Raw genomic sequence first — 57671 nt, 5'->3', positions numbered from 1 at the left:
AAGGGCAACTACTCTTTTGACACCTGTATTGAGAGCTGCGTTAATGACATTCTGCGCCCCGTTGACGTTGGTCTTAATAGCCTCATCGGGGTTGTACTCACAAGCGGGAACCTGCTTAAGAGCAGCAGCGTGTATCACATAGTCAACGCCTTCCATAGCTCTCTCCATACGAGCAGCGTCTCTAACATCACCAATGAAAAATCTCATCTGATCTGCATGCTCTCTGTAGATCTTCTCATTTGCCATGGTATACTGCTTAAACTCATCACGTGAGTACACGATTATCTTCTTAGGGTTATAATGCTCAAGAAGATACTCTGTAAAGCAATGTCCGAACGAACCGGTTCCTCCTGTTACAAGTATGGTTTTATCATCTAATTTCATTTTTTACCTCTTTTCAAAGCATAATTCTAATAAATTATACTACAAAATCGCCAATTTACCAAAAAAAGCTCGGGGAATCTGTGATACAATGAAAAAAATCGCAAGAGGTTCCATTAAATGAAGAAACAAACAATCAGAACAATCCTATTAGTTATACTATTAGCATTATTTCTTGCTCTTCTTTACTTCTTTGTCGGAAAACCCATGATATCATTCCTTGGAGATCCTGAGGCTCTACAATCCTACATAGACAGCAAGGGAATTTTTGCGTATCTTGTATTCGGTTCCTTTATCGTTATTCAGGCAATGTCCACCTGCATTCCCGGCCTGCCCTTTCATCTTGCGGCCGGCTACGTGATGGGCGGCTTTAAGGGTGCCCTTATCTGTGACCTTTTTTCAACGATCGGCAATACCATCGCCTTTCTGATAGGCCGCAAATTTGGAAGAGCATTCCTGTGCTCTTTGTTTGGAGATGAGAAATTAGAAAAAGTGGAGCTCCTGATAAAACAGGGTAACCCCACTCTCATCCACATAATATTTATGCTGCTGCCCCTTCCCAAAGACACCTATGCATGGCTTGGCTACTACTCCGAGGAATCTCTTCTTAAGTGGATAATAATCACCTTCATTACCAGATTTCCTCATATTTTCATCTACGCTTATGGCGGAGAAGCTATTACTGAGCACAGCTATATCGCGCTATTTGTAGGCGGTACAATCGCAGTCATCGTATACGTAATTACATTCTTCTACATAAGATCAAGAAAGCACTGATCAGGCAGTTATTTGATTTTATATACAGTCCACATCTCCTTTGTATATAGAACGTCACATGCCTGATAATTTTGATTCAGAGCTTCTATCTTGCCCATCAGCTCATCCCTGTTTTCGTGATCTGCTGCATACACGATAATTTCATCAGCATTCTTAATCTCTGCATCAACAATGTCTGCAGTATTATCCTCACTAACATAATAGAGCTTATCATACTCCAGAAGCTCATCCGTAAGTCTCCAGATATTATCCGGGGTCTTTTCATTGAACATAACTACCACAGGAATTCCTTGTTCTTTAACTTCTTTTGCATAGCTGATTCTCGCTCTGTCCTCAGGATATAAAAATAGAACATTGTGATCTACCAAAAGACCCTTAGCAGTTATCAGCGCAAATACCAAAAAGGTCAAAAAATACGGAATCACTATTCCGAAAGCCTTTCTGTTGCCTACAATAGCCCTCATGCCGATTCTTACAAAATATACAGCAAGCAGGAGCATTATAGGATAAATTGGCATCTCATACCTGTTAGAGGTCTCACCAAGAAGAAGTGCTGTTTTTGCAACTACAATGAAATATCCTGCAGCTGTAGCCACCAGAATTCTGATATGCGCAATGTGGAGCTTATCCTTTTCTCCCTTGATTCTGATAAGAAAGAACAGACCTATAAGTGCGATCACCACAAGAATTATTATAAGCCAGTCAAATCCTGCAAAAAGATAGTCTCTTACCAGTCCGTAAAAAAAGCCAAGGCGCTCCAAAATATTTGATCCATCCGCAAATGCTGCCTGAGCCTCCTGCCCTCTGTAGCCTCTGAAGATATGCGAAAGCGAAGCAGGATAAACAAGAACTGCGCAGCCAAGAGAAACAGCACAACCGATTCCATAGAAAACAATATACATGAATCTCTCTGCCATTGATGCGGCCTGAGCAACAAACTGCTCATCATTTAAAATCCCCTCGATCGTTAAGGGTTTCTGATCTTCACCCTCCACAGAAGCAGCATTACTCTTCTTTCTGTTCTTTGGCATCAGGAATAAAAACCAGATAACAAATGATAATCCTATCATCACCATGAAAATCAGGAAATAATACTGGGTCATAAATCCCAAAAAGCTCACTGCTGCTATGTTAATTACACATTTGGCAAAGCCTTTCTTAAATCTTTTATCAAACGGTTTTGCGAGTTTAAATCCTGTAAGTTCTGAGCCTGCATAATAATTCTTTATAAGACTGATAAGTCTCATATGACACAGCGCCAGTGACAGCACGAAAACCGTCAGCCACATATACATCCTGATAAACATCACACAGGAGATAGTCATAGGATTAAAGCCGTAAGAAAACATAAGAATCAGTCTTAATCCTCTATTCATACCAACGCTCTTTGCAAGTGCATTTAAAAGCAGATAGCTAATGACAAAAGCTATCAGATTAACAAAAAGTCCCTGCCACTTTGAGAAAACTCCCGGGGTCAGCGAACAAACCGTATGCAAAAAATCATAGAAAAGCGGCGGATGAACGTCCCATGACTGTACCAGATGAACCAGCCCATAATTAAAGCCTTCACCCTTCAACACTTCAAATTCATTTTTCAGAGTGTCGGTATCCACCCACTCTCTGTCAGGATAATAGAATCCAAGGCTTCTGTTCGTTGAAAAATAAGAGTAATACTCATCCTGATGATATCCTGCTTTTTGAATGCCAAAAAGGCACATAGTCACTATCTGTAACACAAGAATAAGAAGAAATATTAAATTAAATTTTTTTGAGTCCATTTTCATGTCGTTTTATATCCCTTCAAAGCAACACTTTGCTCCCCCTTGTGCAATAAGAAAAAGGTCGTTAAACCTATTTACAGACCTTTTAATCCGGCATGTATTCTGCGCACCGTAGCAGGCGCTATTGCAAGCAAAATAAGATATGTCCTGTTCTTTTTTGTCAGGTATTTGTTCGTTTTTATTTCATTAAGATGTCTTCTCAAAAAGCCTACTACATTATCTTTATAGAACTTATTCTTTCTGTTCATCTTACTGATCGGAATGTGCAGCAGATAATCGAGCCTCTGAATAAGACAGAATCTCATAGCCACTTCCGAAAGCTCGGGAAAGCTCTTTTTCACAAGTCCTCTTGCCACATCAGAATTTCTTACAATATCAGTAAACACCGGCGGGAAGTAGTCCTTCTGATCTTTTTTCTTTCGCGAGTTGCTTCCGCTTCTGTAAAACACATGATAATACTGCGAGGGAAGAATCACCAGCCTCTTCACATTTTTCAGCATATGGATCATGAGATAAAAATCCTCATTGAGCTCGCCCTCAGGGAATCCCTTGCATTCTCCCTCAAACAGCTTCCTACTGGTGAGCTTGGTACAAAATGAAGCGTCCCCGGTATGCATCAAAAGTGTCCTGAAATGCTCTGCTCCGGTCACGGTTATCTCTGATGACGGCGGAATGCAGACATCAGGTAGTCTGGTACCATCCTCAGCGATCTCGTTCCTTGATACCTGGGCCATCAAAACAGGCTCTTTCTCAGTACTGTTTTTAATAATTGCCTTCATAAGTGATTCATACATATGAGAATCAATATAGTCATCTGCATCAACAAATCCAATATACTCCCCGGTTGCGGCACTGAGCCCAAGGTTCCTTGCCTTGCTGCTGCCCCCATTCTCCTGGTGAAGCAGAATCACATGCGGCCATGATGAAGCTCCCGGATCAGCGGATACTTCACCTTCCAGACCAAGTCTCTCATGTTTTTCAATATATTCCTGAACCCGCGCATAGGTATTATCAGATGATCCGTCATCCACTACTATTACTTCCAAAAGTTCTGCAGGGTAGGTCTGATTGCAGACCGAGTCCACACAGCGGATTATCAAATCTTCTATGTTATATGCAGGTATGATTACGCTAATCTTTTTTGTTAACAATATTGTCTCCTAAAGCTCTCTCATCTGTCGGATTATTGGCCTTCACCATTTATGATTCATTCAAGGTGATTATCTTCCTGTAAAGTTCTGATAAATCCCGGTGCCTTAATTACCTGCGCCATGCTCATGGGTCCATCGGAAGGCACATTAAACTCAGCGCCCCCGGTGATACTGTCACAAAAGGACAGCAGGCGATCCGCTGCACACTTTGCATTCCAGGTTCCGGCTATAGTAGCATATGCTGCTTTTTGAAGCTCACGGATTTTCTCACCATTCAGTATCAAATGTTTTTTTAACTCATTTACATCACAATTGTCAAAAGTAAGGCCATTTACACCGTCCCGAATTAAAAATGGCACAGCACCGGCTTCAGAGGATGCCACAACAGCGCAGGCACTGTTCATAGCCTCATTAACTACTGCTCCCCAGCCCTCAAGATAATTGCTGGCAAATATAAATATATGGCTTTGCTCCATCATATCTCTGACTTCATCAGGGCTCTTTACCCCATGCATTTTAATGCAGTTATTCAAAGAGTGTTCATCAATTGTTTTTTTTAGCTCATCTAAGAGCGGTCCGTCTCCAACCATATCAATATGAAAATCAATATTATTTTCACGCAAATAGTCAGCGGCAGTTATCACAAATTCAGGATGCTTTAACTTTATAAGTCTTGATGCAAAGCATATCCGCAGCTGCTCCCCATCCCTGTAAAGAAGCGATTCAAGCTTCTCTTCATCGTATATTCTAAGCGGTGGAAAATAGCCCCACTTGAACATTTTTCCGGGATAAGCTCCGATCAGATTATAATCGCCTGACACATAGGCCCCGGCACACAGCATATAAACAGGCGCATTTTTATACTTAATATGCTCCTCATACTTGGCCTTCAGCCCCCTTGGCGAAACAGCCTTCCATCTGCCCTCGCGATAAATTCTCTCGCTGACACGTATTACAGGTTTTCCGGAATCCATACGTTCCTTTAATAGCCTGCCAGTATTGCTGTCGTTATCCTGTCCGGTCCAGCCAAGCATCAAAACATCGCAGTTCTTTATCAGAGCTGCGCAGGCTTCCTCATCCTCATACATTCTGTGAACATAGGGAATTGTGCCCGTATCGGTGCTCCACCCCAGATTTTTTCTCCCCTCTTCCATAGGCTGTGATTCGATGAAAGAAAAAGCATCTCCGAGCCTTTCATACATTTCATCACAAAAAGGGATTTGATGATGATTTATGAAGTTCGATACAAATGTTATCGTTGCTATATTTTTACCCTCATCCTTCTGCTATAGCGTCAATTTCCTTATATATCTCCAAAAGTCTCTTGAAATTGGTTCCTGCATCATGGGTTATTTTCGCATGCTTTCTTGCATTATCTCCATATACCGCAGCTATAACAGGCTCTCTGAACATCTGCCTGATACACTTTGCAAGATCCTGCGAATTACCCGCCTCAAACAAAAGCCCATCAACGTTCTTTTCAAGCATACTGGGAATTCCTCCGGTTTCAGCAGCAACTATCGGCACTCCAAGCAGCATAGCCTCCGCCATGGAATTAGGCGAATTCTCAACTATGGAAGGGCATACAAAAAGGTTACATTTTAACATCTGTTCCTTCATCTGCTCTGCCGAAAGCTTTCCTAGCATTATCACCTTGCCGCCTAGTCTTCCCCTTCTTATCAGTTTCTTTAGATATTTTCCATATGCCGAAATTCTTATGGCCAGCGGATATCTGCTTTTTCCTGAAGCATTCTTCTGCTCATCGGGAACAGTGACTGTCTTCCTTCGTATCTTACCTATGATACTATTTCCTGCAACATAAACCTTGGTGTCAGGATACTCCTTTACAATCTCCGGCATAGCTTCAAGCACAAAATGAAATCCCTTTAAGGGATAATCACCCTGTGAAAGGAAAATGCTATGCGGAACAGTATTCACAGACCTCCAGGCGTCCTTATAAAAAACCGGGCGCATGGTTTCATTCATCTTATGATATTTCGCTCTGGGATTAATCTTTGAAGTTACCTCTTGATCAAAATCGGTTCTCCCTGTGATATGCCCTGCAAGCCTGATAGCCTCGGCCTCGTGCTCTGCACGCTTTGCGAACTTCTCCTTCTGCTGAAGAAGTGAGTCGTTTTTATACTTATCGCGGAAGGTCATATCACTGCAGACATTCTCAGGAAGATTTGCCATGTACACTTTTTCAATCTCACAGCAAAGTCCCTGTATTCCGAGAAGTGTCCTCTCAGGACGTCCGAATGCCTTTATCGCAGCCAGATTGTGCGGGAATTCGGTTCCAAAAACATGAATTATATCCGGCTTAAAGTCTTCAAAAATTTCCCTGAATCTGCCCTCAAGCGACTCATCATAAATCTCGGGAGTATCCAGATTTTCGGAAAAGCCGTAAAAACTTACATTATCTATTTTTTCTGCATCTCTTCCCATGTTATCCGAAGGAAAAGCAACGCCAAGCGTAATATTGCTATTATCTTTTCCCATCAGGATTCTGTCATAAGCACCTGAGAGCCACCCTTCCCTGTCAGACCATGGTAGCCCCTTAGCTCTTGCAAATGCGGGAAGCATGATGTTACATACCCACAAAACTTTCATAAAATCCTCATCCGTCAGCAGCGCTGACACCTTTCCCAAAAGTGAAAGGTCAATAAACATATTTACTTCTTATGTTTGTAAATAAAACTCTTAATCCCATTATAGGCCTTTGCAGTCCCTGGATTCTCTGCTATTTTCGTCCGCATCGGGGCCAGCGTCAGCATTCTTATCAGATCAAACTTCTTTATCATTTTCCTCGGAAGATAAAGATGTATTATCTGTTGTCTTTCCGTCTCGGACACCTTGCGGTTTTCTCTTGTCTCGGAAAAGCCACCGCCCTCATAATCAGCTATAAGCAAATTCATATATTTTGTCTCGGCCTTCTCAATATAGAAGCAGCGAAGAAAATGCTCGTAGTCAGCCCTCACCTTCCAAACTGTATCGAAGGCATATCTGTACATAAGTCTCTCATCATAAAAGCATGCCTGATGTGAAGGCACATTCCTATAGCACGCAAAATCATTTATCTTAGGAATTGATGAAACCCTCTGAGAGGTCTTCATCTCATAGATATCTCCATAGTATATGGTCGGGACTATAGTGCCTGAATCCTTTTCATCAAGCTTTATCTTATTACGCACCTTTTGCAGTACATGCTCATTTGAAAAATTGTCTCCGCAATTAAGGAAATAAATATATCCGGGTTCAGTATCCTTAGCTTTTGTTCCCCTATCTTCCTTTAATGCAGCTATCGCCATGTTCATGGCATCGTAAATGCCATGGTCTTTACTCTTAATGATCATGGCTTTTCCTGCATTTTCATCATCCTTTAAAAGCTCACGCGCTTTTACCAGTGATCCGTCGGTAGACCCGCCATCCTTAATAACTATAGAGACATCTTTAAATGTCTGCATTTTAATGCTCTCAAGAGTTTTGATAAGCTCATCACCGGCATTATATGAAACTACAATAATTGTGAAAAAAGTTCTCTTCATATCATTCCTCTGTCAGCCGAAGCCTCTCTCAGAAAGTGTTGCGGGCAGCTCATGAAAAAAGAATGTCTCGTATGGAAGAATCCTTACTCCGTCACCTGCTGCACCTCTCATATATTTTGCAAAGTACAGTACGCAGCACATGATTGTTACTACCTGCATTACCCGTCCTGCCTTGTAGCGCTTATAATCCTCTTCCGTTAAGAGCCTTTGTAAAAGCGCAGGCACATATAAAATCTGTGTAACCGTGAAATAATAAGCTATTCTCGATATCGTTGGCAAAAATGAACAGAAAACATACATTAGAAGCGCTCCCAGATTCGCATAAAAATAGAAGCTCATTTTCTTTTCCCTGATGATATCCTTGCCAAGAACAAATGCCGCAAATGCAAGAACCGCCACGCACCTTATAATGCTTATTGCACTCGTGCCTCCCGATAGGTACTCCGTTCCCTCATATGAAGGATAAAGTCGCAGTGCAATTTTTAAATAAATATCCTTAAGAAAAATGCAGGAAAAGCATAGTATCGCAAGCACACCCTGCATCCATCTCTTCCATTTCATCGCAGCAAGAGGATATAGCACCAATACCACAAGCAATGATTTATGAAAAAGTGCACCACACAGAATCAATATAATAAATCTGGGCCAGTCTCTGTTTAAGCAAAAACGGATGGAATAAAGTGCCACCCCCATAGCCAGATAATATCTCACCGTACTGATAGACTGAAAATAATACCCTAAGAGCATGAACATCATGAAGCTCAGGAAAAAATCCTCTGTCTGCCTGTATATAGCCGCAAGAAAAAAGAACACTGTAGCCGCAGCAAATACGGCAAATACTGCCACATAGTTTTCAAAGCCCGATAGTGTATAAATCAACTTCGTAAGGTAATTAAAGCCCGGCTCAGTCGGTACTATGGCATTACTATAGGTTCTATGCATGAACTCCACATAATTACTGTAGTCATTACCGACATTCAGCCTGATGGCAGAAATCCCTGTCAAAAGCACAAATAGTGAGAAAAGTCCTATACCGTTTCTCACCTGTCTTCTGCTCACTCCTCGATATATGTAATTGTACTGTCCGCCACCGCGGATCTCAGCCTGCATATCTTTACTGACAATCCTGTATGCGATGGTAAGGGTAACTATCGTAAGTGTCAGATAAACGATCATAGTCCCTCATCCTCAAGCACACCCTGCCTGATTCCTTTTTTCATCAGCCTGTAACACTCCCACATGGGTATATCGCGGCACATAACCTTCCTCTTAACTATCACAAATCTCAGGCTCATGAGACCCGCCATTGCCCCATATAAAAAGTGATACAGAACACCTCTGTCAAAGAAAAACTTCTCATTATATCCGTTAAACCACGTTGAAGGTCTCTCAGACACCTCGTGGCCTATATCCACATTTGTCCTATATATCCTGATTCCCTTTTTCAGGCAGTCATGGAGAAATAGTGAATCTTCTCCGTTACTATACTTGGCACCGCCTCCAAAGAGAGTCGAAAACTTTACTCCTGACTTCTTTACCGCCTCTGTCCTTGCAATTATTGCATAAGCGGCATATCTTCCATAATTTTTCCAGGTAACCTGTCCAAAATCGGTATTATAATATGTTTCACGACCCGGAGCCGCTTTCACGTTAAACGTGATCATATCTGCCTCCGGATGCTCATCAAATTCCTTTTCAACAAGCTTTGTATAGCCATCATCAAGGACAATATCCTCGTCGATAAACTGCAAAAATTCGTGATCCGCATTATCCAGCCCAAGATTCCTTGAAGCGCCTACACCTCTCTCATTTCTGTCCAGAACGAGTATTGTGTTTTCGCTTCCGTCTTTTCCGGCTACCATCTTCTCATAATCTTTGTCCCTGTCACACTGATTGACTATAACAGCATCAGACTGGATATTCATTTTTTTAGGAAGCTCATCCGTATCCTGATTAACGGCAGCCACAAGCAATTGTATTCTCGACATATCAAAGTCCCAGGTATCTGTTTAAGAATTTCATGTCAGCATCAACAATAACTATGCCATACACTTTACATTTCAGCTTATTTAAAAGTGAAATCATATGCTCTGTCATTGCACCATTATGCTTTCCCATGCTCATAACAATTATTGCCCCGTCAACATGCGAAAGCTTCTCGCGGGAATCATTATCATTTCCCGGAAGCGGCATCTCGCAGAACACCGGCATATCATTTAAAAGCCCTTCTCCAATAACTTCCTTAAGTCTGTCTGATGCCTTAACAGCATTTTCCGCACCCTCTCTGTCATCTGCACTTATAAGTGCAAGCTTAAGAGGTGCTTTGAAATTTTCTTTAAATGTAAGAAGCAGCTCATTTCTGAAAAATGAAGGCTCTTTCTCATCTGCAGGGCTTAGAACCCCCAGAACCGGAAGCGAATATCTTCTCTCAACATCCTCCGGAACGTAAACCTCATCGTCCATTGATCTGATTAGAAGCAATGCAATCATGGAAAGAATAAATCCGACCACCGCGCCAAGTGCTACTGCAACCCCCATTCTGTCAGTCAAAACCTCGAGCTTTGTATCTGACCTGCCAAGGAGTTTTATCTCTGTAAAAGCGGTATCTTTCTTTCCATATGTTTTAAGCGCTTCATTGGCAGCATCGGCTATAGCACCCGAAAGCTCTTTATCAGGGTTTTTTACAGTAAAGATCATCACCCTTACATCAGAAGGGATATCAGCATTTATTGAAGCAATTACTTCATCTTTGGAAACATCCTTATAGCCTGCATTATCCAGGTTGTCCATGATACCGTTAAGAATATTGTAATCCGTATCATTTTCAATGATCCCGCCAAGGGTATTATCCTGCGTCTTTACAAGCAGATTCCATGTATACGCATTATAGGAGTCAACTACACTGCCCTTGTTTTCATCATAGGCAAAATAAATATATAGAGTGGATTCTGTCACATAATTCCTGGCAGGTGCATAAACACAAGTCACAAGAAAATATATAATTCCCGCTATAACTGCGCCTATTACCGCAGCAATCGGAAGTATCCATATTCTCTTTAAAATAGTCAGATAAAACGCTCTAAGATTAAGTATTTCGTTGTCGTAGTTTTCCCTTTTAGCAGCCACTATTTTTCACCCGAATTTTTAAGTGCCGTTGTCTGTGTCTCCTCCACTCCCTCTGTTGCATCCGGAGTGAAAAGTATTTTAAGTGTAAGCAGCATCAGTTTAAAATCAAGCCATACAGAATAGTTCTCAATATAAGCAAGATCAAGCTTTAGCTTGTCATAAGGTGTGGTGTTATATTTTCCGTAAACCTGAGCATAGCCTGCAAGACCCGCCTTAACCTTCATTCTGAAAGCAAACTCAGGCATTGTTTCCATATACTGTTCGATTATCTCAGGTCTCTCAGGTCTTGGACCTATAAAGGACATCTCTCCCTTTAAAATATTAAATAACTGCGGGAGTTCATCAATTCTGCAAGCTCTTATGAATTTACCAAAGGGCGTTATTCTTGAATCATTTTTGGTAGCAAGTCTTGCAACGCCATCCTTTTCCGCGTCAACTCTCATGCTCCTGAACTTCATGATCTTAAACTCTTTCTGATTCAACGTGCAGCGCACCTGTTTGTACAGTACCGGTCCGCCATCAGAAATCTTGATAATGATCGCAGTTATCACCATGATAGGTGATGTCAGGATTATCAGAATAAGAGAGCATATTATATCTATCATTCTCTTTATAGCTCTCTCTTCTACTTTTAAGTAATATTCGCGAAGAAGCAGGACAGGCGTATCAAAAAGATGCATCTGCGTTGATCCCTTAACAAGCACATCCGTGATCTTGGGCATCATATAAACTCTTATTGAATTGGAATAAAGAAATTTAAGAAGTTTATTCCTGTCCTTCGTTGGAATATCCCAAATAACTACAGCATCATATCGCTCAAGGCACTCTCTTTCAATGTTCATGAGACCTTCGCTGATATTCATGCACTTAACAATATTGTATTTATCCTGTCTTGAATTGAATTTTCTTAAGATATCATCAACGGGATATTCTCCACTGACAAGCAGCATCTGCCTTGCCGGGAAAATTGCACGATAAAGCCAGTTCGTAAAAACAGCCCATAGAAATGAAATAATAAGCTGTACTGCCAATATCTCCAAAATCGGATAGATTGGTATCAACCTGTTGCTCATAAGTGCTATTTGAAAATAAGAGATACCATTTACCATCAGAAGGGCAAATATCTGAGAAAGGAAAATATCCATAGCCTTCAGATAACCTATCTTTAGCCCCCCATAGGTATTTGAGAAAAAGAGCATTAAAACAAAATAGAGTATTATAACAAGAAGATGTCCACGGAAATAGAGATGCAATCCGGGGCCGATAAAATATCCGTCAGCATATCTTGGTGCATTTGCTATCGGATAGTAAACTTTAAACCAGAACCAACCATATATAAGGGTCTGCATTGCAAGTCCCATTAACCCCAGACATAATACAAATACTCTTTTTATAGATTCAATCTGTTTCATACAATTCCCTTTACAGCCTGCGAACAGTCGCACGGAAAGCCCATCCGACAAAATAGAACAAAGAAGCTATACGCGACAGGCCCGCAATTTTCCTATACAACCCCCAAATCCTTCTAATTGCCGAAAACTTATTTGATGAAAGTGATTTACCCGGTCTTCTGTATATTGCCAAAACCTCATCAAGGCCGTAGGCAATAGTACCCCCTTTAAGAATATTCCACCAGGTAGCAGTATCTTCACTTTCAATTCCAGGCATAAATATCTTATCCTTTGGAACCACATCCATATCTATCATTACTGTAGAAGTAAAAATGACAGTTCTTGAAAGTGCCTGCTTAAATGTCAATGTCTCGGGAACATACACTACTCTTCCAGTGGGATTTGCATTTTCGTCCCCGAATTCATAAGCAGTAAAAACAAATGCCGCTTTCTTTTCCTGCAAAAAGGCCAGCTCCTTTTCAAGCTTGTCCTTTATCCATATATCATCTGCGTCAAGAAAAGCCAGATACCTTCCTGTAGCAGCGCTTATGCCTGCATTCCTCGCAGCTGCAGCACCTGTGTTTGACGCTTTTTTTATAAGCTTTATCCTGTTGTCATCCTTCGCAGCTTTTTCAATAAGCTCCACACTATTATCGGTCGAGGCATCATCAACAAGTATCAGTTCAAAATTCTCGTAAGTCTGCTGCCTAACCATCTCAATGGTCTCTAATATAAAATTTCCTGCGTTATAAACAGGAACAACAATACTGATCCGGTTTCCAAGTCTGCGATCCTTTTCCATCAGAGCTCTTCCTTAACGATATAAATAGGTCTGCGCTTAACCTCAAGGTAAGTCTTGCTCAGATACTGGCCTACTATTCCCAGACAGAAAAGCTGCACTCCGCTAACCAGAGAAATAATGCAAACCAATGACGGCCAACCACTTGTGGGATCTCCGAATAATGTCTTCCTAATTATTGTAACGATAATCAGAATTATAGCGAGGAAACAAAATACCACACCCAGTATTGAGGCAAATGCCAGCGGAACCGTAGAAAATGCCATTATTCCGTCAAGCGCATACAAAAACAGCTTCCAAAATGACCACTTGGTTTCGCCTTTTTTTCGCTCAATGTTCTCAAACTCAAGCCATTTTGTGTTAAATCCAACCCATCCAAATATGCCCTTGGAAAAGCGATTGTACTCTTCCATGGAAAGAATGGCATCCACAAACTGTCTTGTCATAAGCCTGTAATCTCTTGCCCCGTCAACAATCTCTGTCTTGGACATTCTATTGATCAGGCTGTAAAATCTTCTGGCAAAGAAAGACCTGATAGGCGGTTCACCCTTTCTGGTGACTCTCCTTGTTGCAACCGAATCGTAGCCTTCATTTACAATATAGCCATACATCTCCGGAAGCATAGCAGGCGGATCCTGAAGATCGCAATCCAGCATAACCACATAATCTCCCTTGGATTTCTGAAGCCCAGCATAAATTGCTGCTTCTTTTCCAAAATTTCTCGAGAAATTAATAAGGTGAACTCTTTCATCTGTGCCGCGTAGCTTCTTCACTTCAGCTACCGTATTGTCCTTTGAGCCATCATTTACATATATGATCTCAAACTGAACATCATTCTCCTTAAAAAAGCCTTCAGTCTTCATGAGTTCATCATAGAAATCCTTGATATTTTCCTCTTCATTATAACAAGGCACAATTATGCTGATAAGCTTCATGATTATCTCTCCGCTCTCATTGGATTGTTAAGGAAGTCCTCGTACGCGAGTTTAATACCATCCTCAAGTTCTGTTTTATATGACCAGCCAAGTGCTGCTGCCTTTGATACATCAAGAAGCTTTCTGGGTGTTCCGTTAGGCTTAGTTGTATCCCACTCGATCTCACCTTCAAAGCCTACAACCTTTGCAACAATTCCAGCCAGCTCTTTGATTGTGAGTTCCTTACCTGTTCCTGCGTTAACAGTCTCATCACCACTGTAATTATTCATAAGGAATACGCAAAGATCAGCAAGATCATCTACATACATAAACTCACGAAGGGGTGAACCATCTCCCCAACATACAACCTTGCTTTCTCCGGCTTCCTTTGCCTCATGAAATTTCCTGATCATAGCAGGAAGAACATGTGAATGTGTCGGATGATAATTGTCATTGGGTCCGTACAGATTAGTCGGCATAACTGAAATATAATCTGTTCCATACTGCTTATTTAAAAACTCGCAGTATTTGAGTCCGGAAATCTTAGCAAGAGCATAAGCTTCATTAGTCTTCTCAAGTTCTCCTGTAAGAAGACAGCTCTCAGTCATAGGCTGCGGAGCCATCCTGGGATAAATACAGGAAGATCCGAGGAACTCAAGCTTCTTACAGCCATTCTTCCATGCCGCATGGATAACATTCATCTCCAAAATCATATTCTCATACATAAAATCAGCAAGAGCGCTCTGATTAGCCTCGATTCCTCCAACCTTTGCGGCCGCAAGAAAAACATACTCAGGCTTCTCTTTTTCAAAAAAATCTTCAACAGCATCCTGCCTGGTAAGATCAAGTTCTTTATGAGTACGGGTAATAATATTTGTATAACCCTGTTTTTCAAGCTCTCTAACTATTGCAGAGCCTACCATTCCGCGATGTCCTGCAACAAAAATCTTTGCATTCTTTTCCATTACGTGTTTCTCCAATCAAAAATCAAACTACAATACTCTATTTTACTATATAATAGACTTTTTTTCCATTTTAGCGGCCGGGAGGCAAAAATCCATCCTCAAAATTATCTCCCGCCATTGTAAAACCATCCGGATTCGGAGTGGATGGGAAAGCATCATATCCTGTCCTGTCACCTTCCGTTGGATAATAGATCACTTCATTACCCATGGTCATTGTTTCAACTTCATAGCTGTTGTAATTCTGCTGAGCCACAAGATACTCAGTCCTGAATCTTGGCACGTCATCTCGTACCAATACTCCAAATTTAAAGATCATAAAAGCCGCAAAAAGGCACACGCTAATTCTATAACCATATTCCTTAAGATTCTGGTCCAGTCTGTTATCCAGCACTATAAGGAAACGCCCTACCAAAATCACTGCCGGGAGCCAGATATAAATACAGCCATATCTAACAAGCGGCGCTGCCAAAACAAAATACAAAAGCGCAATATAAACAATGCCTTCAATGAACAGAAAATCCGAAAGCGATACAGATCTTCTGTGACTCATATGAAAGATTTTTTGTATTTTTTCACCAGTGCGTGACTCACCCTTTTTAGTGACAGTAGATACAATATAATAGACGATGCAGCCCACAAAAACTGGAAAGCATGCAAAATCCATAATAAGCATCATCTTATTAAACTTAGAGAGCGCTGAAAACCACATAGGGAACCATTCTCCAAAGGGAACCCCATACATAGCTACATCGGTAAACCCTCTTCCATATGCAGTTATTTCACGCGCATCACTTAAAGCAGTTTCAAAAGGTACCTTCCACCCAAAGCTAAACAAATCTACTCCGGTAAAAGGATATACTAGCCAGCCTGTAATTACCACGTTCCTTACAAAATAAGGAATCGAAATAAACAGACAGAAAATCACACACAAAACTATAGGCATAACGGCTGCCTTGCGCTGTCTTCTAATGATTCTGACAATCGGATAGATCGCAAGAAGAACAAGGGGCGCTGCCGACAATTTTATTGTAGTGACGTAAACCGCACATACTGCAAGAAGAGCATGCGGCAGAAACGCTCTCTCATGTGCAGCATATAGATCAAGCCAATGAATTATGATGTAAAGCACCAATGTTGCCATAAAATAATCAGATGCCGGAGATACCATCTCATCAAAAATCGTAAAAAGATAATATATCGCCAAGGCTCTGACAAAATCCGACAATACTGGCTGCTTTCTTGTTGCTATTTTCTTTAGGTCTGCACATTGCCATGCAAGGAGCAGCGCGCAATAGCCCGCCATGGTATGTAAGGATTTCCCTAAAAAAGCAAAACTATATAGAGCAGAAAGCGCAAATGATGCGCTATTATATCCCAGTCTTACATGCAGATTCCCAAGTCCTTTGACCATACCATATTCTTCTATCCATCGGATAGCCTGTGCATGATAAAGGTCTGTATCATAATGTATAAGCCCATGGGAAGTACCATAGGCCATCAAAAGGAAAATAAGCACATAAAGCCACAGGCTTCGTGAGCTGAGCATTCTTCCTATCCCTTCAGACAGACTTGCCACGATACCGTCCTTATACTCAAAGAACAGGAGGACACACGTAAATATCAGGAGAAGGTTAGCGGCTATAGAAACCTTTCCGATTATACTGAAAAACTCAGCATAAAGGTTCACTACCAATAATCCGGCAATCAGCGTACTCTCCCTATATTTGTAATTATAAGTGAGTTTCTTTTTGCCCTTGGATATGAACATATAACTGATTCCTGATATTCCCTGAAGAGTGGAAAAACCAATTATATATGTAGTTATCAGCACATAGATCCAATTAACTATTACAATAAGCATCTAAGCTTAATCCTTATCACAGAATGTCTTTCAAATATCTCTCAATAGCCTCATGCCAGTCAGCGAACATAAAGTCTGAAGTTAACTTGAACATATAATTCTCGAGAATAGAATAAGCCGGTCTGGGTGCAGCCTGCGGATTTTTAGCAGAGTATTCTGCACTTGTAACATGATTAACTCTGGTGCTCTTTCCGGCAAGTCTGAATATCTCTTCTGTAAAGTCTGCCCAGTTTGTATCTCCCTCACAGGTGCCATGGAAAAGACCATAATTCTCTGTTTCAAGGAGATAGTGAATTGCTTTAGCAAGCTCATAGGTGCTTGTGGGTGTACCGAGCTGATCGCATACAACACTGACTTCATCAAGCTTCTCAGAAAGGCCAAGCATTGTTTTTACGAAATTCTTGCCATCGCCATACAACCATGCAGTTCTGATGGTGAAATAATTCTTTGCAAATTTCTCAACAAACTGCTCACCTGCAAGCTTAGTGATACCATATTTACTTACAGGTCCTGTCTTATCAAACTCAGTGTAAGGTCTGTTACCGTCACCTGCAAAAACATAATCGGTAGAGATATGGACAAGCTTTGCATCTGTTTCTGTAGCAGCTATTGAAAGATTTCTGGGGCCGATCGCATTGATTTTATATGCAAGATCCACATCACTTTCCTGCGCATCTACTGCAGTATAGGCAGCACAGTTGATAATTGCATAGGGCTTAACTTCTCTCGCAAGTTTTACAACATCATCTACACTTGTTATATCAAGAGGAGTAATTCCTTCTCCCTGAAAAACATCGGTATTTACGAGTTCATATTCACCCGTACTTCCAATCTCAAGATTAACAGCTCTTCCAAGCTGTCCATTGCATCCGGTAACAATTATCTTTTTCATAATAATGATCCTTTCTTCACAACGAGCATACGGACGACATAAATGCCGTCCGTTATTGTTTCAATATTTATTCTCCGAGTCCGTTCTCGATAGCATCCACCAAAGCGTTCATCGCTTCTACCTCGTCCGGTCCCTCACATTTGAATTCAAGCTCATCTCCGCATTTTATACATGCGCCCAAAACACTGAGTACGCTCTTGGCATTGGCCGAATTCTCGCCATACATGAATGTTATGTGTGATTTATAATTCATGGCGACTTTACATAGATTTCCTGCAGGGCGAAGATGCAACCCCGTGGGATTTTTAATAATCACCTTTTTTGTTATCATAATAATTTCCTCTATCTAAAAGCCGTGCCCTAACAGGTTACAGCATTACATCCTGAATCAGTTCTGCAAGCTTCTTTGCTTCCGCGTCAATTACTTTCTGATCCTTACCCTCTATCATGACACGAACAAGCGGTTCTGTACCCGAAGGTCTGATCAGAACTCTTCCATCTCCGGCAAACTTTCTATCAAGTTCTTCAATTGCAGCCGCAATCTCAGGATATTCCATAAAATGATCCTTTTTATGAGTAGGAACGGTTGCATTACAAAGAGCCTGAGGCATAACCTCCATTATTGAAGAAAGCTCTGAGAGTTTCTTGCCTGTATCCTTCATAACCTTGAGAAGATGAAGTGCGGAAAGAAGACCATCTCCTGTAGTATTATCATCGAGGAATATGATATGTCCTGACTGCTCTCCTCCAAGATTAGCGCCAATTTCCTTCATGCGCTCCAAAACATATCTGTCTCCAACCTTGGTCTTTTCAATCTTGATTCCTTCGCGTTCCCCCATCTTGAAAAATCCAAGATTACTCATAACGGTAGCAACAATTGTATCGCCCTTAAGCTCACCGTTATCCTTCATATGCTTTCCGATGATAGCCATGATCTGATCACCATCGATAAACTTACCATTCTCATCAACAGCAAGGAATCTGTCAGCGTCACCATCAAAGGCAAGTCCGATATCTGCCTTCTCCTTGACAACACGTCCCATCAGCTCTTCCATATGTGTTGATCCACAATTGGCATTTATGTTGGTTCCGTCAGGACTTGTATGAATAGCAATTACCTGAGCACCTGTCTGCCTTATAGTCTCAACGGATGTATATGAGCTTGCACCTTCAGCGCAGTCCATAACGATTTTCATTCCATCAAGTCTTACATCAACACAGTTTAAGTTGTGATTAATATACTCTTCTCTTGCATCAGTGCGGTTCTTGATTCTTCCTACTCCTGCGCCTGTGGGCATCTTAACACCCTCGAGATTGTTTTTTATCAGCTCTTCAATCTCATCCTCCATAGAGTCAGGAAGCTTAAATCCATTACCGTCAAAGAACTTAATTCCATTGAATTCCATAGGATTATGTGAAGCAGAAATAACTACTCCTGCATCCACACGATATTTCTTTGTAAGATATGCAACTGCGGGTGTAGGAAGTATTCCAACATTAACCACATTAGCACCAACAGAGCATGCCCCTGCCATGAGTGCCGCAGCAAGCATATCTCCCGAAAGTCTCGTATCACATCCTACCATAATAGTAGGTCTGTGCTGATTCTCTTTAGAAAGTACATACGCACCTGCTTGTCCAAGCTGCATTGCAAGAACCGGTGTCAGCTCATCATTTGCTACTCCTCTGACCCCATCTGTTCCAAATAATCTTGCCATAAATTCCTCCAAAAATGATTATTCCTCTACTGTCTTTGTAAGCGTTACAGATACATCCACCGTATCCGAAGTTGTTACACCGCCCGGCAATGACAGCGATATGCTGGTGCGGTATGTTCCCGATACATCTGTGTTTACGTCAAAGAACTGCGCTATATCAACGACTCCGGTCACATCCCTCTCGTTAATAGCGTTAACGTTCTCAGCTAATCCATTTACTGCCAGAGCAAATGTAGATTCTTCTTCATCTATAACAGCCTCATATCCCTCAGGAACATTTATCAGTTCTACCTGACTATAAGGAATATTCAGCGTTTTCTCTGTCTTCTTATCGATATATGCAACAACTGTCGCAATACCATTGAAATCCTCATCGCCAAAGCTTACATTTCCGGGTAAATATGCGGAAAGATCAATGGTTATAGCCAAATCATCTGTGCGGCCTGTTATATCAAGCGCATCATCATCTACAGAGATAGAATCAATTTTATTGAGCACAGACATTCTACCTGCAAGCAGGACACTATCCGGGCTGGATTCAACCTTACCGGTTGCCACATATCCATCTGCCGGAACACCTGATACCTGATAGGTTATCGGAACTCTCTTAGTTGCAAGAATAGAAACACTCACACCTACAGATGTACTGCTCAGCTTGAGATTATCCTTCGAAATCTCTTCTCCGTCAGCATCGTAAAGATGTATTTCAGCATTAGTTCCAATGTTTGTGGTATAGCCTGTAACCTCAACATTAACAGATGCGCTCTTGACACTTTGAACTATCGATTCTGCACCTGTGATTCGTATCTGGTTCTGATCAGTAACAACATCACCTATTATATACCCATCAGTCAAGGTACCCGTCGTAGTAGCTGAAATTGCCAGTGTTTTAGAATCTCTTCCTTCAATATTCAGCTTTACGGAATCTATACTACTGGTAATACTCTGAATCTGATTGCTGTACTTATTCGTCGAGAGCTGAATAGCCACATAATACGTACCATCAATATTTGTCGTATTCTCAAGATCTGCAATAGCAACAACGTTATCACGGCTTAGCGAATCAACAATAGACCTTGGCGCGAAAACCGAGACAGTAGAAATAACATCGCTGTCCTCCAAAACCTGATACACCTGATTGTTATCCGTTATGCTGTTGGCATTTCTGAAAGTGACCGGCACATTGCTGAATCTCACAGAATCAACAGGATCACTTATGTTTGTAACCAGGAACCAAAGAAGTGCGGCAAATAGAAGCGAAGCAATCTTCAGCCCTAAGTTGGCAGTCAAGTTTAGCTTCTTCATTTCGCCTTTCCTTTCACTTTTTTGTTAGTCTTAATCTTTTTCTTTTTATCCTTTTTATCTTCAGTTGTCTTGTTCTGTATCTGTCTTAATCTCTCTCTGAGTCTCTCACTGTCAACCGCTCTCTCAAGCTCTCCCATATAGGCAACACTTATCTTACCGGTTTCCTCCGACACAATTATTGTGAGTGAATCTGTAACCTCTGACACACCCACACCTGCACGGTGTCTTGTTCCAAGCTCCTTACCAAGCTCCATATTGTCCGAAAGCGGCAGGTAGCACGTAGCTGATGTGATTCTGTCACCTCTGATTATTACAGCACCATCATGGAGTGGTGTATTGTGTTCAAAAATGTTTATCAAAAGCTGACTGGTAACAAGTCCGTCAATATCAATACCCGTTCTCTCATATTCACTTAGTGACGAGAGCTGCTCTATAACAATAAGCGCACCAGTCCTAACCTTCGCCATCTCAACGCAGGCTCTGATGATCTCATTGATGGTCTTATCTGAAAATCTGCCCTCTTCACTTGTGTCTGCAAAATTTAAGAGACCATGAAAGAAGTTTCTTCTTCCGATACCCTCAAGGGCCTTTCTAAGTTCAGGCTGGAGAATAACAACCATTGCAGTAACTGCAATTCCAAATACATTCTGAACTATCCAAAGAATAGTAGACATGTTGAATGCAGCTGCAATAACTATAAAGACAACAATAACTACGACCCCTTTTAAAAGGGACCATAGTCTTGTATTTTTGGCCCAAACCAGAATATGGTAGATCAGGAATGCTATAATAAGCATCTCAACAACATCAAGAGCCCTGACCGTCGGCATATGAAGGCTTGTCAGATTGTTTTCAAGAAAAAATCCGATCTGTTGCATTTAAATTACTCGCCTCTGTCTTTACCTCTGTAATCCCTGCCGGCATTAGATCCGCTTATCTTCTTAACCTTTGGTGCAGGGGTGGAAACCGTTACCTTCGGAACGGCTTTTACGTAATAATAATATTCATCATCTTCAAACTGAACCTTCTCAATCCTGGTGTAATCAAGATTGAAGGCAAAGAACTGAAGAACAAATAGCATCAATATAGCAATGATAGTCTGAACCACAACTCCGATAAAAGATAGTTCAGTCGTGTACATCATGTCACCGATAAGGAGACATATAATATTTGTAAGGGCACCGGCAATAATAGCTATTGTCCATGCATGATCAACTGACATACGTCTGATCAGATAAACAACCGCAAGAGTAATGGCAAATGCTGCAATAAATACCCACATGCGCTTATTTGACAAGAGCTCTGAAATAATAGTCTGAAACTGAGCTGCTGATTCCTCCATCTCAGCCCCTGCAAATGTAGTAGCATTGCTTGAAAAATAATTAACCAGAAAAGCCACTATGATTCCAAACGACATGGATACTATTGAAGCAGGTGTACCCATAAGACCGAGCGCTATAGGCATCACGTATGGAACACTTAAGTAAAAACACATAGGTGTCAGCATTACCGCAATCGTATCCTTAGGTGAAAACCTGAAATAGAGCAGAAACATCAATAGAAAAACTATAAGTGCAACAACCGCGCACAGAATAGACAGCTTATAGAGATGTGCCAAAATGAATCCGGCGGAAATGAACACCATGAAATTCTGAGGCATTATGGAGCACAGAAGCGCAGCCATAAGCAAAATGGGCATTTTCGTCAGATTTGTCTGATATCCGATCTTGTTTCCTATCATGGTAAACGCAATCAGTGAAAGCAAAAACTTCCAGACATATGTGATGTATAATTCATATTTTACATAAAAATTCTTAATATATTCCCGTAGTTCAAGTAAAGACGTCATTTTTCCTATTCCTTTTCATACATTCTGCCTAATTTCTTCAGGCAGGAATAATATGCTCTCATGTTCTTCCGCATTTTTCCGTATCGGATGGAATAAATGATGTATGAAATCACTGAATATACGGCTACAAGCACAATGTAATAAATCAAATACTTCCGGGCTGTTGCTGCGACATCTGTATTATATACATCCTGCAGCACATCAGAAAAATGATACATCACATAGGCAGCGACCAGTATCAGATATACCACGGTTGCGCTGATAATAGACTTCAACACCTGGAATCCGACATAGTCGCTGCGAAAGTACGAATTTATAGCGTTATTCTCTTTCCCCTCACGCTGCTCGTAAGCAGCCATCCTGGTCATCAGGATAACTCTCTCCTCGTTTAACATAAAATCCTCAAGTTTTAAGAAACTTCATTCCTGACTTTGAGTCAGATTTCTGAGCGGCCTGCTTCTTTGCAAGCTCAGCTGCAAGCGCCTGTTGACGCTGTTTAACGGTATCATTAAGCGCATTGGTCACAGTTGCCTTACACTTTGCACAAAGTCTTCCAGTGACAATTCGCGCACCACAATTTTCGCATGTAATCTGAATCGGAGAGTCCTCAGAGAACATAAGTCTCTCTTCAAGAATCCACTTCTTCAGCTGCTTGGCAGTTACATCGCAATCCTCTGAAATCTTTTTAAGGCCACTTCCGGGGTTATCCTGAATATACTTCTTAACCTCCTGGAATTTTTCCTCAATTTCTTTCTTGCACACATCGCATATTACATCGCCAGCAATGTAATTAAACATCTTACCACATCTTGTACAATTACGAATATTACTCATGATATCCTCCTATTTTGCAGCGCTTAGTGTTCACACTACCTGGCCTATTGCAAGCGTAACAAAGAAGATCCTTTCCACTCCGTGCCTCCTGAATTCTCTTGCGAGCTCGTCCATAGTACTGCCGGTTGTGTAAATGTCATCAATAAGGATAATACACTTAAATTTTACATCATTTTCTCTTATATTGAAAGCCTTTTTCAAATTCGAGCGGCGCTCTGATGAGTCAAGCATTTTCATCGGGACAGTATCTCTGACCCTTATAACCACATCATTTCTGACAGGGATGTTCATACTCTTTCCAAGCGCTTTAGCAAAAATCTCTGCCTGGTTATACCCACGCTTTTTCTGTTTATTTGCATACATCGGTACCGGAATAATCACTTCTGCATTAAAGTCTTTTATAACGCTTCCCAGATATCTCTTTGCCGCATCTGCATAAAAATCCGCATATTCCTTCCTGCCTGAATACTTGAATCTGTAAACCGACCCGGAAACCGATCTATATCTGAAAACACCAACCCCTCTGTCAAAATAATGCCTCATACTTGCACAATCATGGCAATACTCTTCATCCGGATCAGTCAGGGGTTTTCCACACTTCATGCAGATCACCCTCCCCGCAGGCTTTATAACCCTTTTACACTCCGCATGTATCAGACCTTCATTATGTTTTACGATATCATCGCAGACAGGGCACCTTCTTGGATAAAGGATGGAAACAATCCTCTCAGTGATGTTCTCAGTCTGCATCGTTAACCTCCAGGATCCTGGCCTTCAGTCCCGTATATCTTCTTAGTTGTTCTTCATTCTCAATCATAGTATTCAGAGTCTCAGTATTTCCAAGAACCACGACACACTTCTGGGCTCTGGTCACAGCCGTGTACAAAAGGTTACGGTTCAAAAGCATTCTGGGGCCTCCAAGAAGAGGAAGAATTACTGCGGGATATTCCGAACCCTGGGATTTATGAATTGTTATAGCATATGCATGTTCCAGATCTTCAAGTTCCGAAAAGGGATATGTAACGCATCTTCCCTCATCAAACTCCACCGTGAGTTCCTTCATAGGAATATTCATGTCCTTAACAACACCCATATCTCCATTAAATATCCCCATTCCCTTGTCGGTGGGTATTCCATATTTACCGTAGACCTCCCACTCTGCCTGATAATTATTATGAATCTGCATCACGCGGTCACCGACACGAATAACTCTGTCTCCATGAACATATTCTTTTTTTCTGTCGTCTGCCGGATTGAGATATCGCTGCAAGACTGCATTCAGTGTCTGAGCTCCCAGAGGACCTCTCCTCATCGGTGTCAGCACCTGAATGTCCTCAGATCCTGCCTCCACATATCCCGGAAGCTTATCCCTGATCAGCTCTATCATATGTTTGTATATAACATCTGCATTATCTCTTTTTAGGAAAAAGAAATCTTTACTCTTATTATCCAGTTTTATTGGATCTCCATCTTTTATATGATGAGCATTCATAACAATATCACTCTGCTGTGCCTGCCTGAATATTTTCTTTAACGTAATGGTCGTAAATGTTTCACTTGCTATCAGATCATGAAGAACCTGTCCCGGTCCAACACTCGGAAGCTGTGAACTGTCCCCGACAAGAATAAGATGAGTTCCAGGAATGACAGCCTTTAAAAGCGCTGCAAAAAGGTGCATGTCCACCATTGACATCTCGTCTATTATGATGGCATCTGCCTCCAGAGGATTATCTGCATTTTTCTCAAAATGAAGTCTGCTCTTTTCCCCCTGATTATCGATACCCGCACCGCCAACTCCCAAAAGTCTGTGAATAGTCGATGCCTGATAGCCTGTTGCCTCCGTCATTCTTTTAGCAGCACGACCAGTAGGAGCCGCAAGAACAATTTCCATCTGCTCTTCGGCATAATACTCAATTATCGTGTTAATCGTGGTCGTCTTTCCTGTTCCCGGACCTCCTGTGATAATTACAACACCATTTCCCGCGCTTAACGCCGCTGCCTTTCTCTGCAGATCATCGAGTTCTATACCGCGCCTTTTTTCAATCTTTCTTATCCTATCCTCTAGATTCTTTTCACTTTCATTGGAAACTCTGAGGTTTAATTCCTTAAGCATGACCGCGATGGCTTTTTCCTCGTAAAAATACGAGGAGGCATACACTTCATCATCGCCCTTATATACCAATTTTCTTTCAACCATCAGATTATCCATCTGAATCTCAATACTTTCTTCCGGCACCCCCAAAAGTTCCCTGCTTTTTTGTATCAGCTCCGTCTTAGGAAGATAGCTGTGACCGTCCTGTGCTCCCTCGAGAAGTACATATAGAACACCACTCCTTATTCGGTAATCAGAATCTACTCTTATGCCAACCTTGGCAGCTATCTCATCAGCTGTCTTAAAGCCTATTCCCTCTATGTCATCCGCAAGCTTGTACGGATTCTCTTTAAGTATTTTGTATACCTGGTTTCCATACTTTTCATAAATTCGCACGGACATATTCCCGGTAATGCCATATCCAGACATAAATACGAATGCGTCCCGCATCTCACGTTTATCAGCAAGCTGAATTGCAATATCCCGCGCCTTCTTCTCACTTATCCCTTTGATTTCTGCAAGTCTCTCAGGCTCGTCTTCAATGATTCTGAAGGTGTCCTTTCCGAACTTTTTTACAATCCTTCTGGCCATTGTTTCGCCTATTCCCTTTATGGCCCCGGATCCAAGATATCTCTCCATGGATTCTGTATCATCCGGTGCAGCAATCTTATAGCTGCTGACCTTTATCTGTTCACCATAGACGGGATGTTCAGTCATATCCCCGGTTATTTCAAGAGTATCGCCCTCATCCACATCAATAAAGCTTCCGACGCAGGTTATCTCTTCACCGTCACTGACAAGCACCATTACTCCATAGCTTCTGTCAGGACTTCTGTATATAAAATGATCTATATATCCCTTTACTTCCATGCTTCTCCTCTATAAACGCCGGATATTACCGGTCTGATACCCCCATAAGACAATAAATATATTTACTGTCTATAAAAATAGTCTTATGCATAAAGAATTCCCTCTTTTTACTTAAAGAGGGAATTTCATTTTTATTATTTAAAGATTGTAATTTCGCTTCATGTTTTCATATAGCATCTGTGCCAATCCATTACTCTGTGTATCCGCACCGGTTGCTGCGATGTCCTGAATTGTAAGATCCTTGAAATAATCAACCATCTTACTCATGGAGCCGCTTTCTTCTTTACTGAACACCTTAGCAGTTTTCTCATAGCCTTTATATATCTGCTCCATAAAATATGCTTCAAACTGCTTGCAGGCATCCATCAGCTCTTTATCAACCTTGGCTTTATCTTCCTCAGTCTCAATCCGCCTCACCTTGGATGCAGCTGCATTTATTTTATCCGAGGCAGCCTGACTGGTGGCATATTGCGAAATACCGGACAGACTGTTTAATGAATTCATATCCATAGCCATATTTTTATACCCTTACATTATCTCTTGAGTCCGTTTGCTGTCTGCATCATCTCATCAGTTGTGGTTATTGCCGTGGAATTCATCTCATAAGCTCTCTGAGCCACGATGAGGTTAACCATTTCAGTAGCAACGTTTACATTTGAGCCTTCCAAATATCCCTGAACTACTGTACTTCTTCTGATACCCTGAGTCGTAGCTTCCGGAAGTGCGTCACCGCTGGCAAGCGTAGCCATAAAACTTGTATCTCCGACTCTTTCAAGTCCTTCTGCATTTCTGAACTGGAAAAGAGCTATTGTTCCAATATCCTGACGCTGCTGATTGATATCGAGATAATAGAGATTGCCCTCTGCATCACAGTTAATATCGGTAGCTTTTACTGTAACATCGTTAACAACAAGAGGATTACCGTCAATTCCCAGTACCGGATTACCTTCTGAAGTTGTAAGCTCCAATGTGTTCTGCTCAGTGAGCGCCCAAACAAAATTACCATTTCTGGTATATCTGAGATTAGCAGGATTCAAATCCTGCGCATCTGTTGAATATACAAAAAATCCATCACCCTGTATTGCAAATGCAGAGCTGGAGTCATTATCCTGTAAATTTCCCTGTGTAAAGAACTGATTGATGGATGAAACTCTTACACCGAGACCAACATCAGAGTTAACAGGCGATCCTGTTGTCTGAACTGTTTTGGTCTTCAGCTCCTGGTACAGTAAAGATTTGAACTTGGCACTTTGTGCCTTATAGCCTGCAGAGTTAACGTTAGCAAGATTATTCGCAATAGTATCTACGTTTGTCTGCTGTGCATTCATGCCGGATGCTGCTGTCCATAAGCTTCTTACCATAAAATACCTCCTAGCGTAAACCAATACTCCGCCAATTAATTTATCGGCTCATTGCGCTATCAGATTAATAGTATTTACTGAACTTTTCCCAACTGATTTACAGCTATATCCAATGTGTCATCCTCAGCCTGCATAGCCTTGGCATTGGTATCGTAGTTCCTCTGTATAGTGATAATACTGGTCATCTCATTTACTACACTTATATTCGATGATTCCAGATATCCCTGATTAACTGTTGCATTGGCTTCCTCAGCAGTTGTAGAAATTACCTGTGCCCCACCCTCGCCTATAATAAATGAATTATCCTGATACCTCTGCAAAAACTGCGGCGAATCGAATCTTGCAACCTGTATTGTTGCAACAACATTTGTATTCTGAATAATTCGTCCGTCCTGTAATATTGTAGTATCCGCTAACGGATCAAGCTGAATGGGATTATTATTGACATCCAGGACATTATTACCCTCGCTGGTAACAAGGTAGCCATCCAGCGTCAGGGTAAAATTACCGTCTCTGGTATATTTGATAAGCTGTCCGCCTCCATCAGGATCATCAGAGGCATATGAAGTAGCAAAAAATGCATTTCCGCCGGCGCTCATATTATCATTAACTGAGTCGTCGTCCACATTTGGAAGTCCGTTATTCAGAGCAACATCATATTTCTGATCCGTCTGTCTCAGAGCTCCCTGTTCAAAATTTGTATAAGTTCCGGCAAGCTTCACTCCCGGATTCATAAGGCCAAGTCTGCGCGCTGTCCAGGGGGCATCAGAGTAATCCTTGATCTTCAGACCAAGAAGATCACGGAATGAACGGCTGACCGAGCGTTCCTCCTTGAAACCGGTAGAATTAACATTGGCCAGATTGTTAGTCTGGATATCCATTCGATTCTGCTCGGTGATCATACCTGTATACGCGGTGTACAGACCTTTTACCATATGCCTTTACCTCTCCTGTCGCAAGAACGTAGACGCGTTAGTCAAAACATTACATTTCTATCGCGCGAGTACGCATCCTTTTGGAGCGTTTATACTTCGCGATATCCGGCAAGGAACTCAACATAACGTCCTGTTCCGATTGCAACCGCAGTCATAGGATCCTCGGCTGTCACAGTATTGATACCTGTCTTGGAAGCGATAAGGTCATCAAGACCTCTGAGCAGACTTCCGCCACCTGTAAGAACTATTCCTCTGTCAGCGATATCAGCCGCAAGTTCCGGAGGAGTTCTCTCTAAAACACTGTGAATAGCTTCCACGATCTGAGCTGTGGTCTCTCTTAAAGCTTCTTCTGTTTCCTCAGAGGATACCTTAACAGTCTTGGGAAGACCTGTTACAAGGTTACGTCCTCTAACATCCATATAATCTGCTTCTGCTCTTGGATATGCTGCACCTATCTTGATCTTTATATCCTCGGCTGTTCTCTCACCGATAAGAAGATTGTGCTTTTTACGCATATATCTGACAATAGCTTCATCAAAATCATCGCCTGCAATCTTAACAGATGTGCTGACAACGGTTCCACCAAGTGAAATAACCGCGATATCAGATGTACCGCCACCTATATCTACGATCATGTTTCCACAGGGCTTGGTAATATCTATTCCTGCACCGATAGCAGCTGCGATAGGCTCCTCGATAATACGCACATCTCTGGCTCCTGCCATAAGAGTAGCATCTTCAACAGCCTTACGTTCAACTTCCGTTACTCCACTGGGTACGCATACAGCTATAAGAGGCTTTCTGAAGGTTCTGTGTCCAATAGCCTTAGTGATGAAATACTTCATCATCTGCTCGGTAACCTTATAATCTGAAATAACACCCTGTCTAAGCGGTCTTACAGCCACGATGTTGCCGGGTGTACGTCCAAGCATCAGTCTGGCATCCTCACCGATTGCCTTGATCTTCTCAGTATCTCTATCATAAGCCACAACAGATGGCTCCTTCAAAACTACACCCTTGCCACGGATGTAAACAAGGATACTTGCTGTTCCTAAATCAATTCCTATATCTGTATACTGCATTTAATCTATTACCCCTTTCTGGAAATAAGGCTCAGAGCGCATAGTCGCTCACAATAACTTAATTAAAGATATAATTCATTAGCCATTATAAACCAATGGGGCAAGTTTTTAAACATCTAATCGTATTTTTATATCATATAATACCAATTTCCAATGTCACAAAAGGCAGCTCTGCACTGAATGCATAGCTCATGCCTATAGGTATATCGGCATCACTTTATAAAAACTTAATACTTTTGAATAAATTTTTTTATTTTTTCTCAAGCATTTTTTTGATGTATGCACCCGTATATGACTGCTTGCATTTTGCGACCTCCTCAGGAGTACCGCAAGCCACAACAGTACCTCCGCCGGAGCCTCCCTCCGGTCCCATATCTATGATATAGTCTCCGGTCTTTATCACATCCAGATTATGTTCAATGACTATAACCGTGTTACCCGCTTCAACAAGATCATGCAAAATCTTTACAAGCTTTTGTACATCCGCAAAATGTAGTCCTGTGGTGGGCTCATCAAGAATATATATTGTTTTGCCCGTACTCACTCTTGATAACTCAGTGGCAAGCTTAATTCTCTGGGCTTCTCCTCCGGAAAGCTCCGTAGAAGGCTGCCCCAGCTTAACATAACCAAGTCCCACATCATAAAGAGTCTTGATCTTTCTCTTAATTGTCCTTATGTTTTCAAAAAACGGCAGAGCCTCCTCAACTGTCATGTTGAGGACATCATATATATTCTTACCCTTATAGTGAACCTCAAGAGTTTCTCTATTATAGCGCTTACCTCCGCAAACCTCACAGGGCACATAAACATCGGGAAGGAAATGCATTTCAATCTTAATGATTCCATCTCCTCCACAGGCCTCACATCTTCCGCCTTTTACATTGAAGGAAAATCTTCCCTTTTTATATCCTCTTGTCTTGGCATCAGGTGTTCCTGCAAAAAGATCCCTTATCATATCGAATACCCCGGTATATGTTGCAGGGTTCGATCTGGGAGTCCTTCCTATAGGCGACTGGTCAATAGCAATCACCTTATCAAGCTGTTCTATTCCTTCTATGCCTTTGTGTTTACCAGGTATGCATCTGGCTCTGTTTAAGTCCCTCTCAAGATGCTTATATAAGATTTCATTAACAAGCGAACTCTTACCTGATCCGGAAACACCGGTCACTATGGTAAGCACTCCCAGGGGGAACTTAACATCAATATTCTTAAGATTATTCTCCTCAGCTCCCTTAACCTTGATCCATCCGGTGGGCTTTCTTCTGTGGTCAGGAACTTCTATCTTTAATTTGCCAGCAAGATATTGTCCGGTCACAGATTCCTTGACCTTCATAATTTCTTCAGCAGTGCCTGCTGCCACGATCTCACCGCCATGTGATCCTGCGCCTGGGCCCACATCTACAATGTAGTCAGCAGCCCTCATGGTATCCTCATCGTGTTCGACAACAATCAGAGTATTGCCAAGGTCTCTCAGGTTCTTAAGTGTATTTAAAAGCTTGTCATTATCCCTCTGATGAAGACCGATACTTGGCTCATCAAGAATATAGCAGACTCCGCAAAGTCCGGACCCAATCTGAGTCGCAAGCCTTATTCTCTGTGCTTCACCTCCGGAAAGAGTAGCAGTTGCTCTGGAAAGAGATAGATAATCCAATCCTACATCTATGAGGAAACCCACTCTGGCTCTTATCTCTTTTAAAACCTGAGATCCGATCATTTCCTGCTGCTTTGAAAGCTTTAGATTTTCAAGATACTCATGAAGTTCTCCTATGGACATTGAAGTGATCTCAAAAATATTCTTATCGTCAATTGTTACAGCAAGAGAATCCGCTTTAAGTCTCTGACCTTTACATGATGGGCAGGGTGTAATTCTCATATACTGCTCATATTCCGCCTTTTGTTGTTCGGAATAGGTCTCGCGATATCGCTGTTCAACATTTTTAATTAGACCATCAAAAGTTATGGGATATCTGCCTTCGCCTCTCTGACCGGTATACTCAACCATAACCTGTCTGTCAGCACCATGGACCAGCATATCCCTGACCTTTTTAGAGAGTTTTTCAAAAGGAGTATCAAGACTGAATTTGTACTCTTTAGCCAGTGCTCTCAACATCGCATTTGTAAAGCTACCCTCTTTTCCGGAGGATGCCCAACCTGTAACCTGAAAACACCCCTCACTTATTGAGAGAGTTTTATCAGGTATCATAAGCTCTTCATCAAATTCCATCTTATAACCAAGACCTGTACACTCAGGACAGGCTCCAAAAGGATTGTTGAAAGAGAAGCTTCTTGGCTCGATCTCCGAAATACTGATTTCACAATCAGGGCAAGCAAAACTCTGGCTAAAGTTCATGGGCTCTCCGTCGATAACATCCACGGTAAGAAGTCCCTCTGCAAGATTAAGTGCACTCTCTATTGAATCTGTAAGTCTCCCTCTGAGCTCATCATTATCCTGTCTTATAACCAATCGGTCGACTATAATCTCAATATTATGCTTAAGATTTTTATCCAGTTTGATTTCTTCTGACAGATCATACTGACTATCATCAATCCTTACTCTCACAAAACCGGCTCTTTTTGCTCTGTCCAGAACCTTGGCATGTTCACCCTTTCTGCCACGAACAACAGGCGCCAGAATTTGAAATCTTGTTCCTTCTGACAACGAAAGAATCTGATCAGCCATCTCATCAACGGTCTGCCTTCTGATCTCTCTGCCGCAATTCGGACAGTGAGGTATACCTATTCTGGCATAGAGCAACCTAAAGTGATCATATATCTCAGTAACAGTTCCTACAGTAGACCTGGGATTTCTGTTAGTCGACTTCTGATCAATAGAAATAGTCGGTGAAAGTCCCTCTATTTTTTCCACGTCAGGCTTATCCATCTGCCCAAGGAACATCCTCGCATAGGAAGACAGAGATTCCATATATCTCCGCTGTCCTTCAGCAAAAATAGTATCGAACGCCAGTGAGGATTTTCCCGAGCCAGAAAGCCCTGTGAATACAGTCAGGGTTTCTCTTGGAATCTTCACCTCTACGTGCTTTAAATTATGTTCATTGGCACCGCGTATTCTAATATAATCATGTATATCACTTGAAAGTATCTTCTTTGCCATATCGCTCCTTTTCCCTCATCCGTCAGCTTCGCTGACACCTTCCCCCAGAGGGGGAAGGCAGTTATATACAACTCTCCTCAAGCATTCCAAAGGGAGATAGCTGTTATATACAGCTCTCCTCAAGCATTCCAAAGGGAGATAGCTGTTATATACAGCTCTCCTCAAGCCTTCCCCCTTTGGGGGAAGGTGGCACGTAGTGCCGGATGAGGGTCACTTCCCTCCGGTTAATTCAAGCAGGTTCTTCTTCAGCTCCACCATCTGATCCCTTAGCATGGCAGCCGTCTCGAAGTCAAGCTCAGCAGCAGCTCTCTTCATGCGCTTCTCGACATCCTTGATAACTTTCTCCAGTTCCTTTTTATCCATTGACTCAGGATCTTTCTCGAACTGAACCTCCTGCTTTGCAACAGCCTTTGTCACACTGATAAGGTCTCTTACTGCCTTCCTGATTGTCTGCGGCGTTATGCCATGCTCCTCGTTGTAAGCCTCTTGTATCTTTCTTCTGCGCTCAGTTATTTCGATCGCATTTTTCATGGAATCCGTCATGTTATCCGCATACATGATAACGTGTCCGTCTGCATTTCTCGCAGCTCTTCCTATAGTCTGTATCAACGAAGTCTCTGACCTGAGGAAGCCTTCCTTATCGGCATCAATTATTGCTACCAGTGAGATCTCAGGTATATCTAGGCCCTCCCTAAGAAGATTGATTCCGACAAGCACATCAAATACATCAAGTCGCATATCACGTATTATCTGCGCTCTCTCAAGGGTATCGATATCAGAGTGCATATATTTCACTCTGATGCCTGTCTCTGCCAGATATTCCGTAAGATCCTCAGCCATCTTCTTGGTAAGTGTTGTAACAAGTACCTTGTTCTTTTTAGCTGTCTCTTTGTTAATCTCAGTAATGAGATCATCTATCTGACCCTCTACAGGTCTTACTGAAATCTCAGGGTCAAGAAGTCCTGTCGGTCTTATTATCTGTTCAGCACGCAAAAGCTCATGCTGTTCCTCATAGGGTCCCGGCGTAGCAGAACAAAACAGCATCTGATCTATATGCGCCTCAAACTCTTCGAAATTAAGAGGTCTGTTATCAAGAGCAGATGGTAATCTGAAACCATAATCGACAAGCGTAGTCTTTCTGGATCTGTCTCCATGATACATGCCACCTATCTGAGGAATTGTCATATGAGACTCATCCACTATTATGAGAAATTCGCCATCAAAGAAATCCATTAGTGTGAGGGGCGGCTCTCCCGGCTTTGCAAAATTCAGATGCCTTGAATAATTCTCGATTCCGGAACAGAATCCGGTCTCTCGCATCATTTCTACATCAAAATTCGTGCGCTCAGCTATCCTCTGTGCCTCAATAAGCTTATCCTCGCTTTTGAAAAACTTGACCTGCTCATCCAGCTCAGCCTCTATATTCTGGCATGCCAGATTGATCTTCTCCTGTGGCACAACATAATGTGATGCCGGATAAATCATGACGTGAGTCAGCTCATTTTTAATAGTTCCGGTAACCGGTTCAACCTCACATATTCTATCTATCTCGTCACCAAAAAGTTCAATTCTTATAAGATAGTCATCCGCTTGTGCCGGAAAAACCTCTATCGTATCGCCACGAACTCTGAAATTACATCTATTAACATCAAGGTCATTCCTCGTATACTGAATTGCCACAAGATCCTTCAGAATCTGATCGCGGCTCCTCTCCATCCCCGGACGGAGCGAAATAGACATTCCTTTGAATTCATCAGGACTTCCCAGACCGTATATGCAGGACACACTGGCAACGACAATGACATCCTTCCTCTCTGTAAGAGATGCCGTTGCTGAAAGCCTCAATTTATCTATCTCATCATTTATCGCGGAATCCTTTGCAATATAAGTATCCGTTTGAGGGACATATGCCTCCGGCTGATAATAGTCGTAGTAACTAACAAAATACTCTACTGCATTATTTGGGAAAAACTCCTTAAACTCGCCATAGAGCTGTCCGGCCAATGTTTTGTTATGGCTTATTACCAGAGTTGGCTTATTCAATGCCTGAATAACATTTGCCATGGCGAACGTCTTACCCGAGCCGGTAACACCCTGAAGAGTCTCAAACTGATTCCCTTCCTTAAACCCCTTAACCAGTGCCTCGATTGCCTGTGGCTGGTCTCCGGTTGGCTTATATTCAGATTTAAGTTCAAAATGATCCATGTGAACACCTCAAATAATTCCGAACATATTTTCGATATACAGATTATTCTAACATATCATTTATAAAAACTCAATCGTATCAAATGTTCTGACAACATCTATAAAAAGCTCGGGCTTTTCGGCTTTCTTGCGCACCTTTTTGCATTTTTCCCTCTCATCTTTTTGTTGAAAAATTTCCTTACAGAAGACATGTCGCTTATTTCTTACCCTAACGGACAAAAGATCTTTTCTGATATCACTGATTCTCAAATACCTTTCAGATATATGTGATGCACAGCATTTTCTGACAACTTTCATCACATCTTCACTGAACCGACGCGATACTCCGGACCTTTGAAGAAAAAACTCGATTGTTTTTCCCACCTGAAATACATCTGTCAAAAAGGAATTCTCACTAAGTCCGCCATACTGTTCCGGAGCCGCATAATTCCTGGTACCCGCCCCTAAATATACTTCCTCTGGCATTAGCTTGGAATCAAAAATCCCATCATATCCCTTCGCAATCTTCGCAGTGCCAAAATCAATCAGATATACTTTGCCCGTTTTATCGACCATGAAGTTTGAAGGTTTTATATCCATATGAATTACCGGCGGTCTCAGTTCATGAAGTGCCTCTACAGCCATACAAATTCGTTCAAAAAGATCTATCATATCCTTTTCATTAAGATTTTCCGAAAAAGCTCTATCAAGAGAAGTCCCCTCGATATACTCCATAACAAGCTCTTTCTCGGAATAATAATATAAATCTGGTGAATATTTGTACGCCGAATCCTTCAGATACTCTAGTATCCGTCCCTCATTCTCAAGCTGCTGGCCGGAGAACTTCGCATCTATGGAACGCTTTATCACACAATACTTTCCTGTATTTCTGCGCACTCCCAGAAAAACTTCGGAATTACCTCCTCTTCCGATTTTTCGCAGGTTTTCTACTTCAAACATACAGCCGCTGCGGTTATTGGTCTTATTTCGCCTCTGCTCCATAGCTGACTCCTTAGATACTCCATATTTTTCTGCATCTCATTATCATCGATACACATCTGAGGACATAATCTTTTAAAAATCTCTGTATCAAGCTGTCTTTCATAAAATGCCTGATTTGCCGCTACAAGAGTACTCCCCTGCATAAGTCTGCCCTCAAAAGCGCAGACTCCGTGATTTTTATTTTCCATTGGTTTACAGGAGATTTCATTTGTTCCGAGTCTGTCTATTTTCAAAACTCTGTTGTTCCCGCGATTCATCACGAGGTAATCTATGCCATCAAATATCAGAACCGTGATATCCGGAATCTTTCTTTTTATCAGAAAACCGCGACTCCCAAAGATCACAGACAGTCTTTTTAAAGCCCTCGCCATGTCCTTTTTTACAGCTTTATATACTAGCCTTTCAGCTGTCCTTATTACCTTGTCGCAGAGTTTAGGATTCATTTTGCAACAGCTTATGACCATGACAACCATATCCGGTCTGTTTTTAAAATGTATACCTTTTATCATTAATCCATCGTTATTAGGTTTTATTCCCGGCTCACGCAAAGTGGCCGTATAATAATCCATCTACCACACATCCTTTCAAGTTAAATTTTTAAATTGGAAAAAGTATCCGTGAATCCGGATAAGGAATCAGAATTAAAACATTAGAACTATATCTCAGAAAATAATTTTTGTAAAGAACCTATTGTACATAAAAAGGCACTTCTGTTTAATCGCAGAAGTGCCTTAACATTGTAGTTATCAGGCTGCATCATCAAGAGCAGCTCCCTTTAATTCCTTTTTCAAAATTTCTATTGCCTTGTTAAGCTGATTATCTGTACCGTCTTTGTTGTACGCCTCATAGTCCAACTCAATCTCAACGTCAGGAGTAATTCCGACTCCATTAATATCATTTCCTTTAGGAGTGAAATAATTACTGATTGTAAGCTTAACCGCTGTTCCATCAGTAAACGGGAAAATCCTTTGAACAACACCCTTTCCGTATGTTGTCTCACCCACAATTGTTCCCTTGTCATAATCCTTAATGGCCCCTGACAAGATTTCAGATGCACTTGCGGAATATCCATTTACAAGAACAACCAATGGGATATCAATTTCCTTTGTTCCATCGCATTCGAAATTCTCTCGATTCCCATCCCTGTCCACCGTATAAACGATATCTCCTTTGGGAAGCAGCTCTCTTGCAATATCGCACACTGCATTCAAACTTCCACCCGGATTAGACCGAAGATCCAACACAAGGGCTTCCATTTTCTTTTTCCTAAGCTCTTCCATCCCCTGATTGAACTGCTCAGGTGTCACAGAATCAAATTCTGTTATGCCAAGATAACCAATATTATCCTCCAGCATTGTAGTATTTACTGTCTGCGCTTCGACCTTATCTCTTTTAAGAGTATAATCCAGATAATCGGGTTCTCCTTCACGATAGATAGTTATCGTAACCTCTGTGCCGATCTCACCTCTTATCAATCCAACTACTTCAGAAAGTGTCATGCCCTGAACATTTTCGCCGGCAACCTTGTAGATCACATCATTCGCCTTAAGTCCGATTTTTTCAGCAGGAGAATTCTTAATTGTGCCTGTAATTCTGGGAAGGTTGGTATCCTTATCCATACTCACGTAAGCACCAATACCGTAATATATTCCCTGAGTATCAGACATAAGATCATTGTACTCTGAAGATGTGTAGTACTCGGAATAAGGATCTCCAAGCGAAGCAACAACACCTTTGTAAATTGCATTTGCTTCAGCATCCCGATCAATTTCTGTCTTATAGTAATAATTGTTTATTGTATCCTCTATAACCTTAACCTTGTTCAGAGTCTCATCATTAACTGCAGAATCAATCTCATTTATATTCTTCGGTTTTGTTTTAAAAAATGAAAACCCTTTTGCATGTATTACAAACACTCCCGCAACTAGAAGAAATGTCGCCAGAAAAAAGCCCGCGATCACTCCCGCAAACATTATGCCTAACTTATTATCTCTAGGCTCCATAGTGATACTTCCTTTCAAAAATCATTTCAGGTAATTCCAGGGACTTACATAATTACCATTCAGTCTTACTCCAAAATGCAAATGCGGTCCTGTAGATCTTCCTGTCGAACCTACAGATCCGATTCTCTGTCCCTTCGTCACCTCTGCACCTGTCGAAACACTAACAGCAGATGCATGCATATAAATTGTATAAAGTCCGCTTCCATGGGATATCATAACATAATTACCCATAGTGGAATTATATGCTGCAGCAACAACTTTTCCATCATATGCTGCAAGTATAGCGGATCCGCTTGGCGCAGCAAGGTCTACTCCATTATGCATCTTTTGAATTCCAAGAGTAGGATGTGTTCTCATACCATAGTTATCAGAAATTCTTGTATAAGACGGACATGGAAAAGTAAACATACCGCCATCATATTTTCTTGCATTCTGAGCCGCCAGCTCAGCTTTTTCTGCCTCAACTGCTTTCTCCAATGCAGCAATAGTGGCATTTTCTTCCGCTATTTGCTTCTCATATTCGGCAATCGCCGCTTCTTTATCCTTAATATTTGCAGATAAAGTATTAACCTCTGTATTCTTTTGGGCTATGAGAGTCTGAAGATTACCCTCTTCAATAACTACATTCGCTTTGGCCTCATCAAGAGTTTTCTTTTCTTCTTCAAGAGCTTCCTTCGTCAACGTAGTGAGCTCGGTTTGTGCTATATACTCCTGAAGCTTTCCTCTATCATAGGCAGACAATTCCTCAATATACTCAGCCTTGTTAAGCATTTCCGAAAAGGATCCCGTCTCCAAAAGAAGCTGAGCATACAAAGTATCTCCCCTCTCATACATGAAGCGGATTCTTTTTTTCATGGCTTCATACTGCTCATTCTGGATCCTTATATCCTCTTCAAGTTCCGCAGTGGTTATTTCAATATCTTTTTCCTTCTGCTCTATACTTACCGTAAGGTCCTCTATCTTTTTCTGGATGCTGTCAAGGTTGGCATCCAACTGCGTTATATATGAATTCAGATCCGTTTTCTCTTTCTCAAGAGATTTTTTTACCGACTGCAGATCTGTAAGAGAGTTCTTCATTGAATCTCTCTCTTTCCTTGCATCTTTAATCTGTCCCTCTTTTTCCTTAATGCTCTCCGCAGTAACGGCCGCATTCACAGGCGTTGTACTAAAAGAAACTGTGCCTGCAAGCAGGCACAGAAGTAAAACTGACCCGGTTATCCTTTTCCCAAATGTTCTGCTAATCAAAATCCAGCAGCCTCCCATAAAAAAATCGCATTTTTATACATGCAGATGCTTGCGCACAGTCGAAACACTACCGAGGAAGCCGATACCAACTCCTATGAGAATCGAAACTGGTGTAAGCGCCTCAAATATCTTTCCAACCGGAAGAATATCCAATATAGAATTCAGCATTGAAAATCTGATTGCCAAAAATTCTGCTGCCTTATTGTAAATAAAGTAAATAATTACCAGCGGTATGAGTGAACCAATAAGTCCTATGATGATACCCTCGATGACAAAAGGTGCACGCACAAAGAAGTCCGTTGCTCCTATGTACTTCATTATATTTATCTCTTCTTTTCTGACAGAAATACCGATAGTAACCGTATTGCTTATAAGGAAAATTGAAACCAGCAAAAGTATTGCAATAATTCCGAGCGAAACATAAGCGATAAGGCTGTTAACTCCACTCAAAGTCGATGCAGTAACCTCAGATCTGTTGACCATTCTTACGCCATCAATTGATTCAAGATAAGTTACAAGCGCAGGCTGCATCGATACATCATTAAGGTATATCTGCAGGTTTGCTGAATCCTCAAGAGGATTCTCTGTAAAGCCATCAGCATATTCTCCAAGATAATCGGTCTTAAAGCCCTCCCATGCATCCTGAGCTGAGATATAATCCACCTTGCTGACCTCAGGTCTCTTCTCAATCAGCGCTTTAGTCGCAAGAATGACATCCTCACTGGTTCCTTCATTGAAGAATACCGTAACGGATACACCTTCCTCAGCAGTTTTAACTACATGCTGAAAATTGGTTACTATTGAATAAAACATTCCGAACAGGAACAAGCATGCACTGATAGTTGCAACAGAAGCAAGTGTATACCATCTGTTACGACTCAGGTTCTTAAATCCCTGTCCTAATGTATAGAAAAAACTACTCATCCTCATCGTGATACTCACCCTCTTCTTCGTCGTAAATCACGACGCCTTTTTTCATAGTGATAACTCGCTTATGCATCGAGTTAACAATCTCCCTGTTATGTGTAACAACAATAACTGTTGTACCATTCATGTTAATCTGCTCCATGAGCTTCATAATCTCCAGAGTGTTGTTAGGATCCAGATTACCGGTAGGCTCATCTGCGAGCAGAATATCCGGCTTATTGACTATGGCTCTGGCCAGGGCAACTCTTTGCTGCTCTCCACCTGCAAGCTGAGTTACCTTACTTTTATATTTTCCGGCAAGTCCCACCATTGCCAGAACTGACGGCACATTTCTTTTGATATCTCTGTTTGATTTCTGAATAATTCTTTGAGCAAACGCTACATTTTCATAGACATTTCTGTCCTTTAAAAGTCTGAAATCCTGGAATACTATTCCCAGCCTTCTTCTGAACTTCGGAATGTTTCTATGTCTCATCCTGCCAAGATCCTGTCCCATGACGGTAATGGTTCCGTCCGAAGGCACAAGCTCCCTAAGAAGCAGCTTTATCAGGGTTGATTTACCTGATCCGCTGTCTCCGACTATAAAAACAAATTCACCCTTCTTTATGTGAAGGGTGACTCCATTTAAGGCTGGTGCTCCCGTTGAATAAGATTTTGTCACATTATCAAGCGTGATGATCTCATCCTCCGGGATCGGTGCAGCCGCACGTTTTCTTCTGTAAACTTTTTCCATACTTAAAAATCCTCTTCCTTTTGCGATATATGGATGACTTCTGACTTTGGTAGTCTAGTATCGCTCCATATATTTCATATACCTAACCACCATCAAAGCGATCTTGAAGGTGATGGCGTCATCGAAGACGCGAAGGTCAAGGCCTGTACTCTTCTGTAGCTTATCAAGCCTGTATACCAATGTGTTTCGATGTATAAAGAGCTGTCTTGATGTTTCCGAAACATTGAGATTGTTCTCAAAGAACTTATCAATGGTTGCAAGTGTCTCCTGATCGAATCCATCAGGATTCTTTCCCCCGAATATCTCACGGATAAACATCTTGCAAAGCGGAATGGGCAGCTGATAAATTAATCTTCCGATGCCAAGTTCCCCATAACTTATAACCTTGCGCTCATCGAAGAATATTCTTCCTACATCCAGCGCCATCTTGGCCTCTTTATATGAACGGCTGACTTCCTTAATCTCTCCTACAACTGTACCAATAGCAATGTGAACATTGGATATGCCAAGTGATTCAAGGTGCTCCTGAAGTTCCACGGCAGATTTTGAAATATCTTCCGTCTTATTATATTCTGAAACATCCTTGACAACTATAACATTGTCCTCATCTACTTCGGTTACAAAATCACCGCCATTTCCGGTGCCATGAGTCCTGATAAGCTCAAGTACGTTATTCTCACGTACCTTGTCAGCGGAAATGATCATGGTAACCCTCTTGGAATCAGACGGGATATGCAGCTTCTTCGCTCTACTATATATATCCACGAGCAACAGATTGTCAAGGAGCAGGTTCTTGATAAAGTTATCCTTATCAAACCTCTCCTTATAAGCCACAAGTAGCCCCTGTATCTGATATGCGACCATCTTACCGATCGTGTAAGTACTCTCACCGCTTCCTGCGGCTATCAGAATATACTCAAGCTGTTGTTCATCATAAACTTTGAAAAACTGATAACTCTGAACCTCCTGAGAATCAGCAGGTGATCTGACAAAATCACGAACAGAATCACTCATGTCTGCAAAGTCCGGCCTAGTCGCAGCGACTTCATTTCCATCAACGTCAAGCACACATAAATCCACATGTGCGATGCCTTTCAAGCCGTCTATGGTATTTTGAAGGATTTGATTTGAAATCATATTTAATCTCCCAAAATTTTATTTTCATTGTTCTACTCTTATTCTACTCGATAAATGCATAAAAATCCACAAAAAATAAGTGTTTTTTTGTGAAATTTCCATAATGATTTTTCAGAAGAAATTTTCCGAAATAAGATATGGATTAGGATACATGTCTGAGGACACTTTAAACATAAGAACTTCGTCCTCAGCAAGCAAAAGGAGGTGCCTATGGACATACCTGAATTATCAATGGCATTGTCTGCAAGCAAGCTTCAATCAGACTGGGGAACAGCAGTACTCTCCAAGAATCTTGATGCTTTGCAGGAGGTTGGCGATACCATTAGCGAAATGATGGATGTGTCCGCTCTAGAGAGGTCGGTTAACCCGAACCTGGGTGGCACAATCGATGTTAGGTTGTAAACCTAACATCCCCAACATGACGCCCCGCATATACTATGTAGTTATTTCGAGCTCTGATACGATACCGTAAATCGCCCTAAATAACCACATAATATATGCGGGGCTGTTTATTGATTATCTTTTCCTAATCAATCTATATTTCATTTTTAAACAAATAGCCAAAGTAGAATTATTCAAATTTCCAAGTTGTTTTTTTCAAGGAAAACGATGGTTAAATCATTCTGATTTCATTTTCCCTAATTTCAACCTTTCCTTCCTTAAGAAGATGACCGATGGCGCGTTTGAATTCATTTTTACTCATTGCCATTTCATCCCTTATAAGCTGAGGATCAGCCTTGTCAGTGAAAGGAAGTTTTCCGCCATTCTTTTCCATTTTTTCGAGGATGATCTTTGCATCATCGTCAATCTGAAGGTAAGCCTTCTCGCGAACGCTTAAGGTAAGCTTTCCATCCTCCCTCACATCGACTACTCTGGCAGTAACTTCATCACCTATCTTTATGTCGCCATACAGCTCTTTCTTCGGAATGAGAGCTGAAAAGATATCGTCTACAGCAACAAACACACCAAAATTAGAGCTGGTCTCGTATACAGTTCCTCTGACTCTGTCCTCCTTATGGTAAGGACTGTCAGTTCTCAAAAACTCATACACATTCATGGTAACAGCGAGTCTGCCTGACTTATCCACATATAAGGCACAGAGAACAGTTTCTCCCTTTTTAACCTTCCTGGTCTGCTCTCTAAAGGGCAAAAGCACATCCTTTTCAAGCCCCCAGTCCATAAATGCTCCGATCTTACCTACATCCGTTACCGTAAGCATATTTACGTCTCCAAGCATAAGCTTCGGTGTCTTTGTAGTTGCGATAAGCCTGTCATCGGAATCCTTGTAAAGGAAGACCGTCAGTTTATCGCCAAGCTCTGCATTCTCAGGCACCTGCTTTTTGGGCAAAAGCACCTTGTCGTCACTACCCTGCTTTTCAGCCAGATAAACTCCGAAATCCACCTGTTTGATTATTATCAGTTCCTGTTTTTCACCTATTCTTAACATTCTTTTATCCTTTTAACTCAACTATTGCATATGGTTTACCGGCAATGTCGTTTATTGATGCCGTATAAATACCCTCTTTAACATATACAGTCGGACGAACCTCGTCACCAAGATGCGCCTGCTGCTTGTACTCCACTCTGATGCTGATATTCTCCCTGCTCCTTACAAGCTGCAAAAGATCATCGATCCCATTTTTTTCTGCCACATTCTCAAAAGCCTGAAACGCGATTCTAATATACTGTCCATTATTTACATGCATATTGGAATCCAGATGATGCATCCCTATTTTCTTGGAAGCCGCCTCAAAAACCCGAGCATCCTTAGGAAGCTCAATCTTCCTTGCAGCATACTCCATCGGAAGCCTTTCATCCAGCGGATAGGTGGCGATCATATCATCATTTATCCTTGCAGGACACCCCTTTTCCATATTCATCAGCATCCAAACGGAGTTTGCAACCGCAAGGCGCTCACCGGACTCTGTATCCATGAAAAAATTCCTGTGTCCAAAAAATCCCTTTAGCTCATACGGAACCGTTCCCGTCACTATTCTTTCGCCCAATTTGGGGAGTCTTTTCACTTCCACCTGCCAACTGGCAACAACCCACGCAATGCCCTGCTTTTCAGTCACCTCTATCGTTGCCGGGCCTTCCTGTGTCTGAAAAGTGGAACAATCCTGAAAATAGTCTATCAGCGATTCGAATGTCAGGTAATGCTCAACATCCGTTTCAGAAAATCTAATTCTTGAATCAAATTTGTACATTTTAAATCCTTCTCTTAACTATCATAGCACAAATTGCAGCACTTAGTGGCATCAGCATAACTACTGCATATTCATATCTAAAATCCACAACAGGGGCCGCTATAAGCAGCGTAAACACCAGTGCTGCCTGAAAAATCGCAAACACCAATAATCTGCCATGGAATGCCTGCCTATCCCTTAACATCAATACTAACAGCAAAACAATAAGCCAAGTATAGATTCCGGCGCACCAGAGCATACCATAAAGCGGTACAAAGCCTCCTAGCTTTATAAGTATCTCTTTACCTTTAACTACCGCCTTTCCCCCGATACGCGGCATCATAACGAGTCCATAGTCATTTGGCATTACGCCGTCGATGTTTCCGACTTCATAGGGAATATCAGGATACACATATCCACCCTCTAAATCAAACCAGGCTCTTATATAATGCATAGGGAATTTCGTTCCAAGCCTTAACCACAGTCCAAAATATTCACCCTTATTATTCTCTATTACATCAGGATATCCGGCTCTTACAAGTTCCTTTATATTATCGGCAAAATCCGGAGCATAAAGCTCATGAATGTAAGTCCTGTCAATAACCGCATCAATCAACCTGATATCCTTCTCATCAAGCGCCTCATCACTTACAAGGACCCTTGCCACCTGCTGAAGCGGAAGTGATAGTGATTCAGTAAAATCAGGCTGTACTATACCTGCGGCATTCATTACAGGACCCTTAATTATCAAAGAAACAACAATCGCAAAAATCACTGCACCTGCTGCCTTCAAAATATCCTGTCTGAATAGAAATACAAAGAATGGCACACACAAAAGAAAAGCATACCAGCCATTCGACCTGAAAACAGAGATAAGCACTGCTAAAAAAGCAAACATAACAAAATCCATTGTTTTCGCCTTATCCCGCATAGCCATCTCACAAATCCTGCAGCCAAGCAGCATTGCTATCCCCGCAAAAGGCACATCCTTCCAGATCGTCACTGCAAAAACAGCATTAAAAGGAACAAGCGCAAAAAAAGCAAGTGACAACATCACCCATCTTTTCTTATCGACTATTCTCTTAACCTCCAGCACAACTCTTCCACAACAAATAGCGAGGAAAATCATTTGCGCCAATGTATAAAAGCTTATTGCACTATTCGGTTCACCTGTCACACTCATCCCCAGATTATAAAACAGAGAAATGATCAGCGTATGCGCAACCGGATGATGATTAGAAAGCGGATTTACTCCAATTACCTGCTCGTATTGGACAATTGAATCAGCAGTCATGATTCCAGGAAATTCATACAAAAAGTACGGAAGCCAACACAGGAAACAGATAATTGCTCCTATAGCAAAAATCGCCCCCTCATGTTCCCACAGGAAGGATGCCATTTTCCCTTCATCCCTTGCCGTATTCGCAAGAGGCCCTTCTTTTTCTACGGAGTTCTTATCATTGCTCTCTGCATATCTCAGTAAATCACCGGTTTTAAACAAAAACTGCATCACTCTGAAAATCGCAAGAGAAATCCCGGAAAGCATTATTAAAACTCCGGCAATCTTAAAAAGCCCGCTATCAAACCGCTCCACAGCTCTTCTTCCGACAAAAAACACCAAAGCTGCAGATAACAGAAAAGATACCAAAAGAACAGGAATCACCGGACCTTTTCTATCATTTTCTCTAACCTTTCTGCCAATACAAATAAACAAACCAAAGAAAATCAGCGTAAGAGGATTTCTTACAGTAATCCCCAAAATAAGCTGTAGCCCCCAGGTACATAGAAAGGCAATAAAAGTATTTTTCAATTCTTTTTTCTCCAAAACATTCATATCTGATATAATCCTTTTAGGAACGTGGCTTTATTTGGCCGGGAGGAACTACATTATCGCATGAACACTAAAGACTTATCAACAAACAACACAATAAAAGTCCATGAACTGATTTTCTATATCTATTTTCTTTTCCTTTTCGGGTCAAGAGCCGTCGGGCTTTATGACGGACAGCCTGTTTACAACGCATGTATCGTTGCAGGTATGCTGGCTTTCCTCATAAAAGTCGCAGCAACCAGACAATCTCTTTGTGAATATATTGCAGGCTTTGCGATATTATCTACAGGAGCCCTCACTTACCTGTGCTCGGGTGAAAAGGGACTCTTAATCTACTTTACCCTCATGCTCGGAATGAAAGGTATTCAGGAAAAGAAGGTCATGCGCCTTGGGCTGATCATACTTTCCGTCTCTTACTTTGTTTTGTATCTTCTTTCAATTACCGGCATAATTACAGAACTAAATCACATGAATAAGCGAAGCGGATATGGATTTCTCCTTAGGCACTCCCTTGGATATCCCTACCCAAACACAGCTCATACAACCTTGCTTATTTTAATAATTTTCTTTTTCTATCTATACGAGGCAAAGAACACACGCAGTCTTCTTAAAGCTTCTATTATTGCTATGCTCGTTAATGTCTATGTATACATGTACACAGTAAGTCTCACGGGACTTCTGTCTATATCAATATACCTGATTGTTAATATTTACCTACAGCTTAGACCTGTAAGATCAAAGGTTGAGAATTTCTTTATCAGCCTTCTTTTCCCAGCAGTTGTAGTCTTTTCAGTCGCAGGCCCGCTCCTAGCCACAGGCCAGGCCTTTGAATTCATGAACAAGCTTTTGCATAAACGCTATGAATTCGCTCTTTACTTCCTTACGAATGAAAAGATCACACCCTTTGGTTCATATTTCAAAGCAACGCCCACAAACTGGTATATGTTGGACAATTCCTTCCTGTACCTGTTTTTACAGCTGGGTATAATTCCTTTCCTGCTTGTATGTGCACTTTATATTCTGTGGATCAGACATCTTATAAAAGGAAACAAGCTTAGTGAGCTTGCAGTTATCATCACATTCTGCTTTATAGGAATGAGCGATCCGTTCCTGTTTAACCTAAGCTTCAAAAACCTGACTTTTATTTTCTTGGGAACATGGTTATACGACTCGATAGGCAAAGCAAAAGCTTCATTACCTCAGGTACTCCAAAAAGAGATTCTTATCCTCCCTTTTGGAGAAAACGAAGTAACCCTTTTTAGAAAACAAAAAAGCTCCCACGTCAGGTTACTCTCTCAAACCTTTTACGAGATCAGTACACACATCATAAGATACGCGCTTATATTTGCCATTGTAGGACTTATTGGCTGCACTGTTTATACCAAAACAAATGATGAACCCAAAATTCTCTATGCCGATTCCATGATCACTGATCCATACTTTAGCCACAAGAGCATCACTATGTCTGAGGCAGATGTTGAAGCAGCTCTTGAAGCAGGTGATCTTGTGGAAGGCTACGACGCAGATGATCCCACAATGTATGTCTTTAAGAAAAAGGCCCCGCATATGGAATATATACGGAGCACCATTACCTGCGGAATCTGGGCTGGTCTTATTTGTGTTTTGATTCTGTCAATTATCAGAACCTTCCGTAAAAGCTGATATTTTTAACTCCTACACGTAAATAATTGTACGAAACTTAATACTTTTTTAATTGAATCCTAACCTGCCAAATACTAGAATATACTTATTAAAATACTATAGATTGGGGGTTTGTGCAATTTAAGCACAATGACAATATGAATTTTATTAAAAAATGTATTAACCAAAAATGGTTCCCATATACTATTGCATCCTGTTCGGCAGTTGTCCTTTACCTTGCCTTATCCCATATCAACCTATTTTTTCAAGGATTGGGAATTCTAGGTAAATATTTTTCACCGGTAATAACAGGTCTGATCCTAGCGTACATTTTGCACCCATTGGTAGCTTTTTTTGAGAGGACAGTTTTTTCCGGCTTAAAACAATCAGGAATAAGAAGGTCACTTGCCATTATGCTGTCTATTCTGGCAGTGCTTCTATTCATTGTAGTGCTTGTGATTGCATTGATTCCTCAGCTGGTAGGCAGTATTACAACTTTCGTTTCCAATCTTGACAGCTATGCAAGATCACTTGAAACCCTGCTAAACACAATTAGTGCCAAAGCCGGTAATTTCCATATAGATCTATCCGGTATCACCAGTAAGATTAATTCATTTCTGTCCCAATTTGCACAAAAGCTACCTCAGGCGGTTTCTCAGATAATCAATGTATCTGCAGGTATAGGAAAAGGCGTCTTCAACTTCATATTGGGCTTCATTCTAGCCATCTATTTTCTGGCAGGCAAAGAAAAGCTTCAGGCCGGTACCATAAGACTCATGAAAGCCTTCATACCGCTGCATGTATATGATCGTATAGCTACATTCTGGAGTACCTGCAATGATATATTAAAGCGCTACATCGCTGGAGACCTTTTAGATGGACTTGCAGTCGGAGTAATAAACTGGATTTTCATGCTTTTAACCGGCATGTCATACTCAGTACTCATCTCACTATTTGTAGGTGTTACAAACTTAGCGCCCACATTTGGTCCTATAGTAGGAGCCATACTCGGTGCATTTATCCTGGTTTTGGTAAATCCGATCCATGCACTGATTTTCCTTATATTTACTGTAATTCTTCAAACAGTTGATGGATATGTTATAAAGCCAAAGCTCTTCGGCAACACACTCGGCGTCTCAGCCGTGTGGATACTTGTTACATTGGTTGTCGGCGGCCGAATGTTTGGCGTTGCCGGCATCATGCTTGCGATTCCTTTCGCTGCTATATTTAACTTTACATATCAGAATTGGATTCAGAAGAGGGAGGCTGCGCTTGCTAAAAAAGCGAACACTTCCGAAGAGGAAAGATCATGAGAGTAGAGGAATATACATATCAGGAACTTAAGCACATGATGGATTACATGAAGAGAATGTATGACACCGTGCGTCTAGTTGATCCGGTAGAATGTCGTGTAATCAACGTTGATACCTCCGGACAGCTCCATTATGAAAAGGAATGCTATTCTGCCTGGAAAGCAGCTTCACGCTGTTCAAACTGTAGCAGCTACAGAGCTGTCATGAGCGGCCAAAGGCAGACCAAAGAAGAGATTTATGATGGCCACCGTTTCCTGATTCAGTCAGTTCCTATTAAGCTTGTACTCCCCGACAAAAACAATTTCACCTGTGTTATGGAACTTATTAGTATAGACGAAAAAGAGGGTGAGATAATTCCTTCCTCCAATCCGATATCTGCAGGTGAAGACAAACAGCTCTCTCAGGGCATGACGGAATCAGATTATCTGCTGACACACGATCTTCTCACCAGACTTTATAACCTTGATGGTATATGCAGAGAAGTCCGCAAAATTCTGGTAGAAGATCCAGACACAAATCGTGTCCTTATAACAGGTGATATAAGACATTTTAGGACTCTTAACGAGCGTTATGGAACCCAGCGCGGAAACGAAGTCCTTATTGCTATAGCAGATATGCTGCGTAGAAATTGTGGACCGGGTGCTATTTACGGCAGGACGCATGCCGATCACTTTGTACTTTGCATGCCGGAAGAACGATTTGACGAAGGCGTTTTCATGAGTGCTGTAGAAGAGATTGGAAAAATGGTCGATTATGAGAATTATCACCTTTATTTCCATCTCGGAGTATTCCGTATAGACGACCCGGAAATACCTGTTACCGTTATGATAGAAAGAGCTGATCTGGCATTACAGACCCTACATGACCGAAGGGAAAATGTCCTGACCTTTTACACAAACAAACTCTTAAAGCAGGCTGAATATGATTTGGAGTTTTTAAACAGCTTCCACCAGAACCTTGAAGCAGGTCAGTTTCATATTTTCCTTCAGCCCATTTTTGATGCTTCAAAAAGAGTTACCGGTTCCGAAGCACTAACCAGATGGATCAGACCGGACGGATCCATTGTTCCATCCGATAAATACATACACCTGCTTGAAAGAAGTGAAAACATTGCCAAACTTGATATAGGCAACTGGGAACGAGTTATGAAACAACTACGTTCCTGGAAAGCAACTCCAAAGGATCACCTTGTAATCTCAGTTAATGTGTCTCCTAAGGATCTCTTTTACATGAACGCACTTAAAAAAGTAAAGGAACTGGTACACGCATATAACGTTGATCCAAACAAGCTTATTCTTGAGTTCTCTGAAAGAGATCTCATGAACGACACAGAACTGCAGCTTGCAATTCTTGATGAGTTTAGCGAAGAGGGCTTCCGGGTAGCCATAGACAACTTTGGTCAGGGCAACCTCTCCATCGGAATGTTAAAAGAGCTCCATGCAGACTATGTCAAACTCGACAAAAAGTTTATTGATGACAGTTATAGTTATCCCAAATCCAAGATCATACTTGAAGCAACAGTAAAACTTCTTCAGGCACTTGGAATTAAAGTTGTTGCAGAAGGTGTTGAGACCGAAACCCAATTTGAATATCTCAAATCAATAGGCTGTGATCGGTTCCAGGGATACTTCTTTTCACACGCAATTCCTATTGAAGAATTCGAGCAAAAGTATTAAGAAATCAGGAATTATCCTAAGATATGAAAATGCCTCCGATACTCAAAAATGTATCGGAGGCAATATTTTATTCACTAACTATCATCATACACATCTCATTATCAGAAAAATCTGATCTTAATTATCTCATCGAAATACGTGCAACATCATATATTATCTCAGGCAGATATTGGTACATCATAAACACCACATTGACCGTTATGGGAATATATATGTTCCTCGTGCAGAAAAAGGCTACCGCAAGCGGAAGTGCAAGCACCATATACTCTACTACTCCCAGAGGCAAATATGCATGGCTGAATCCGCACAGAACAAGTCCAAGTGAAAAAGTCAAAATTGCTGATGTCGCGGAATCAAAATTCATTATCGCTTTTCTAAAGAACAATTCCTCCGCAACAGGACGCATAAACAAAATAGTTATTGCCCGAAGTAATTCACCCATATAACTGTTTTCCCAGGTGAAATCATATGTGCCATCATTTATTATGTCTGAAAAACTAGGTATAATCATTTTCTTATTTAGCATGAAAACAATTACAATACCTACAAGTGTAAGAACAGCAGGTATCCAAAATCTCTTGATATCCTTGAAATTCTTAGAATATTCCTTGAATGAAAAATCCTTAGCAAAATAAACGGTAAGAACCAGATAGAAAACAAAGAATATGTATAACGTCTTAAAAGGTCTGATTATGCAAAATATAATAAATGCCAATTCCCACACTAGCGGGAATGCCAGGTTCTTAATCTGAGATTTCACAACTCACCTCTAAGTATACTTAATCTGATTGATTATAACATAAAACTGTTAGCATATGAAAAAAAACTCCCCAGAAGTACTTCTGAGGAGTTAAGCTGGGCTAGTAGGATTCGAACCTACGAAATGACGGAGTCAGAGTCCGTTGCCTTACCGCTTGGCGATAGCCCATCGACAAGAATTGATTATACGGAAGAATCCCCAAAAATGCAAGCACTTTTTTAAAAAGATTTTAGTTCCCTGTATTCTTCCATTTAAGCACCCTCCCCAGTTGGGAGGGTGCCGTTTAGTTTCCATTATCTTACATGGATTTAATCAGAATTTTGTTTTCACTCTACTCCCCTCAAAAAAGCTTCCACAAAATTTCTGATATAAGTAGGATAATTCAGCCTTCAAACAGAAGATCAGCATATGTCGGGAATGGCCAATCATTTTTATCAACCAGCATCTCCAACTTATCAGCAGGAGTTCTAAGTGCTGTCATAGCAGGAACTACCTTATCCTTGCAATAATATGCTCTCTTTCTGGGCTCTACTATTGCTCTGGCCTTCTCTTCTTCCTTGATCAGCTTATCAAGTGCCTTCTTCATGGCCTCTAACTGATTCATTACTTCCTTAAGCTCTCCCACCATTACGGTAGCACCAACACCTGCATTAGTCACCTGATTAACATCAGTAGCAAGTCTTCCTGCATACTTCATTACAGCCGGGATTATCTGCTTACTTGCCATATCTATCATAGTGAGTGCTTCGATATTTATTGTCTTAGAATAGGTCTCAAAAATTATCTCCTGGCGTGCTTCAAGCTCAGTCTGAGTAAACACACCGAATTTCTTGTAAAGCTCTATTGCTTTCTTGGTAGTAAGAACCTCAGCAGCCTCTATCGTGGAAGGAATGTTGGGAAGTCCTCTTCTTTCAGCCTCCTTCTTCCACTCATCAGAATATCCGTCGCCATTGAAGATTACTCTCTGATGCTTTGTAAGATACTCCTTGATGATATCATGTACTTCCATATCAAAATCGCTTGCTTTCTCAAGTCTGTCAGCAGCCTCACAGAAAGACTCAGCAACGATTGTATTCAAAGCTGTATTTGAGCTCGCCATGGAATCTGAAGAACCTACCATACGGAACTCGAACTTATTACCTGTAAAAGCAAAAGGTGATGTACGGTTTCTGTCAGTTGCATCCTTCTCAAATTCAGGAAGTGTTGAAACTCCTGTCTTAAGCTTTCCACCTCGTTTTGATCTCTTAGCCTCACCTGTCTCAATGAGCTGGTGAACTACATCCTCAAGCTGCTCACCAAGGAACATTGAAATAATTGCCGGCGGAGCCTCATCTGCACCAAGACGATGGTCGTTTCCAACATCAGATGCACTCTGTCTTAAGAGGTCTGCATGTCTGTCTACAGCCTTCACTATACATGCCAGAACAAAAAGGAACTGAATATTCTCATTAGGTGTATCACCGGGATCAAGAAGGTTAACACCATTATCTGTACAAAGCGACCAGTTATCATGCTTACCTGAGCCGTTAACGCCCGCAAAAGGCTTTTCATGAAGAAGGCATCTCATATTGTGATGCTCAGCAACTCTCTTCATAGTCTCCATGATGATCTGGTTATGATCCACCGCAATATTTGCTGTCTCATAAATAGGCGCAAGCTCGTGCTGACCGGGAGCAACCTCATTATGCTGAGTTTTTCCGGGAACTCCAAGCTTCCAAAGCTCGTCGTTTAAGTCCTTCATATACTCTCCGACACGCTCTCTGATTACACCGAAGTAGTGATCCTCCATCTCCTGTCCTTTAGGCGGCTGCGCTCCGAAAAGTGTACGTCCTGTAAAGATAAGGTCGGGACGCTTCAAGCTCTTTTTCCAGTCTACAAGGAAGTACTCCTGCTCAGGTCCTACTGAAACATTTACCTTTTTTGCAGCTGTATTTCCAAAAAGATGTACAATTCTGAGGGCCTGCTTGTTAACTGCTTCCATTGATCTTAAAAGCGGTGTCTTTTTATCAAGTGCCTCTCCGTTATATGAGCAAAATGCGGTAGGAATACAAAGTGTAACACCAGCCCCTGTCTCCTTAAGAAACGCGGGTGATGTGATATCCCATGCAGTATAACCTCTGGCCTCAAATGTAGCACGGAGTCCTCCTGAAGGGAATGATGAAGCATCCGGTTCACCCTTTATAAGTTCTTTTCCGGAGAAAGAAGTCATCATGTGACCATCTCCTCGAGCACTGGTTATAAATGCGTCATGCTTCTCGGCTGTTATTCCTGTAAGTGGCTGGAACCAATGTGTATAGTGAGTTGCACCATTCTCCATAGCCCAGTTTTTCATGGCATTTGCCACTACATCCGCTGATGCAAGAGAGAGATCTCCACCATTCTCCATAACCTGAATGACTTCTTTGTAGACGCTCTTTGGCAGATGCTGACGCATCTTCTCAAGCGTAAACACATTCTTACCAAATAGTTCCTCAACCATTACCTGTTCGCTCATAAACACCTCACTATTTTATATAATACGGCCAAAGGGCTTTATACCCTAAACTTAATCTGAGTATTCGCAAATGATTGTACTATAGAATATTAAAATTCTCAAACGATATTTCCATAACTAGAGCTGCCTTAGCGCTATGGCTTGGCAGCTCTGTAGTGATCATGTATTTAATTAACAGGATATGTTTTCTGATGATCCTGTGTGGATTCTTAGGATGTCGTATTTTTCTGTGGGTTGATCAAGTTTTAAGTAAATAACTTCCTTTGGATGAGGGCAGCTTTCTACTTCTTCGCCATCAGCGTTTACCATACCGAGGACTTTAGTTTCAATGTCACGGCCATCAGGCTTCATGATCTCTATAACATCACCGACATTAAACTTGTTTCTCTGCTCAATCTTGGCAAGTCCTCTTTCATCCACTTCGCCAACGATTCCAAGGTAGGTGTACTCATTAACATAGGTGTTGGCATCATATATCTGCGCCTCTTCAGAGGGCTTTCCGAAATAGAAGCCTGTTGTGAACTGTCTGTAGGTACATCTTGAAATCTCATCAAGATACCAGGGCATGTTCTCTCTGTATTTTTCCTCAGACTCGAAGTAATCATCAATCGCTTTGCGATATGTTCTTGCTACAGTAGCTACATAAAGGGCAGTTTTCATGCGACCCTCTATCTTACAGCTGTCAACTCCTGCATCCACCAGCTCCGGTATGTGCTCTATCATGCACAGATCCTTGGAGTTAAAGATATAGGAGCCTCTTTCATTTTCATAAACAGGAAGATACTCTCCGGGTCTTGTCTCCTCGACAACTGCATATTTCCAGCGGCAGGGATGTGTGCATTCACCATGGTTAGCATCTCTTCCAACAAAATAGTTAGACAGAAGACATCTTCCTGAATAGCTTATACACATAGCTCCGTGGATAAAGCTTTCTACTTCAAGGTCCTCAGGAATATTCTCACGGATTTCCTTTATCTCTTTAAGAGAAAGCTCTCTTGCCGCAACAACTCTCTTTGCTCCAAGATCCGCCCAGAACTTATAGGTCTCATAGTTCGTATTGTTGGCCTGAGTTGATACATGAATGTCTATCTCAGGGCAAATCCTTCTTGCCATCATAAACATGCCGGGATCAGCGATAATAAGTGCATCAGGCTTAAGCTCCTTAAGCTCATGGAAATATTCCTCAGCTCCCTTAAGATCATCGTTGTGAGCTAAAATATTGGCAGTGACATGCACATGCACTCCATGCTCATGCGCAAACTTAATACCCTCAGCCATATCATCGTGACTAAAGTTCTTTGCCTTTGCTCGGAGCCCGAAGGAGTTACCTCCGATGTAAACAGCATCCGCTCCGAAAATAACTGCAGTTTTTAATACTTCAAGACTGCTCGCAGGTATGAGCAGTTCAGGTTTTCTTCTTGTTCTTGCCATATTATCCTTTCTTTTCCCCTCATTCGTCTGCTTTGCAGACACCTTCCGCAATGAGAAGGCACAACCTTTACAACTTTAGCGACATCGCCATTCCATCGCCTACATTCAGAATTACACTGGAAAGCTCCGGATCATGCTTTATCGCAAACAAATACTCTCGCATTCTCTCATGAATAGTACGATTTCGCCTTGTGACAGCAAATCTGGATTCCATAACATCCCCATCCTGGAGCACATTATCTGAGAGTAACAATCCGCCACTCTTAAGAAGCCTCTTGCAGTCAGGCAAAAAATTGATGTACTGCCCTTTGGCAGCATCCATAAAAATAAAATCATACTGCCCGGTCAGTTCTGCCAAAATATCGGCTGCATCCCCCTCAAGCAGTGTGATTTTATGGTTTGTATCATATTTATCAAAGTTTTCGCGCGCAACTGGAATGCGCTTCTCAAACTTCTCTATAGTAGTTATCTTAGTGTCATCATCGGAATAGGTCGCCATCAAAAGTGCTGAAAAACCAACAGCACATCCGACCTCCAAAATATTCACGGGATGGTTCATCTGAAGCAGAAACTTAATAAGACTCTGTGTATCCTTTCTGATGATAGGCACGTCATCCGCAAGAGATTTTCTCTCAAGCTCATCCAGAAAAGGGGCATTCCCCTGATCAAGTGAATTAATAAATGTGCTTATTCTCTCATCAGTTATCACCTGCTGCCTCCTCGCTCTCCGCAATTGATGAAGCACTCATAACTCCAATTATCTCATCAGGAGTCATTGAAGGGCTGAGTTCATAAGTACCGGGAGCAATCATTCCATGGTACTCTGAAAATCTCTCCTGAAGCCAGAACAGCTTACTATTCTTAATGAGCCCTCTATTTTCCAAAAGCTCTGCGATGTCTCCTACTGACATGCTGTCCGTTATCGAAACAGATACTGTCCTTGTATCGTACTTCGAAGCGGGAACCTGATTATATATATTGTATCCATAGCTGTAGGCCTCGGATGCATATTTACTTATTAGCATCACCGCAACTATAACCAGCAGAATCTTGACTATTGCATCAAGAATCCCAAGCCCTATTCCCCTTGCATCCATAATTAAACCTCTAAAATCAATAGTTAGAATCCATGATAATAGGAAGTATCATGGGTCTTCTCTTTGTCTTCTTCCAGATAAAATCTGATAAAACATCCTTAACGATGTTCTTAAGCTTATTCCAGTCAGTTATATTTCTATCGAGTGCCTCAGTGACTTCATCAAGTACGAGATCTGTGGCATCATCGATAAGCTCATCGGACTCTCTTACATAAACGAATCCTCTCGATACTATGCTGGGACCTGAAACAAGCTGAGCATTGTCTCTGTCAATTCCAAATACGACAATAACGATACCATCCTCGGCAAGTCGCTGTCTATCTCTAAGAACCACATTACCTACGTCGCCAACACCGAGTCCATCCACAAGAATAGTACCAACAGGCACCTTCCCGACTACCTTAGCTTCTTCTTCCCTAAGTTCAAGTACGTCTCCGGATTTGATGATGAAAATATCATCCTTATCCATACCAAGCCCCATAGCGATATTCTTCTGCGCTATAAGATGCTTATATTCGCCATGAACCGGAATAGCATACTTAGGACGAACAAGAGTATAAATAAGCTTAATATCCTCCTGACAGGCATGTCCTGATACATGAACATCCTGGAAGATAACATCCGCTCCCCTTACAAGGAGATCATTGATGATATTGGTTACTGCCTTCTCATTACCCGGTATGGGATGTGATGAAAATATAATCGTATCCCCTGGGCGAATGCTCACCTTCTTATGCTGTCCGCTTGCCATACGGCTAAGAGCAGCCATGCTCTCACCCTGGCTTCCTGTTGTGATAATAACAGTCTGATTATCCGGATAGTTTTTAAGCTGATCTATATCGACCAGTGTATTGTCCGGTATTTTAATACACTCAAGCTTCTGGGCAATATCAATGATATTCACCATACTCCTGCCTTCAACCACAACCTTTCGGCCAAATTTATAGGCAGTATTAATGATCTGCTGAACTCTGTCAACATTAGACGCAAAAGTCGCTACTATTATTCTTGAATTCGAATGCTCCTCAAAAAGAGCATTGAAGGTTCTTCCTACTGTTCTTTCAGAAGCTGTAAATCCGGGTCTCTCGGCATTGGTAGAATCACACATAAGTGCGAGAACACCCTTTTTACCGATCTCTCCAAACCTTTGAAGATCGATTGGATCTCCGAAAACAGGAGTATAATCAACCTTGAAGTCACCAGTATGAACCACAATACCTGCAGGTGAATAAATGGCCAGCGCAGCCGCATCAACAATAGAATGGTTAGT

The 57671-nt window shown here is 41.5% G+C and carries 51 protein-coding genes and 1 tRNA gene (2 of these 52 cut by a window edge); 5 read left to right on the top strand and 47 right to left on the bottom strand.

All coding sequences use genetic code 11. The features are described 5' to 3' along the window. Nucleotides 1-384, bottom strand: partial view of a UDP-N-acetylglucosamine 4,6-dehydratase (inverting) gene (gene pseB / locus G586_RS0104470; protein WP_026526755.1) — the beginning only. It extends 618 nt beyond the left edge of the window; only the first 384 of its 1002 coding nucleotides appear in the window; it begins with the start codon at nt 382-384; the stop codon falls past the left edge of the window. Between the two features lie 117 nt (nt 385-501). Here pseB and G586_RS0104465 point away from each other — a divergent pair, with 117 nt between their 5' ends. Then, nucleotides 502-1158, top strand: coding sequence for a TVP38/TMEM64 family protein (locus G586_RS0104465; RefSeq protein ID WP_026526754.1), 657 nt, complete (start codon nt 502-504; stop codon nt 1156-1158). A gap of 8 nt (nt 1159-1166) precedes the next feature. Here the strand turns inward: G586_RS0104465 and G586_RS0104460 are convergent, their stop codons facing one another. The 36 genes from G586_RS0104460 to G586_RS0104280 form a co-directional block, all read right to left on the bottom strand. Beyond that, nucleotides 1167-2894 (bottom strand): hypothetical protein, encoded by a 1728-nt coding sequence (locus tag G586_RS0104460; RefSeq protein ID WP_155834020.1) that lies wholly within the window; start codon nt 2892-2894, stop codon nt 1167-1169. A 119-nt stretch (nt 2895-3013) separates the two neighbouring features. Then, entirely contained in the window at nt 3014-4090 is a 1077-nt protein-coding gene (locus G586_RS0104455) for a glycosyltransferase family 2 protein (RefSeq protein WP_035772490.1), read from the bottom strand. A gap of 56 nt (nt 4091-4146) precedes the next feature. Further along, entirely contained in the window at nt 4147-5244 is a 1098-nt protein-coding gene (locus tag G586_RS21745) for a glycosyltransferase (protein ID WP_242831970.1), read from the bottom strand. Nucleotides 5245-5365: 121 nt separating this feature from the next. After that, the gene (locus G586_RS0104445; protein ID WP_026526751.1) at nt 5366-6700 is read right to left on the bottom strand and encodes a glycosyltransferase family 4 protein; all 1335 of its coding nucleotides are present in this window, start codon (nt 6698-6700) and stop codon (nt 5366-5368) included. Between the two features lie 62 nt (nt 6701-6762). After that, nucleotides 6763-7635: a glycosyltransferase gene (locus G586_RS24630; RefSeq protein ID WP_026526750.1), complete on the bottom strand. Its 873-nt coding sequence runs from the start codon at nt 7633-7635 to the stop codon at nt 6763-6765. A 12-nt stretch (nt 7636-7647) separates the two neighbouring features. After that, nucleotides 7648-8811: an EpsG family protein gene (locus G586_RS0104435; RefSeq protein WP_026526749.1), complete on the bottom strand. Its 1164-nt coding sequence runs from the start codon at nt 8809-8811 to the stop codon at nt 7648-7650. After that, the gene (locus G586_RS0104430) at nt 8808-9623 is read right to left on the bottom strand and encodes a glycosyltransferase family A protein (protein WP_026526748.1); all 816 of its coding nucleotides are present in this window, start codon (nt 9621-9623) and stop codon (nt 8808-8810) included. The genes G586_RS0104435 and G586_RS0104430 overlap by 4 nt, the downstream gene beginning before the upstream one ends. Nucleotide 9624: 1 nt before the next feature. Continuing rightward, nucleotides 9625-10761 (bottom strand): hypothetical protein, encoded by a 1137-nt coding sequence (locus G586_RS0104425; protein WP_026526747.1) that lies wholly within the window; start codon nt 10759-10761, stop codon nt 9625-9627. Further along, nucleotides 10761-12173 carry an exopolysaccharide biosynthesis polyprenyl glycosylphosphotransferase gene (locus G586_RS0104420; RefSeq protein ID WP_026526746.1) on the bottom strand — a complete coding sequence of 471 codons (1413 nt, stop codon included), beginning with the start codon at nt 12171-12173 and terminating at the stop codon, nt 10761-10763. The genes G586_RS0104425 and G586_RS0104420 overlap by 1 nt, the downstream gene beginning before the upstream one ends. 10 nt (nt 12174-12183) lie before the next feature. Further along, nucleotides 12184-12954, bottom strand: coding sequence for a glycosyltransferase family 2 protein (locus tag G586_RS0104415; RefSeq protein ID WP_026526745.1), 771 nt, complete (start codon nt 12952-12954; stop codon nt 12184-12186). Beyond that, the gene (locus tag G586_RS0104410) at nt 12954-13886 is read right to left on the bottom strand and encodes a glycosyltransferase family 2 protein (RefSeq protein WP_026526744.1); all 933 of its coding nucleotides are present in this window, start codon (nt 13884-13886) and stop codon (nt 12954-12956) included. Before G586_RS0104410 ends, G586_RS0104415 begins: the two co-directional genes overlap by 1 nt. 2 nt (nt 13887-13888) lie before the next feature. Beyond that, nucleotides 13889-14830, bottom strand: coding sequence for a GDP-L-fucose synthase family protein (locus G586_RS0104405; protein WP_026526743.1), 942 nt, complete (start codon nt 14828-14830; stop codon nt 13889-13891). Nucleotides 14831-14900: 70 nt separating this feature from the next. Next, nucleotides 14901-16691: an LIC_10190 family membrane protein gene (locus G586_RS0104400; protein ID WP_026526742.1), complete on the bottom strand. Its 1791-nt coding sequence runs from the start codon at nt 16689-16691 to the stop codon at nt 14901-14903. Nucleotides 16692-16707: 16 nt separating this feature from the next. Continuing rightward, nucleotides 16708-17583, bottom strand: coding sequence for a dTDP-4-dehydrorhamnose reductase (rfbD, locus tag G586_RS0104395; protein WP_026526741.1), 876 nt, complete (start codon nt 17581-17583; stop codon nt 16708-16710). A 67-nt stretch (nt 17584-17650) separates the two neighbouring features. Then, on the bottom strand, nt 17651-17914 hold the full coding sequence (locus G586_RS0104390) for an HPr family phosphocarrier protein (protein WP_026526740.1): 264 nt from the start codon (nt 17912-17914) through the stop codon (nt 17651-17653). Between the two features lie 37 nt (nt 17915-17951). Continuing rightward, the gene (gene glmM / locus G586_RS0104385) at nt 17952-19301 is read right to left on the bottom strand and encodes a phosphoglucosamine mutase (RefSeq protein WP_026526739.1); all 1350 of its coding nucleotides are present in this window, start codon (nt 19299-19301) and stop codon (nt 17952-17954) included. Nucleotides 19302-19319: 18 nt separating this feature from the next. Further along, nucleotides 19320-20606 (bottom strand): CdaR family protein, encoded by a 1287-nt coding sequence (locus G586_RS0104380; protein WP_026526738.1) that lies wholly within the window; start codon nt 20604-20606, stop codon nt 19320-19322. Further along, nucleotides 20603-21484 (bottom strand): diadenylate cyclase CdaA, encoded by an 882-nt coding sequence (gene cdaA / locus G586_RS0104375; protein ID WP_026526737.1) that lies wholly within the window; start codon nt 21482-21484, stop codon nt 20603-20605. The genes G586_RS0104380 and cdaA overlap by 4 nt, the downstream gene beginning before the upstream one ends. Before the next feature lie 5 nt (nt 21485-21489). Further along, nucleotides 21490-22455 (bottom strand): hypothetical protein, encoded by a 966-nt coding sequence (locus tag G586_RS21735; RefSeq protein WP_051204519.1) that lies wholly within the window; start codon nt 22453-22455, stop codon nt 21490-21492. A 5-nt stretch (nt 22456-22460) separates the two neighbouring features. Beyond that, complete coding sequence (locus G586_RS0104365; protein WP_026526736.1) at nt 22461-22850, bottom strand: hypothetical protein; 390 nt, start codon at nt 22848-22850, stop codon at nt 22461-22463. Nucleotides 22851-22857: 7 nt separating this feature from the next. Continuing rightward, nucleotides 22858-23289 (bottom strand): flagellar protein, encoded by a 432-nt coding sequence (locus tag G586_RS0104360; protein WP_035772486.1) that lies wholly within the window; start codon nt 23287-23289, stop codon nt 22858-22860. Nucleotides 23290-23319: 30 nt separating this feature from the next. Then, entirely contained in the window at nt 23320-24039 is a 720-nt protein-coding gene (locus G586_RS0104355) for a ComF family protein (protein ID WP_026526734.1), read from the bottom strand. Beyond that, nucleotides 24029-26251 carry an SF1B family DNA helicase RecD2 gene (recD2, locus tag G586_RS0104350; RefSeq protein ID WP_026526733.1) on the bottom strand — a complete coding sequence of 741 codons (2223 nt, stop codon included), beginning with the start codon at nt 26249-26251 and terminating at the stop codon, nt 24029-24031. Before recD2 ends, G586_RS0104355 begins: the two co-directional genes overlap by 11 nt. 138 nt (nt 26252-26389) lie before the next feature. Continuing rightward, on the bottom strand, nt 26390-26767 hold the full coding sequence (locus tag G586_RS24625; RefSeq protein ID WP_051204517.1) for a hypothetical protein: 378 nt from the start codon (nt 26765-26767) through the stop codon (nt 26390-26392). A 17-nt stretch (nt 26768-26784) separates the two neighbouring features. Next, nucleotides 26785-27612, bottom strand: coding sequence for a flagellar hook-basal body protein (locus tag G586_RS0104340; protein ID WP_026526732.1), 828 nt, complete (start codon nt 27610-27612; stop codon nt 26785-26787). Between the two features lie 74 nt (nt 27613-27686). Next, complete coding sequence (locus G586_RS0104335; protein WP_026526731.1) at nt 27687-28547, bottom strand: flagellar hook-basal body protein; 861 nt, start codon at nt 28545-28547, stop codon at nt 27687-27689. An 89-nt stretch (nt 28548-28636) separates the two neighbouring features. Further along, nucleotides 28637-29629 (bottom strand): rod shape-determining protein, encoded by a 993-nt coding sequence (locus G586_RS0104330; RefSeq protein WP_026526730.1) that lies wholly within the window; start codon nt 29627-29629, stop codon nt 28637-28639. Nucleotides 29630-29879: 250 nt separating this feature from the next. Further along, entirely contained in the window at nt 29880-32741 is a 2862-nt protein-coding gene (uvrA, locus tag G586_RS0104325) for an excinuclease ABC subunit UvrA (RefSeq protein WP_035772485.1), read from the bottom strand. A gap of 210 nt (nt 32742-32951) precedes the next feature. Then, complete coding sequence (gene uvrB / locus G586_RS0104315) at nt 32952-34946, bottom strand: excinuclease ABC subunit UvrB (RefSeq protein WP_026526728.1); 1995 nt, start codon at nt 34944-34946, stop codon at nt 32952-32954. A 60-nt stretch (nt 34947-35006) separates the two neighbouring features. Beyond that, nucleotides 35007-35927 carry a serine/threonine protein kinase gene (locus G586_RS0104310; RefSeq protein ID WP_081674184.1) on the bottom strand — a complete coding sequence of 307 codons (921 nt, stop codon included), beginning with the start codon at nt 35925-35927 and terminating at the stop codon, nt 35007-35009. Then, a complete protein-coding gene (locus tag G586_RS0104305) occupies nt 35873-36496 on the bottom strand; it encodes a hypothetical protein (protein WP_026526726.1) in 624 nt (207 codons plus the stop codon). Before G586_RS0104305 ends, G586_RS0104310 begins: the two co-directional genes overlap by 55 nt. A 177-nt stretch (nt 36497-36673) precedes the next feature. Next, nucleotides 36674-37930, bottom strand: a complete 1257-nt coding sequence (locus tag G586_RS21725) for a S41 family peptidase (RefSeq protein WP_242831969.1) — start codon at nt 37928-37930, stop codon at nt 36674-36676. Between the two features lie 21 nt (nt 37931-37951). Next, the gene (locus G586_RS0104295; protein ID WP_242831968.1) at nt 37952-39175 is read right to left on the bottom strand and encodes a murein hydrolase activator EnvC family protein; all 1224 of its coding nucleotides are present in this window, start codon (nt 39173-39175) and stop codon (nt 37952-37954) included. A 33-nt stretch (nt 39176-39208) separates the two neighbouring features. After that, nucleotides 39209-40105, bottom strand: coding sequence for a permease-like cell division protein FtsX (gene ftsX / locus G586_RS0104290; RefSeq protein WP_026526724.1), 897 nt, complete (start codon nt 40103-40105; stop codon nt 39209-39211). Then, nucleotides 40092-40835: a cell division ATP-binding protein FtsE gene (ftsE, locus tag G586_RS0104285; protein WP_196811542.1), complete on the bottom strand. Its 744-nt coding sequence runs from the start codon at nt 40833-40835 to the stop codon at nt 40092-40094. The genes ftsX and ftsE overlap by 14 nt, the downstream gene beginning before the upstream one ends. Nucleotides 40836-40889: 54 nt before the next feature. Further along, a complete protein-coding gene (locus G586_RS0104280; RefSeq protein ID WP_026526722.1) occupies nt 40890-41972 on the bottom strand; it encodes a PucR family transcriptional regulator in 1083 nt (360 codons plus the stop codon). Between the two features lie 210 nt (nt 41973-42182). Here G586_RS0104280 and G586_RS0104275 point away from each other — a divergent pair, with 210 nt between their 5' ends. Then, nucleotides 42183-42374, top strand: coding sequence for a YjfB family protein (locus G586_RS0104275; RefSeq protein ID WP_026526721.1), 192 nt, complete (start codon nt 42183-42185; stop codon nt 42372-42374). A 211-nt stretch (nt 42375-42585) separates the two neighbouring features. Here the strand turns inward: G586_RS0104275 and G586_RS0104270 are convergent, their stop codons facing one another. From G586_RS0104270 to G586_RS0104260, 3 genes are read right to left on the bottom strand one after another with little or no spacing between them, the layout of a single operon-like run. Further along, the gene (locus G586_RS0104270) at nt 42586-43419 is read right to left on the bottom strand and encodes a CvfB family protein (protein ID WP_026526720.1); all 834 of its coding nucleotides are present in this window, start codon (nt 43417-43419) and stop codon (nt 42586-42588) included. A gap of 4 nt (nt 43420-43423) precedes the next feature. Beyond that, the gene (locus G586_RS0104265; RefSeq protein WP_026526719.1) at nt 43424-44179 is read right to left on the bottom strand and encodes an acyl-[acyl-carrier-protein] thioesterase; all 756 of its coding nucleotides are present in this window, start codon (nt 44177-44179) and stop codon (nt 43424-43426) included. Nucleotide 44180: 1 nt separating this feature from the next. After that, complete coding sequence (locus G586_RS0104260) at nt 44181-45968, bottom strand: DUF6020 family protein (RefSeq protein WP_155834019.1); 1788 nt, start codon at nt 45966-45968, stop codon at nt 44181-44183. A gap of 84 nt (nt 45969-46052) precedes the next feature. Here G586_RS0104260 and G586_RS0104255 point away from each other — a divergent pair, with 84 nt between their 5' ends. The 3 genes from G586_RS0104255 (at nt 46053) to G586_RS0104245 (ending at nt 50619) form a co-directional block, all read left to right on the top strand. Continuing rightward, nucleotides 46053-47651 carry a hypothetical protein gene (locus tag G586_RS0104255; protein WP_026526717.1) on the top strand — a complete coding sequence of 533 codons (1599 nt, stop codon included), beginning with the start codon at nt 46053-46055 and terminating at the stop codon, nt 47649-47651. 137 nt (nt 47652-47788) lie between these two features. Next, nucleotides 47789-48943 (top strand): AI-2E family transporter, encoded by a 1155-nt coding sequence (locus G586_RS21720; protein WP_035772484.1) that lies wholly within the window; start codon nt 47789-47791, stop codon nt 48941-48943. Further along, on the top strand, nt 48940-50619 hold the full coding sequence (locus G586_RS0104245) for a GGDEF domain-containing phosphodiesterase (protein WP_026526716.1): 1680 nt from the start codon (nt 48940-48942) through the stop codon (nt 50617-50619). The genes G586_RS21720 and G586_RS0104245 overlap by 4 nt, the downstream gene beginning before the upstream one ends. A gap of 121 nt (nt 50620-50740) precedes the next feature. Here G586_RS0104245 and G586_RS0104240 read toward each other — a convergent pair whose 3' ends face one another. The 7 genes from G586_RS0104240 to G586_RS0104210 form a co-directional block, all read right to left on the bottom strand. Beyond that, nucleotides 50741-51379, bottom strand: a complete 639-nt coding sequence (locus G586_RS0104240; protein ID WP_026526715.1) for a CPBP family intramembrane glutamic endopeptidase — start codon at nt 51377-51379, stop codon at nt 50741-50743. Nucleotides 51380-51474: 95 nt separating this feature from the next. Then, nucleotides 51475-51547, bottom strand: a tRNA-Gln gene (locus G586_RS0104235). 214 nt (nt 51548-51761) lie between these two features. Further along, nucleotides 51762-53873, bottom strand: coding sequence for a glutamine synthetase III family protein (locus tag G586_RS0104230; RefSeq protein WP_026526714.1), 2112 nt, complete (start codon nt 53871-53873; stop codon nt 51762-51764). Between the two features lie 171 nt (nt 53874-54044). After that, nucleotides 54045-55304 (bottom strand): peptidase U32 family protein, encoded by a 1260-nt coding sequence (locus tag G586_RS21715; protein ID WP_035772516.1) that lies wholly within the window; start codon nt 55302-55304, stop codon nt 54045-54047. A gap of 67 nt (nt 55305-55371) precedes the next feature. Further along, nucleotides 55372-56013, bottom strand: coding sequence for an O-methyltransferase (locus tag G586_RS0104220; RefSeq protein ID WP_026526713.1), 642 nt, complete (start codon nt 56011-56013; stop codon nt 55372-55374). Beyond that, on the bottom strand, nt 56003-56401 hold the full coding sequence (locus G586_RS21710; RefSeq protein WP_051204511.1) for an endolytic transglycosylase MltG: 399 nt from the start codon (nt 56399-56401) through the stop codon (nt 56003-56005). The genes G586_RS0104220 and G586_RS21710 overlap by 11 nt, the downstream gene beginning before the upstream one ends. A gap of 16 nt (nt 56402-56417) precedes the next feature. Next, nucleotides 56418-57671 carry the 3' portion of a ribonuclease J gene (locus G586_RS0104210; RefSeq protein ID WP_035772482.1) on the bottom strand. It continues 444 nt past the right edge of the window, so the window shows 1254 of its 1698 coding nt (coding positions 445-1698); its start codon lies beyond the right edge, outside the window; the stop codon is at nt 56418-56420.

The sequence above is a fragment of the Butyrivibrio sp. VCD2006 genome (assembly GCF_000423925.1).
In the GTDB taxonomy this organism is placed as follows: domain Bacteria; phylum Bacillota; class Clostridia; order Lachnospirales; family Lachnospiraceae; genus Butyrivibrio.
This window is presented reverse-complemented; position numbering and strand designations above follow the sequence as displayed.

What these genes read in the sequence shown, in the direction of transcription:
- G586_RS0104330 (WP_026526730.1), bottom strand. Translation starts at nt 29,629, where the DNA reads ATGCAGTATACAGATATAGGAATTGATTTAGGAACAGCAAGTATCCTT.
- G586_RS0104355 (WP_026526734.1), bottom strand. Translation starts at nt 24,039, where the DNA reads ATGCAGACTGAGAACATCACTGAGAGGATTGTTTCCATCCTTTATCCA.
- G586_RS0104410 (WP_026526744.1), bottom strand. Translation starts at nt 13,886, where the DNA reads ATGAAGCTTATCAGCATAATTGTGCCTTGTTATAATGAAGAGGAAAAT.
- G586_RS0104380 (WP_026526738.1), bottom strand. Translation starts at nt 20,606, where the DNA reads ATGAAGAAGCTAAACTTGACTGCCAACTTAGGGCTGAAGATTGCTTCG.
- G586_RS0104245 (WP_026526716.1), top strand. Translation starts at nt 48,940, where the DNA reads ATGAGAGTAGAGGAATATACATATCAGGAACTTAAGCACATGATGGAT.
- G586_RS0104400 (WP_026526742.1), bottom strand. Translation starts at nt 16,691, where the DNA reads ATGCTTATTGTAATAGTTAATTGGATCTATGTGCTGATAACTACATAT.
- G586_RS0104280 (WP_026526722.1), bottom strand. Translation starts at nt 41,972, where the DNA reads ATGATTTCAAATCAAATCCTTCAAAATACCATAGACGGCTTGAAAGGC.
- G586_RS0104415 (WP_026526745.1), bottom strand. Translation starts at nt 12,954, where the DNA reads ATGGAAAAGGATCGCAGACTTGGAAACCGGATCAGTATTGTTGTTCCT.
- glmM (WP_026526739.1), bottom strand. Translation starts at nt 19,301, where the DNA reads ATGGCAAGATTATTTGGAACAGATGGGGTCAGAGGAGTAGCAAATGAT.
- G586_RS0104275 (WP_026526721.1), top strand. Translation starts at nt 42,183, where the DNA reads ATGGACATACCTGAATTATCAATGGCATTGTCTGCAAGCAAGCTTCAA.
- G586_RS24630 (WP_026526750.1), bottom strand. Translation starts at nt 7,635, where the DNA reads ATGAAGAGAACTTTTTTCACAATTATTGTAGTTTCATATAATGCCGGT.
- G586_RS21735 (WP_051204519.1), bottom strand. Translation starts at nt 22,455, where the DNA reads ATGACGTCTTTACTTGAACTACGGGAATATATTAAGAATTTTTATGTA.
- recD2 (WP_026526733.1), bottom strand. Translation starts at nt 26,251, where the DNA reads ATGGAAGTAAAGGGATATATAGATCATTTTATATACAGAAGTCCTGAC.
- G586_RS0104270 (WP_026526720.1), bottom strand. Translation starts at nt 43,419, where the DNA reads ATGTTAAGAATAGGTGAAAAACAGGAACTGATAATAATCAAACAGGTG.
- G586_RS0104430 (WP_026526748.1), bottom strand. Translation starts at nt 9,623, where the DNA reads ATGTCGAGAATACAATTGCTTGTGGCTGCCGTTAATCAGGATACGGAT.
- G586_RS21725 (WP_242831969.1), bottom strand. Translation starts at nt 37,930, where the DNA reads ATGGAGCCTAGAGATAATAAGTTAGGCATAATGTTTGCGGGAGTGATC.
- ftsE (WP_196811542.1), bottom strand. Translation starts at nt 40,835, where the DNA reads ATGGAAAAAGTTTACAGAAGAAAACGTGCGGCTGCACCGATCCCGGAG.
- G586_RS21745 (WP_242831970.1), bottom strand. Translation starts at nt 5,244, where the DNA reads ATGGAAGAGGGGAGAAAAAATCTGGGGTGGAGCACCGATACGGGCACA.
- G586_RS0104420 (WP_026526746.1), bottom strand. Translation starts at nt 12,173, where the DNA reads ATGAAACAGATTGAATCTATAAAAAGAGTATTTGTATTATGTCTGGGG.
- G586_RS0104340 (WP_026526732.1), bottom strand. Translation starts at nt 27,612, where the DNA reads ATGGTAAGAAGCTTATGGACAGCAGCATCCGGCATGAATGCACAGCAG.
- G586_RS0104305 (WP_026526726.1), bottom strand. Translation starts at nt 36,496, where the DNA reads ATGGATTATTATACGGCCACTTTGCGTGAGCCGGGAATAAAACCTAAT.
- G586_RS21710 (WP_051204511.1), bottom strand. Translation starts at nt 56,401, where the DNA reads ATGGATGCAAGGGGAATAGGGCTTGGGATTCTTGATGCAATAGTCAAG.
- G586_RS0104335 (WP_026526731.1), bottom strand. Translation starts at nt 28,547, where the DNA reads ATGGTAAAAGGTCTGTACACCGCGTATACAGGTATGATCACCGAGCAG.
- G586_RS0104365 (WP_026526736.1), bottom strand. Translation starts at nt 22,850, where the DNA reads ATGTTAAACGAGGAGAGAGTTATCCTGATGACCAGGATGGCTGCTTAC.
- G586_RS0104230 (WP_026526714.1), bottom strand. Translation starts at nt 53,873, where the DNA reads ATGAGCGAACAGGTAATGGTTGAGGAACTATTTGGTAAGAATGTGTTT.
- G586_RS0104390 (WP_026526740.1), bottom strand. Translation starts at nt 17,914, where the DNA reads ATGATAACAAAAAAGGTGATTATTAAAAATCCCACGGGGTTGCATCTT.
- uvrA (WP_035772485.1), bottom strand. Translation starts at nt 32,741, where the DNA reads ATGGCAAAGAAGATACTTTCAAGTGATATACATGATTATATTAGAATA.
- G586_RS0104465 (WP_026526754.1), top strand. Translation starts at nt 502, where the DNA reads ATGAAGAAACAAACAATCAGAACAATCCTATTAGTTATACTATTAGCA.
- G586_RS0104255 (WP_026526717.1), top strand. Translation starts at nt 46,053, where the DNA reads ATGAACACTAAAGACTTATCAACAAACAACACAATAAAAGTCCATGAA.
- G586_RS0104360 (WP_035772486.1), bottom strand. Translation starts at nt 23,289, where the DNA reads ATGAGTAATATTCGTAATTGTACAAGATGTGGTAAGATGTTTAATTAC.
- G586_RS24625 (WP_051204517.1), bottom strand. Translation starts at nt 26,767, where the DNA reads ATGGCTATGGATATGAATTCATTAAACAGTCTGTCCGGTATTTCGCAA.
- uvrB (WP_026526728.1), bottom strand. Translation starts at nt 34,946, where the DNA reads ATGGATCATTTTGAACTTAAATCTGAATATAAGCCAACCGGAGACCAG.
- G586_RS0104405 (WP_026526743.1), bottom strand. Translation starts at nt 14,830, where the DNA reads ATGGAAAAGAATGCAAAGATTTTTGTTGCAGGACATCGCGGAATGGTA.
- ftsX (WP_026526724.1), bottom strand. Translation starts at nt 40,105, where the DNA reads ATGAGGATGAGTAGTTTTTTCTATACATTAGGACAGGGATTTAAGAAC.
- G586_RS0104435 (WP_026526749.1), bottom strand. Translation starts at nt 8,811, where the DNA reads ATGATCGTTTATCTGACACTTACGATAGTTACCCTTACCATCGCATAC.
- G586_RS0104265 (WP_026526719.1), bottom strand. Translation starts at nt 44,179, where the DNA reads ATGTACAAATTTGATTCAAGAATTAGATTTTCTGAAACGGATGTTGAG.
- rfbD (WP_026526741.1), bottom strand. Translation starts at nt 17,583, where the DNA reads ATGAAAAAGATAATTGTTACCGGATGCAATGGACAGCTTGGAAGAGCT.
- G586_RS21715 (WP_035772516.1), bottom strand. Translation starts at nt 55,304, where the DNA reads ATGGCAAGAACAAGAAGAAAACCTGAACTGCTCATACCTGCGAGCAGT.
- G586_RS21720 (WP_035772484.1), top strand. Translation starts at nt 47,789, where the DNA reads ATGAATTTTATTAAAAAATGTATTAACCAAAAATGGTTCCCATATACT.
- G586_RS0104310 (WP_081674184.1), bottom strand. Translation starts at nt 35,927, where the DNA reads ATGGAGCAGAGGCGAAATAAGACCAATAACCGCAGCGGCTGTATGTTT.
- cdaA (WP_026526737.1), bottom strand. Translation starts at nt 21,484, where the DNA reads ATGCAACAGATCGGATTTTTTCTTGAAAACAATCTGACAAGCCTTCAT.
- G586_RS0104445 (WP_026526751.1), bottom strand. Translation starts at nt 6,700, where the DNA reads ATGAAAGTTTTGTGGGTATGTAACATCATGCTTCCCGCATTTGCAAGA.